Origin of the sequence: Curtobacterium sp. WHRI 8282 (assembly GCF_040223925.2) — a bacterium.
Lineage (GTDB): Bacteria > Actinomycetota > Actinomycetes > Actinomycetales > Microbacteriaceae > Curtobacterium > Curtobacterium flaccumfaciens.
Genome location: NZ_JBEHCD020000003.1, coordinates 1 through 54,230 on the forward strand (window position 1 = coordinate 1; position 54,230 = coordinate 54,230).

At 72.0% G+C, this 54,230-nt stretch carries 57 protein-coding genes, 1 other RNA gene and 2 pseudogenes (1 of these 60 running past the window's edge); 28 read left to right on the plus strand and 32 right to left on the minus strand.

Features of this window, described 5'->3' with window-relative positions:
- Positions 1 to 54 precede the first annotated feature (54 nt).
- The 3 genes from map (at position 55) to rnpB (ending at position 2,230) form a co-directional block, all read left to right on the plus strand.
- Complete coding sequence (map, locus tag ABRP24_RS10865) at positions 55 to 918, plus strand: type I methionyl aminopeptidase (protein ID WP_027465447.1); 864 nt, start codon at positions 55 to 57, stop codon at positions 916 to 918.
- 41 nt (positions 919 to 959) lie between these two features.
- Positions 960 to 1,709, plus strand: coding sequence for a polyphosphate--glucose phosphotransferase (gene ppgK / locus ABRP24_RS10870; protein ID WP_027465446.1), 750 nt, complete (start codon positions 960 to 962; stop codon positions 1,707 to 1,709).
- Between the two features lie 160 nt (positions 1,710 to 1,869).
- Positions 1,870 to 2,230: RNase P RNA component class A (rnpB, locus tag ABRP24_RS10875), an RNA gene on the plus strand.
- A gap of 628 nt (positions 2,231 to 2,858) precedes the next feature.
- On the opposite strand, the gene ABRP24_RS10880 is transcribed toward rnpB, so the two are convergent.
- From ABRP24_RS10880 to ABRP24_RS10925, 10 genes are all read right to left on the minus strand, one after another.
- The gene (locus ABRP24_RS10880; protein WP_027465445.1) at positions 2,859 to 3,593 is read right to left on the minus strand and encodes a zinc ribbon domain-containing protein; all 735 of its coding nucleotides are present in this window, start codon (positions 3,591 to 3,593) and stop codon (positions 2,859 to 2,861) included.
- A gap of 2 nt (positions 3,594 to 3,595) precedes the next feature.
- Complete coding sequence (locus ABRP24_RS10885; protein WP_349848154.1) at positions 3,596 to 4,441, minus strand: Nif3-like dinuclear metal center hexameric protein; 846 nt, start codon at positions 4,439 to 4,441, stop codon at positions 3,596 to 3,598.
- Between the two features lie 149 nt (positions 4,442 to 4,590).
- Complete coding sequence (locus ABRP24_RS10890) at positions 4,591 to 5,664, minus strand: hypothetical protein (protein WP_349848156.1); 1,074 nt, start codon at positions 5,662 to 5,664, stop codon at positions 4,591 to 4,593.
- 107 nt (positions 5,665 to 5,771) lie between these two features.
- Positions 5,772 to 6,377, minus strand: a complete 606-nt coding sequence (locus ABRP24_RS10895; protein ID WP_349848158.1) for an alpha/beta hydrolase — start codon at positions 6,375 to 6,377, stop codon at positions 5,772 to 5,774.
- A gap of 49 nt (positions 6,378 to 6,426) precedes the next feature.
- The gene (locus tag ABRP24_RS10900; RefSeq protein WP_349848160.1) at positions 6,427 to 7,410 is read right to left on the minus strand and encodes an AraC family transcriptional regulator; all 984 of its coding nucleotides are present in this window, start codon (positions 7,408 to 7,410) and stop codon (positions 6,427 to 6,429) included.
- Positions 7,411 to 7,540: 130 nt separating this feature from the next.
- Positions 7,541 to 7,954, minus strand: a complete 414-nt coding sequence (locus ABRP24_RS10905; RefSeq protein ID WP_035808261.1) for an ATP-binding protein — start codon at positions 7,952 to 7,954, stop codon at positions 7,541 to 7,543.
- Entirely contained in the window at positions 7,954 to 8,289 is a 336-nt protein-coding gene (locus tag ABRP24_RS10910) for an STAS domain-containing protein (protein WP_017886068.1), read from the minus strand. Before ABRP24_RS10910 ends, ABRP24_RS10905 begins: the two co-directional genes overlap by 1 nt.
- A 59-nt stretch (positions 8,290 to 8,348) precedes the next feature.
- Positions 8,349 to 9,557, minus strand: coding sequence for a multidrug effflux MFS transporter (locus tag ABRP24_RS10915; RefSeq protein ID WP_266061319.1), 1,209 nt, complete (start codon positions 9,555 to 9,557; stop codon positions 8,349 to 8,351).
- A 568-nt stretch (positions 9,558 to 10,125) separates the two neighbouring features.
- Complete coding sequence (locus tag ABRP24_RS10920) at positions 10,126 to 12,783, minus strand: phosphoenolpyruvate carboxylase (protein ID WP_349848163.1); 2,658 nt, start codon at positions 12,781 to 12,783, stop codon at positions 10,126 to 10,128.
- Between the two features lie 172 nt (positions 12,784 to 12,955).
- The gene (locus tag ABRP24_RS10925; protein ID WP_138803218.1) at positions 12,956 to 13,639 is read right to left on the minus strand and encodes a heme oxygenase (biliverdin-producing); all 684 of its coding nucleotides are present in this window, start codon (positions 13,637 to 13,639) and stop codon (positions 12,956 to 12,958) included.
- Between the two features lie 84 nt (positions 13,640 to 13,723).
- Between ABRP24_RS10925 and ABRP24_RS10930 the strand changes: the two genes are divergently transcribed.
- Together ABRP24_RS10930 and ABRP24_RS10935 are read left to right on the plus strand one after the other, a co-directional pair.
- Positions 13,724 to 14,569, plus strand: coding sequence for a siderophore-interacting protein (locus tag ABRP24_RS10930; protein WP_110863873.1), 846 nt, complete (start codon positions 13,724 to 13,726; stop codon positions 14,567 to 14,569).
- Between the two features lie 179 nt (positions 14,570 to 14,748).
- A complete protein-coding gene (locus tag ABRP24_RS10935; protein WP_301601313.1) occupies positions 14,749 to 15,315 on the plus strand; it encodes a GIY-YIG nuclease family protein in 567 nt (188 codons plus the stop codon).
- 48 nt (positions 15,316 to 15,363) lie between these two features.
- Here ABRP24_RS10935 and ABRP24_RS10940 read toward each other — a convergent pair whose 3' ends face one another.
- The 4 genes from ABRP24_RS10940 to ABRP24_RS10955 form a co-directional block, all read right to left on the minus strand.
- Positions 15,364 to 16,914, minus strand: a complete 1,551-nt coding sequence (locus tag ABRP24_RS10940) for a GMC family oxidoreductase (protein WP_301601312.1) — start codon at positions 16,912 to 16,914, stop codon at positions 15,364 to 15,366.
- Entirely contained in the window at positions 16,911 to 18,296 is a 1,386-nt protein-coding gene (locus tag ABRP24_RS10945) for an alpha/beta hydrolase (RefSeq protein WP_349848166.1), read from the minus strand. Before ABRP24_RS10945 ends, ABRP24_RS10940 begins: the two co-directional genes overlap by 4 nt.
- Before the next feature lie 82 nt (positions 18,297 to 18,378).
- A complete protein-coding gene (locus tag ABRP24_RS10950; protein ID WP_349848168.1) occupies positions 18,379 to 19,386 on the minus strand; it encodes a hypothetical protein in 1,008 nt (335 codons plus the stop codon).
- Between the two features lie 86 nt (positions 19,387 to 19,472).
- Positions 19,473 to 19,724 carry a DUF4287 domain-containing protein gene (locus tag ABRP24_RS10955; protein ID WP_214522219.1) on the minus strand — a complete coding sequence of 84 codons (252 nt, stop codon included), beginning with the start codon at positions 19,722 to 19,724 and terminating at the stop codon, positions 19,473 to 19,475.
- A gap of 155 nt (positions 19,725 to 19,879) precedes the next feature.
- Between ABRP24_RS10955 and ABRP24_RS10960 the strand changes: the two genes are divergently transcribed.
- From ABRP24_RS10960 to ABRP24_RS10970, 3 genes are read left to right on the plus strand one after another with little or no spacing between them, the layout of a single operon-like run.
- Positions 19,880 to 20,992 carry an amino acid ABC transporter permease gene (locus ABRP24_RS10960; RefSeq protein ID WP_349848170.1) on the plus strand — a complete coding sequence of 371 codons (1,113 nt, stop codon included), beginning with the start codon at positions 19,880 to 19,882 and terminating at the stop codon, positions 20,990 to 20,992.
- Positions 20,992 to 21,765 (plus strand): amino acid ABC transporter ATP-binding protein, encoded by a 774-nt coding sequence (locus ABRP24_RS10965; RefSeq protein WP_349848172.1) that lies wholly within the window; start codon positions 20,992 to 20,994, stop codon positions 21,763 to 21,765. Before ABRP24_RS10960 ends, ABRP24_RS10965 begins: the two co-directional genes overlap by 1 nt.
- 45 nt (positions 21,766 to 21,810) lie before the next feature.
- Positions 21,811 to 22,827, plus strand: a complete 1,017-nt coding sequence (locus ABRP24_RS10970; protein ID WP_349848174.1) for a transporter substrate-binding domain-containing protein — start codon at positions 21,811 to 21,813, stop codon at positions 22,825 to 22,827.
- A gap of 417 nt (positions 22,828 to 23,244) precedes the next feature.
- Here the strand turns inward: ABRP24_RS10970 and ABRP24_RS10975 are convergent, their stop codons facing one another.
- From ABRP24_RS10975 to ABRP24_RS10985, 3 genes are read right to left on the minus strand one after another with little or no spacing between them, the layout of a single operon-like run.
- The gene (locus tag ABRP24_RS10975; RefSeq protein ID WP_349848176.1) at positions 23,245 to 24,387 is read right to left on the minus strand and encodes an LLM class flavin-dependent oxidoreductase; all 1,143 of its coding nucleotides are present in this window, start codon (positions 24,385 to 24,387) and stop codon (positions 23,245 to 23,247) included.
- On the minus strand, positions 24,384 to 25,769 hold the full coding sequence (locus ABRP24_RS10980; protein WP_349848178.1) for an NtaA/DmoA family FMN-dependent monooxygenase: 1,386 nt from the start codon (positions 25,767 to 25,769) through the stop codon (positions 24,384 to 24,386). Before ABRP24_RS10980 ends, ABRP24_RS10975 begins: the two co-directional genes overlap by 4 nt.
- Entirely contained in the window at positions 25,766 to 27,004 is a 1,239-nt protein-coding gene (locus ABRP24_RS10985; protein WP_349848180.1) for an LLM class flavin-dependent oxidoreductase, read from the minus strand. The genes ABRP24_RS10980 and ABRP24_RS10985 overlap by 4 nt, the downstream gene beginning before the upstream one ends.
- Before the next feature lie 145 nt (positions 27,005 to 27,149).
- Between ABRP24_RS10985 and ABRP24_RS10990 the strand changes: the two genes are divergently transcribed.
- Positions 27,150 to 27,710, plus strand: coding sequence for a histidine phosphatase family protein (locus ABRP24_RS10990; RefSeq protein ID WP_349848182.1), 561 nt, complete (start codon positions 27,150 to 27,152; stop codon positions 27,708 to 27,710).
- Between the two features lie 69 nt (positions 27,711 to 27,779).
- Here the strand turns inward: ABRP24_RS10990 and ABRP24_RS10995 are convergent, their stop codons facing one another.
- Complete coding sequence (locus ABRP24_RS10995) at positions 27,780 to 28,802, minus strand: transporter (RefSeq protein WP_138803204.1); 1,023 nt, start codon at positions 28,800 to 28,802, stop codon at positions 27,780 to 27,782.
- Between the two features lie 68 nt (positions 28,803 to 28,870).
- Positions 28,871 to 29,701 (minus strand): DUF1684 domain-containing protein, encoded by an 831-nt coding sequence (locus ABRP24_RS11000; protein ID WP_349848184.1) that lies wholly within the window; start codon positions 29,699 to 29,701, stop codon positions 28,871 to 28,873.
- Positions 29,702 to 30,076: 375 nt separating this feature from the next.
- On the opposite strand from ABRP24_RS11000, the gene ABRP24_RS11005 reads away from it, so the two are divergent.
- Positions 30,077 to 31,303 carry a cobalamin-independent methionine synthase II family protein gene (locus ABRP24_RS11005; RefSeq protein ID WP_349848186.1) on the plus strand — a complete coding sequence of 409 codons (1,227 nt, stop codon included), beginning with the start codon at positions 30,077 to 30,079 and terminating at the stop codon, positions 31,301 to 31,303.
- Between the two features lie 244 nt (positions 31,304 to 31,547).
- On the opposite strand, the gene ABRP24_RS11010 is transcribed toward ABRP24_RS11005, so the two are convergent.
- Positions 31,548 to 32,507, minus strand: coding sequence for an SDR family NAD(P)-dependent oxidoreductase (locus tag ABRP24_RS11010; protein WP_349848188.1), 960 nt, complete (start codon positions 32,505 to 32,507; stop codon positions 31,548 to 31,550).
- Between the two features lie 75 nt (positions 32,508 to 32,582).
- On the opposite strand from ABRP24_RS11010, the gene ABRP24_RS11015 reads away from it, so the two are divergent.
- Positions 32,583 to 32,843: a hypothetical protein gene (locus tag ABRP24_RS11015; protein WP_027465422.1), complete on the plus strand. Its 261-nt coding sequence runs from the start codon at positions 32,583 to 32,585 to the stop codon at positions 32,841 to 32,843.
- A gap of 125 nt (positions 32,844 to 32,968) precedes the next feature.
- On the plus strand, positions 32,969 to 33,817 hold the full coding sequence (locus ABRP24_RS11020) for a glycoside hydrolase family 16 protein (RefSeq protein WP_349848190.1): 849 nt from the start codon (positions 32,969 to 32,971) through the stop codon (positions 33,815 to 33,817).
- Positions 33,818 to 33,859: 42 nt separating this feature from the next.
- Here the strand turns inward: ABRP24_RS11020 and ABRP24_RS11025 are convergent, their stop codons facing one another.
- Both ABRP24_RS11025 and ABRP24_RS11030 read right to left on the minus strand, forming a co-directional pair.
- Positions 33,860 to 34,075 (minus strand): hypothetical protein, encoded by a 216-nt coding sequence (locus ABRP24_RS11025; RefSeq protein WP_138803199.1) that lies wholly within the window; start codon positions 34,073 to 34,075, stop codon positions 33,860 to 33,862.
- Positions 34,076 to 34,098: 23 nt separating this feature from the next.
- A complete protein-coding gene (locus ABRP24_RS11030; RefSeq protein ID WP_071244508.1) occupies positions 34,099 to 34,437 on the minus strand; it encodes a DUF3140 domain-containing protein in 339 nt (112 codons plus the stop codon).
- Between the two features lie 114 nt (positions 34,438 to 34,551).
- Between ABRP24_RS11030 and ABRP24_RS11035 the strand changes: the two genes are divergently transcribed.
- Together ABRP24_RS11035 and ABRP24_RS11040 are read left to right on the plus strand one after the other, a co-directional pair.
- Positions 34,552 to 34,698 carry a hypothetical protein gene (locus ABRP24_RS11035; protein WP_163343702.1) on the plus strand — a complete coding sequence of 49 codons (147 nt, stop codon included), beginning with the start codon at positions 34,552 to 34,554 and terminating at the stop codon, positions 34,696 to 34,698.
- Between the two features lie 64 nt (positions 34,699 to 34,762).
- On the plus strand, positions 34,763 to 35,710 hold the full coding sequence (locus ABRP24_RS11040; RefSeq protein ID WP_349848193.1) for an isoprenylcysteine carboxylmethyltransferase family protein: 948 nt from the start codon (positions 34,763 to 34,765) through the stop codon (positions 35,708 to 35,710).
- On the opposite strand, the pseudogene ABRP24_RS11045 reads toward ABRP24_RS11040, so the two are convergent.
- From ABRP24_RS11045 to ABRP24_RS11055, 3 genes and pseudogenes are all read right to left on the minus strand, one after another.
- A pseudogene (locus ABRP24_RS11045) lies at positions 35,691 to 36,020 on the minus strand (VOC family protein); the annotation flags it as partial. The gene ABRP24_RS11040 and the pseudogene ABRP24_RS11045 overlap by 20 nt on opposite strands.
- A gap of 329 nt (positions 36,021 to 36,349) precedes the next feature.
- Positions 36,350 to 36,931, minus strand: a complete 582-nt coding sequence (locus ABRP24_RS11050; RefSeq protein WP_349848195.1) for a DapH/DapD/GlmU-related protein — start codon at positions 36,929 to 36,931, stop codon at positions 36,350 to 36,352.
- A gap of 152 nt (positions 36,932 to 37,083) precedes the next feature.
- Positions 37,084 to 38,040, minus strand: coding sequence for an AraC family transcriptional regulator (locus tag ABRP24_RS11055; RefSeq protein WP_349848197.1), 957 nt, complete (start codon positions 38,038 to 38,040; stop codon positions 37,084 to 37,086).
- Between the two features lie 106 nt (positions 38,041 to 38,146).
- Between ABRP24_RS11055 and ABRP24_RS11060 the strand changes: the two genes are divergently transcribed.
- Complete coding sequence (locus ABRP24_RS11060) at positions 38,147 to 38,476, plus strand: hypothetical protein (protein ID WP_349848199.1); 330 nt, start codon at positions 38,147 to 38,149, stop codon at positions 38,474 to 38,476.
- A 34-nt stretch (positions 38,477 to 38,510) separates the two neighbouring features.
- Here ABRP24_RS11060 and ABRP24_RS11065 read toward each other — a convergent pair whose 3' ends face one another.
- Positions 38,511 to 38,825: a hypothetical protein gene (locus tag ABRP24_RS11065; protein ID WP_071244494.1), complete on the minus strand. Its 315-nt coding sequence runs from the start codon at positions 38,823 to 38,825 to the stop codon at positions 38,511 to 38,513.
- Positions 38,826 to 39,014: 189 nt separating this feature from the next.
- Here ABRP24_RS11065 and ABRP24_RS11070 point away from each other — a divergent pair, with 189 nt between their 5' ends.
- Both ABRP24_RS11070 and ABRP24_RS11075 read left to right on the plus strand, forming a co-directional pair.
- Positions 39,015 to 39,848: an SDR family oxidoreductase gene (locus tag ABRP24_RS11070; protein ID WP_349848201.1), complete on the plus strand. Its 834-nt coding sequence runs from the start codon at positions 39,015 to 39,017 to the stop codon at positions 39,846 to 39,848.
- 137 nt (positions 39,849 to 39,985) lie between these two features.
- A complete protein-coding gene (locus ABRP24_RS11075) occupies positions 39,986 to 40,483 on the plus strand; it encodes a hypothetical protein (RefSeq protein ID WP_027465412.1) in 498 nt (165 codons plus the stop codon).
- A 25-nt stretch (positions 40,484 to 40,508) separates the two neighbouring features.
- Here ABRP24_RS11075 and ABRP24_RS11080 read toward each other — a convergent pair whose 3' ends face one another.
- The 4 genes and pseudogenes from ABRP24_RS11080 to ABRP24_RS11095 all read right to left on the minus strand — a co-directional run bounded on the left by ABRP24_RS11080 (position 40,509) and on the right by ABRP24_RS11095 (position 43,338).
- Complete coding sequence (locus ABRP24_RS11080) at positions 40,509 to 40,706, minus strand: hypothetical protein (protein WP_349848203.1); 198 nt, start codon at positions 40,704 to 40,706, stop codon at positions 40,509 to 40,511.
- A gap of 326 nt (positions 40,707 to 41,032) precedes the next feature.
- Positions 41,033 to 42,038: pseudogene (locus ABRP24_RS11085) on the minus strand (permease).
- Between the two features lie 92 nt (positions 42,039 to 42,130).
- Positions 42,131 to 42,730, minus strand: a complete 600-nt coding sequence (locus ABRP24_RS11090; protein WP_349848205.1) for a DUF305 domain-containing protein — start codon at positions 42,728 to 42,730, stop codon at positions 42,131 to 42,133.
- A 107-nt stretch (positions 42,731 to 42,837) separates the two neighbouring features.
- Positions 42,838 to 43,338 carry a hypothetical protein gene (locus ABRP24_RS11095; RefSeq protein WP_027465407.1) on the minus strand — a complete coding sequence of 167 codons (501 nt, stop codon included), beginning with the start codon at positions 43,336 to 43,338 and terminating at the stop codon, positions 42,838 to 42,840.
- Between the two features lie 271 nt (positions 43,339 to 43,609).
- On the opposite strand from ABRP24_RS11095, the gene ABRP24_RS11100 reads away from it, so the two are divergent.
- The 6 genes from ABRP24_RS11100 to eno all read left to right on the plus strand — a co-directional run bounded on the left by ABRP24_RS11100 (position 43,610) and on the right by eno (position 47,716).
- Positions 43,610 to 44,116 (plus strand): universal stress protein, encoded by a 507-nt coding sequence (locus ABRP24_RS11100; RefSeq protein WP_349848208.1) that lies wholly within the window; start codon positions 43,610 to 43,612, stop codon positions 44,114 to 44,116.
- Positions 44,113 to 44,859: a 2,3-diphosphoglycerate-dependent phosphoglycerate mutase gene (locus ABRP24_RS11105; RefSeq protein ID WP_027465405.1), complete on the plus strand. Its 747-nt coding sequence runs from the start codon at positions 44,113 to 44,115 to the stop codon at positions 44,857 to 44,859. Before ABRP24_RS11100 ends, ABRP24_RS11105 begins: the two co-directional genes overlap by 4 nt.
- Positions 44,856 to 45,359, plus strand: a complete 504-nt coding sequence (locus tag ABRP24_RS11110) for a CrcB family protein (protein WP_197019623.1) — start codon at positions 44,856 to 44,858, stop codon at positions 45,357 to 45,359. Before ABRP24_RS11105 ends, ABRP24_RS11110 begins: the two co-directional genes overlap by 4 nt.
- Positions 45,356 to 45,727, plus strand: coding sequence for a CrcB family protein (locus ABRP24_RS11115; protein ID WP_027465403.1), 372 nt, complete (start codon positions 45,356 to 45,358; stop codon positions 45,725 to 45,727). The genes ABRP24_RS11110 and ABRP24_RS11115 overlap by 4 nt, the downstream gene beginning before the upstream one ends.
- 32 nt (positions 45,728 to 45,759) lie before the next feature.
- Positions 45,760 to 46,245 carry an inorganic diphosphatase gene (locus ABRP24_RS11120; RefSeq protein ID WP_027465402.1) on the plus strand — a complete coding sequence of 162 codons (486 nt, stop codon included), beginning with the start codon at positions 45,760 to 45,762 and terminating at the stop codon, positions 46,243 to 46,245.
- Between the two features lie 136 nt (positions 46,246 to 46,381).
- On the plus strand, positions 46,382 to 47,716 hold the full coding sequence (gene eno, locus ABRP24_RS11125) for a phosphopyruvate hydratase (RefSeq protein ID WP_081827284.1): 1,335 nt from the start codon (positions 46,382 to 46,384) through the stop codon (positions 47,714 to 47,716).
- On the opposite strand, the gene ABRP24_RS11130 is transcribed toward eno, so the two are convergent.
- Positions 47,701 to 48,627 (minus strand): LysR family transcriptional regulator, encoded by a 927-nt coding sequence (locus ABRP24_RS11130; protein WP_027465400.1) that lies wholly within the window; start codon positions 48,625 to 48,627, stop codon positions 47,701 to 47,703. The genes eno and ABRP24_RS11130 overlap by 16 nt on opposite strands.
- Before the next feature lie 70 nt (positions 48,628 to 48,697).
- Between ABRP24_RS11130 and ABRP24_RS11135 the strand changes: the two genes are divergently transcribed.
- The 3 genes from ABRP24_RS11135 (at position 48,698) to ABRP24_RS11145 (ending at position 52,003) form a co-directional block, all read left to right on the plus strand.
- Positions 48,698 to 49,861 carry a TDT family transporter gene (locus tag ABRP24_RS11135; RefSeq protein ID WP_027465399.1) on the plus strand — a complete coding sequence of 388 codons (1,164 nt, stop codon included), beginning with the start codon at positions 48,698 to 48,700 and terminating at the stop codon, positions 49,859 to 49,861.
- The gene (locus tag ABRP24_RS11140; RefSeq protein ID WP_027465398.1) at positions 49,858 to 50,442 is read left to right on the plus strand and encodes a uracil-DNA glycosylase family protein; all 585 of its coding nucleotides are present in this window, start codon (positions 49,858 to 49,860) and stop codon (positions 50,440 to 50,442) included. The genes ABRP24_RS11135 and ABRP24_RS11140 overlap by 4 nt, the downstream gene beginning before the upstream one ends.
- A 403-nt stretch (positions 50,443 to 50,845) precedes the next feature.
- Entirely contained in the window at positions 50,846 to 52,003 is a 1,158-nt protein-coding gene (locus ABRP24_RS11145; protein ID WP_349848211.1) for a glycosyltransferase family 4 protein, read from the plus strand.
- 165 nt (positions 52,004 to 52,168) lie between these two features.
- On the opposite strand, the gene ABRP24_RS11150 is transcribed toward ABRP24_RS11145, so the two are convergent.
- Positions 52,169 to 52,837 (minus strand): ArsR family transcriptional regulator, encoded by a 669-nt coding sequence (locus ABRP24_RS11150; protein ID WP_349848213.1) that lies wholly within the window; start codon positions 52,835 to 52,837, stop codon positions 52,169 to 52,171.
- A 45-nt stretch (positions 52,838 to 52,882) separates the two neighbouring features.
- Between ABRP24_RS11150 and chrA the strand changes: the two genes are divergently transcribed.
- Together chrA and ABRP24_RS11160 are read left to right on the plus strand one after the other, a co-directional pair.
- Complete coding sequence (gene chrA / locus ABRP24_RS11155) at positions 52,883 to 54,088, plus strand: chromate efflux transporter (RefSeq protein ID WP_349848215.1); 1,206 nt, start codon at positions 52,883 to 52,885, stop codon at positions 54,086 to 54,088.
- Between the two features lie 14 nt (positions 54,089 to 54,102).
- A protein-coding gene (locus tag ABRP24_RS11160; RefSeq protein WP_301601279.1) for an arsenate reductase ArsC crosses the window boundary here: on the plus strand, positions 54,103 to 54,230 show its 5' portion. Its footprint extends 265 nt past the window's final position; 128 of the gene's 393 nt are visible here — the first part of the coding sequence; its start codon is at positions 54,103 to 54,105; its stop codon lies off the right edge, out of view.

Genomic DNA, 54,230 nt, shown 5'->3' on the forward strand with positions numbered 1-54,230 from the left:
CGCACCGTGGGGCGGTTGCGTTCGGCGCGTCGCGCCGCGGCTAGAGTGGTCCGCATGCCCCGGGACGAACACGGACACCTGACCGCCGGCCGCATCTCCCCGCACCGCGCCGTCCCGAAGGACATCGAGCGTCCGGAGTACGTCGGGAAGGTCGAGCCCCACGAGCACGGTCTCGGTGACACCTACACACCGGACGAGGTCGAGCGCATCCGCGTGGCCGGACGCATCGCGTCGCAGGCCATCGACGCCGTCGGCGAGGCCATCCGCCCCGGTGTGACCACCGACGAGCTGGACCGGATCGGGCACGAGTTCGTCGTCGCGCACGGCGCCTACCCCTCCACGCTCGGGTACCGCGGCTACCCGAAGTCGCTCTGCTCGAGCCTCAACGAGGTCATCTGCCACGGCATCCCCGACGACACCGTCCTGCAGGAGGGCGACCTCGTCAACATCGACATCACCGCCTACAAGGACGGCATGCACGGTGACACGAACCGCACGTTCGTCGTCGGACAGGCAGCGCCCGAGGTGTCGGACCTGGTGACACGGACCGAAGAGGCACTGCGTCGCGGCATCAGGGCCGTCGCCCCGGGCCGACAGGTCAACGTGATCGGTCGTGCCATCGAGGCGTACGCGAAGCGCTTCGGCTACGGCGTCGTCCGCGACTACACCGGACACGGCGTCGGTCGGGCGTTCCACTCCGGCCTGATCATCCCCCACTACGACGCACCGCAGTACGACACGGTGATCGAACCCGGCATGGTGTTCACCATCGAACCCATGCTCACGCTCGGCGGCATCGAGGCCGACATCTGGTCCGACGACTGGACGGTCTCGACCCGTGACAAGTCGTGGACCGCGCAGTTCGAGCACACCCTCGTCGTCACCGAACGCGGCGCGGAGCTCCTCACCGTCTCCTGACCGGACACCTCCGGCAGGCAACCGAAAGGCACGACAACCTCATGACCTCCCTCGCAGTCGGCGTCGACATCGGTGGTACGGGCATCAAGGGCGCGATCGTCGACGTCGCGTCCGGCGCCCTCACCACGGACCGCATCAAGAAGGCCACGCCCGAGGGCGGGAAGCCCCAGGACATCACGGCGGTGGTCAAGGAGATCATCGGCGAGCTCGCCCCCGGTGACGACGTCCCCGTCGGCGTCTGCTTCCCGGCGATCGTGCGGGACGGCAAGACGATGTCCGCCGCGAACGTGTCGAAGAAGTGGATCGGCTTCGAGGCCGAGGCGCTGTTCGAGAAGGAACTCGGCCGCTCCATCCACTTCGTCAACGACGCCGACGCCGCCGGGTTCGCCGAGCAGCAGTTCGGCGCGGCCAAGGGCAAGGACGGGCTGGTCATTGTGACGACGCTCGGCACCGGCATCGGCACCGCGCTCATCAACGACGGCGTGCTCATCGTCAACTCGGAGCTCGGGCACCTGGAGATCGAGGGGCACGACGCCGAGTCGCGCGCCTCGTTCGCCGCCAAGGAGCGCGACGACCTGTCGTGGAAGCACTGGGCGAAGCGCCTGCAGAAGTACTACTCGACGCTCGAGGCCCTGCTCTCCCCCGAGCTCTTCGTCGTCGGCGGCGGGGTCTCGAAGCAGTACGAGGAGTTCCTCCCGCTGCTCGACCTGCAGGCCGACATCATCCCCGCGACGCTCCGCAACAACGCCGGCATCATCGGCGCCGCGACCCTGGCGGCGCGCAGCGTCTAGTCCTCGTTGCGGGCGTGCCTGGTCGCGGGCGTACCTGGTCGAATCGGGCGTACCTGGTCGGAACTTTCGACCAGGTACGCCCGTTCTCATCAGGTACGCGTGTGGGTGCGGCTCCCCTCGCATCGGGCACCGCGGAGCCGGGTAGACTCGCTCCAGCGAATGGGTCGGTGAGACGGTCGCGTCGCTCCCCCGGGAGTGCCGAGGAACGTCCGGGCTCCACAGAGCAGGGCGGTGGGTAACACCCACCCGGAGCAATCCGCGAGACAGTGCCACAGAAAGCAGACCGCCGGCGGCAACGTCGGTAAGGGTGAAACGGTGGTGTAAGAGACCACCAGGGGTCCGGGTGACCGGATCCGCTCGGTAAACCTCGCCCGGAGCAAGGTCAGACAGAGGACGTTGAGGCTGCTCGCCGAGTCCTCGGGTAGACCGCTGGAGGCCGACGGCAACGTCGGTCCGAGAGAGATGGCCGTCACCGCCGTGCAAGCGGCGGGACAGAACCCGGCGTACGGCCGGCCCATTCGCCCTCTTCCCCGTGCCGCGTTGGCCCGTGTTGGCCCGGCGCGCGGCGCGCGGCGCGCGGCGCGCGGCGCGCGGAGCGCGCGGTCACGACTCCCCGCTCGGGTCCGCCGAGTGGTCACCAACCGTCGGCCGGCACGGCCGCAGCCGACAGTTCGTGACCCCTCGGCGGCACGCACCCGACGCGTTGCGTTGCGACCAGCGCACGACGGACAGGAGGCGCGGTGCTGCGCCGCCACGGGCCTCCCGTCAGACGGCGCGCGCGCCGCGCGCGGTCACGACTCCCCGCTCAGGTCCGCCGAGCGGACACCAACTGTCGGTTGGCAGGAGCGCAGCCGACAGTTCGTGACCTCTCGGCGGCACGCACCCGACGCGTTGCGACCAGCCCACGACGGGCCGGAGGCGCAGTGCGGCGCCGCCACGGGCCTCCCGTCAGGCGGCACGGGCGGCGCGCGCGGTCACGACTCCCCGCTCAGGTCCGCCGAGTGGTCACCAACTGTCGGTTGGCAGGAGCGCAGCCGACGGTTCGTGACCTCTCGGCGGCACGCCCCCGACGCGTTGCGACCAGCTCACGACGGACAGGAGGCGCGGTGCCAGCCGGCACCGCGCCTCCGCCACGGACGTCGCTCGCGACTACAGCCCGGACTCGGCCGTCCGCACCAGGATCGCGTCGCTGTCGGGGCACAGCACCACGTCGTCGGGCGCAGCCCGGCGGATGGTCTGCAGGTCGGAGTTGTTGAGCGCCACGCCCGAGGCCGTCGACACGCCACCCTGCAGCAGCGAGGCGCCGAAGCCGTAACGCGCACGCTGCCGGTCGTACAGGGCGAGCAGCTCGGCCGGCACCTTGGCAGCGACGTCGGCGCGGGCCTGCTCGGCGGACTCGCGGTCGGCCGTGAGCCGGGCGATCTCCGCGTCGCGCTCGGCGACCAGACCACCGCGGGCGGCCTCGACGTCGGCGAGCTTCGCCTCGATGTCGCCGACCCGGGCGCGGAGCCCGTCGAGGTTCTCCATGATCTCGAGCTCGGCGGTCTCGAGGCCGCCGATGCGCCGCTGCAGCGAGTCGAGCTCGCTCTGCAGTCCGGCGGCGTCCTTCGCGTTCGCGACGTTCTGCAGCATCGTGGTGTCGCGTTCGACACGGGCCTGCGCAACTGCGGTGTCGGACTCCAGGCGGGCGAGGTCGCGCTCGGCGTCCTCGACTTCGCCGGTGGCGGCGACGAGTTCGCTGCGGAGCGCCGCGGCCTGCTTGCTCAGCTCGGTCAGCTGGTCGCCCTTCTGCAACGACGTGATGCGGTGCGCGATGCGGGTGACGTCGTTGTCGAGACGCTGGACGTCGAGGAGGATGACCTGGTCCTCGGGTGCTGCCTTCATGGTCAGGCTCCTTCTGTGGGGGTGGTGGGTTCGGCGGCCGGCAGGACGGCGAAGTCCCACGGGTCGGTGCGGAGGACGCTCACGGTGACGCGGACCCCGGCCCGGGTGCGCAGCTGCTCGGCGGCGACGTCGAGCCAGAGCCACTCGGTGGCCCAGTGCGAGGTGTCGATGAGCGCCGGCCCGCCGCCGAGCAGCGCCTGTTCGCGGAACTCCGAGGCCGGGTGGTGCCGCAGGTCGCTCGTGATGTAGACGTCGGCATCGAGCACGGCGGGGTGCCCGAGCAGCGAGTCGCCCGCACCCGCGCAGAGCGCCACGGAGCGGACGGGCTGGTCGAAGGCACCGGAGACGCGGACCCCGGTGGCCGTGGGCGGCAGCAGGTCGACGAGCTTCCGGGCGAGGGCGCCGAGGGTCGTCCCCTCGGGCAGCACCCCGACTCGACCGATGCCCGTGTCCGGGTCGGCTCCGGCGTCGAGCGGTCGCTGCTCGGTGAGACCGAGTCGGTCGGCGAGGACGGCCGAGGTGCCCGTAGTCACGACGTCGGCGTTGGTGTGCGCCGCGAGCAGGGCGCTGCCGCCACGCACCAGGGTCGCGAGGACGCTGCCCTTGTAGGTCGACTCGGCGATCGTCGTCACCCCGCGGAGCAGCAGCGGGTGGTGCGTGAGCAGGAGCCCGGCACCGAGTTCGACGGCTTCACGGGCGGTGGCCGGGACAGCGTCGACGGCGAGGTGCACGTGCTCGACGGTGGCGGCGGGATCCCCCGCGACGAGCCCGACGGAGTCCCACGACTCGGCACCGGCGGAGGGCCACAGGTCCTCGATCACGGCCTGGAGTTCGCGGAGCGTCGGCATCCCGTCAGTGTACCGAGGCGATCGCCCCGGACGGGGCAGCCGGTCCGTGTGGGGTGATCCGGGCCTCCAGGCAGTGCAGCCGACAGCAGTGCAGCCGACAGCAGTGCAGCCGGAGGCAGTGCAGCCGACGGCGTCGTGGCCGCAAGCCGTCAGCGACGACCGAGCAGACCGAGCAGGCGGTCGACGAGTCGCGACCACCAGCCGGCCGGGGCCGGCGCTGCCGCCGTGGCGGTGTCGGCGTCCGCTGCCTGCGCGACGGGGGCCGGGACCACGGGTGCGGCGACGGCGTCCGGCAGGACGACCGGCGTGCTGGCGGTGACGCCCTGGTGCGCGGTGAGCGCGGCGGCGAAGGCCGCGCGGTCGATGACCGTCGGCCCGGTGGCGGGCAGGACGAGCGGGGTGGGTCGCGTGGCCGCGGACACCGGGGACACGGCCGGGAGGCCCAGCACCGGCCGGACGGGTTCGTCGCGTTCCGGGGTGACGAGTTCCACCACCGGTGCGGCTTCCGGTGCGGGTGCCTGCTCCGCTGCGGGGACGCTCCGTGCTGCGCGGGTCGGCACGGGGGCCGCCCGGGTGACGAGCGCCACGGGAGCGGTCGCTGCGCGGCGGGCTGCGGCGCGGTCGCGGCGGTCCGCCTCGGCGGCGGCATCGGTCAGCAGGTCGGCGAAGACGGTGTGGGCGAAGGCGCGGGCGGCCGTCACCTCGGGGTCCTCCGAGCCGGCGACGGTGGCCTCCCACGCGGCGAGGCGAGCGAGGTCCTCGTCACGGCGGCGGACCTCGTCCTCGAGCAGGACGATGCGCTCGATGCTGCTGCGGCCGGTGGACGACGAGACCTTGACCGCGAGGTCCTCGATGCGCAGGGCCAGACGCTCCGGCGGCTCCGGGAACGACGGGGCGCAGACCGCGGCGTGGCGGGCGCGGTCGCGGCGGAACGCGGGGGCGGCGGGTGCCGACGGGGTGGTCTCATCGGCCGGGGTCGTCTCGTCAGCCGGGGCCGGGGTGGCGACGTGCGCCGGGGCGGTCGTCGGGTCGACGGTCGCTTCGTCGGCGGTCGAGGTGCTGATCGCGGCGTGTCCGGGGCGCTGCACGGGGCCGGTGACGGGCGGGACGACGAGGTCCGGCACGTACGGGGCGCGGGTCGCCGGTGCGTCGCGGAGCCACTCCTCGAGCTCGCGGCCGAACGGGTCCACGAGCGGGGTGCGTGCGCCGGACTGGGTCTCCATGCTCGAAGGATAAATATCGCGCGGGCCGAAATGCGGGACATCCGCGGAGTGTCGCTGCACCGCCTGCCATATCGGAGCGGAGTTGAGCGGCGTGTCGCGCCCAGTGGTCACCGGGGTGGGCGGAGGCCGTCCTCGAACGCTCGCAGCAGTTCCCGTCCAGCCGACCAGGCACCGACACCACTGGCGACGTTCACGTGCCCGAGGGGACCGACACGGACGACGTCCGCGCCCATGACGTCGGCGAACACGACGCCCCGGTCGGCGCTGCAGTACGGGTCGTCGTCGCTCACGACGAGGCGCGTCGGGACCTGCTGGGCCGCGGGTACCGGGCGCGGTGCCACGAAGCCCGAGGCCTCGGCCGGGAACGCGGCACCGAGCGGGTCGGGCGGGGCGACGAGGAAGGCACCGGCGACGAGCGCGGGAGCGTCCCCCGTGGTGGCGAGCCAGTCGGCGACGGCCAGGACGCCGAGGCTGTGGGCGATGAGGACCGGGGGTTCCGTGCGCGAGGCCACGGCCGCGGAGATCGCGGCGCGCCAGTCGTCGGGGTCCGGGTCGCTCCACGAGGTGGGGGCGATGCGGACGGCGGCGCGCTGGGAGTGGTGGTCGTGCTGGTCGTGCTCGTCCTGCTGCTCCCGCTCCCAGACGGACTGCCAGTGGTCCGGGTCCGAGTTCCAGATGCCGGGGACGATCACCCACGGTCGCGGTCTGCTCACCCGGGCAGCGTAGCGAACCGGCGAGGCCCGATCCGCAGTGTGACGTGCGTCAGGGCTGCAGGACAGCGCCCCGGGGCTGCTGCAGCGTGTCGCGCGGGTACTGCCCGAAGCGCGACGCGTACGCCGCCGAGAACCGGCCGAGGTGCGCGAAGCCCCAGCGCAACGCCACGCTCGCCACCGTCAGGTCGCCCGCCGACGCACGCCGGAGTTCCTCGTGCACGCGGTCCAGGCGGATCCCCCGCAGCAGCGCGTTCGGCGCGGTGCCGACCTGCCGCTGGAACGCCTGCTGCAGCCCCCGGACGCTCAGGCCGACGTGCTGGGCGACGTCGGTGGTGGTCACGGGCGTGTGGGCGAAGGCGTGCATGAACTCCACGGCCTCGCGGACGCGACCCGTGGCTCCCTGTGGCAGCGCGACATCCGGGGCGATGGACTCGTGCGGGAACGTGTCGAGGAACGCCAGCGCGGTCTCACGAACGGTCTCGGCGAGGGCCAGCGCGGTGAGCGGTGCCGGGCCGAGCACGATCGCAGCGGCTCGTTGCACCCGGGCGTTCCAGGCGCGGAGGTCCTCCGGCCGGGGCGCGGCGGTGTGGTCGAACACCAGGGGGCCGGGCCGGGTGCCGTGCACCTCGGCGGCGACGCCCTCCAGGTACGTGCGGTCGAACTGCACGAGGCTCTGGCGGACGTCCTGCAGGTCGAACACGAAGGGGCGCCGTGTCGGGAACACCCGTGGCGTCCCCGGTGCGAAGTCGACCTCCTGGCGACCGACGTCGACTCGGCCACCGCCGTCCGAGGTCCACATCACGACGTACTCGTCCGGGACCTCGACCTCGCCCTGCATCCGCCCGTCGAACCGGGTGGAGCGGAACGTCATCGATCCGTCGCCCACGACCTGGAACCGGTACGCGAACGGACGATCGGTCCGGGACGCCGAGAACCCCGTGCTCTCGTAGGCCTCTTCGTACAGTTGCACGGCCGCGTCGAGTCCGGCGCCGGACGTCTCGAACCGGATCCGGGGATCAGGCTCGACAGTCATCGCGCGAATCGTGACACGGTGTCCGGGAAACGCGACAATCGGCGATCCGTCATTGCGGTTTACGGCCCACGGAGTGCGCTGCGCGGACGACCGGTGCGGCTCCGTCGATGCGTGACCGCCGTGCTCCCGCTCAGTGCCGGGAGCGCAGCACCGTCCAGCGGTTCCGATCGGCCACGCGTTCGTACCGCAGGTCGTCGACGACCATCCGGACGAGGGCGAGCCCGCGACCACCCTCGGCGAAGTCGTCGGGCAGCACGGCAGCGTCGGGATCCACCGTCGCTGCGACCCCGTCGTCGGACAGCAGCGCCTGGAAGCGCTCGTCGCCGATCTCGAGCCGGAGCTCGCACGAGACGCCGTCCGGCCGGGCGCCGTGCTCGATGACGTTCGAGGTGAGTTCGACCAGGGCGAGCTCGAGGGCCATCCGGTCCTCGGCGGCGACGGACGGCTCGTGCTGCCACACGCCCGCGAGGAAATCGTGCACGGCGGAAACGTCGTCCGGAGGGCACGCCAGTGCGAGCATGTGCTCGGCGACGGGGGCGGTCATCACCAGTCGGTCACCGCGGCGTCCCCGTCGGGGTACGTCCGCAGGATCTTGTCGATGTTCGAGAGCTTGAGCACCATCTGGACCTGTTCCGACGGCGCCGCGATGCGGAGGTCGCCGCCGGCCTGCCGCGCGGTCTTGAGGCTACCGACCAGGGCACCGAGGCCGGAGGAGTCCATGAACTCGACCCCGGAGAGCTCGACCACGAGCCGCGAACGCCCGTTGCCGACGATCTGGGCGACGGTCTCGCGGAACGTGGGCGCGGAGACCATGTTGAGCCGGCCGCTGCACTCCAGGACGGCGGTGTCGGTCTCCGCCTCGTGTACGACGATGTCCATCTCGGTGGGTCTCCTCAGATCGGTGCGCCTTGCAACCAGCAACCTACCGGCTCAGACCGTCAGTTGTGGGACCGGTTTCGCCGCGTCGCCGTCACCTGGACGACCACGGCCGCGGCCATCAGCGCTGCCATCACCCCACCCATGGCCAGTGCGGTGCCGCCGAGCGCGCCGGCGAGCGGGGTGCCGAGACCGCCGATGCCGAAGGTCAGCCCGCCCTGCAGGGCGGCCGCGGTGCCCGGGTGCGCCGCGCCGACGTGCTGGGTTCGGGTCATCGCCGCCGGCAGGACGAACCCCCACGCGGCCGTCACGACCGCGAGGGCGCACCACACCGGCACGGGTCCGAGTCCGAGGAGCGCCGACACGAGCACGGCCGTGGCCCCGACCGTCCCGACGACCAGGCCCAGGGTCAGCAGGGCGTCTTCGGTGAACCGTCCGACGAGCCGACCGAACAGCAGCGTCGTGACGATCATCATCGACGCGTTCGTGGCGAAGACGAGCGTGTACAGCCCCTCGGAGAACCCGAACTCCGACTGGAACACGAACGAGCTCGTCGCGATGTACGCGAAGAACCCCACCGTCGACAGCACCCCGCTCAGCACGTAGGCCCGGAACCGCGGGATCGCCAGGAGCTCGCGGATGCGACGTCCGTTGGCCGCGAACCCGACGCCACCGCGACGCTCCGGCGGCAGGGTCTCGCGGAACCGCAGCACCACGGCCACGAAGAACACGGCACCGAGCACGGCCAGCACGACGAACATGAGCCGCCACGTGCCGACCGTGAGCACCGCTCCCCCGGCCAGCGGGGCCACCACGGGGCCGATCGCGTTGATGGCCGCGAGTGTGCCGAAGACCTTCGCCATCCGGGTGCCGCTCGTCACGTCGGACACCATCGCCCGACCGGCCACGGCGCCCGCGGCACCGGCGAGTCCCTGGGCGACGCGGGCCACCACCAGCGTCACGACGTCGGGCGCGAGCGCGCAGCCGACCGACGCCAGGGCGAACAGGGCGGTCCCGACGACGAGCATCGGCCGACGACCGATCCCGTCACTCACCGGTCCGACGAGCAGCTGGCCGACCGCGAAGGCCACGAGGAACGCCGTGAGCGACAGCTGCACCGCGCCCGGCGTGGTGTCGAGGTCACGCGCGATGGCCGGGAGTGCGGGGATGTACATGTCCGTCGCGAACGGCGAGACCCCGACGATGAGCGCCAGCGGCACGATCGGGGGCAGCACGGTCGTCGTCGGTCCCAGGCTGCGCTCCGTCGTCACCTCGGACACGCTACGCGTCCCCGAATCGATTCGACAGGCACTTCGTGAGCAGCAACGGTCGGGTCGAGGTGCCGGACGCGACCGTTGCTGCTCATGGAACCCGGGCCTTGCGACGTGCGCGCGGACGGACGGGAGGCCCGGTGCGGCCCCGCCACGGGCCTCCCGTCCGGTGCCGCGCGCGGTCACGACACCCCGCTCACGTCCGCCGAGCGGTCGCGTTCCGTTGCCCGGCGACGGCGCAGCCGACGCTTCGTGACCGCCCGACGGGTGCCACCCGACGAGTCCTGACCACTCGGGCCGACCGACGGCGCGAAGCGCGCGCGGTCACGACACCCCGCTCACGTCCGCCGAGTGGTCGCGTTCCGTGGCCCGGCGACGGCGCAGCCGACGCTTCGTGACCACTCGTCCGGGGCAACCCGACGTGTCCTGACCACTCGGGCCGACCGACGGCGCGAGGCGCAGCCGACGCTTCGTGACCACTGGGCGGTGCGGCCCGGGACGTGCGCGCAGACGGACGGGAGGCCCGGTGCCAGCTGGCACCGGGCCTCCTGTCCGTCGGTCGGGGGCGTCAGCCCGTGTTCTGCAGGCCGGCCGCGATCCCGTTGACGGTGAGCAGCAGGAGCCGGTGGTCGGCGTCCGTCGGGTCCGTGCTGCCGGACGTGCGGATGGCGCGCAGCGCACGGAGCTGCAGGTGCGACAGCGCGTCGACGTACGGGCTGCGGAGGCGCACGGCGCGGGCCAGGACGGGCCGGTCCTCGAGCACGTCGCTGCCGCCGGAGACGCGGAGCACCCAGTCGCGGGTGCGGACCATCTCGTCGAGCACCTTCGCGGCGAGGTCGTCGCGGTCGGCGAGCTCGAGGTACCGGCGGGCGATGTGCTCGTCGGTCTTCGCGAGCGACATCTCGACGTTCTTGATCATCGCGGCGAAGAGCGGCCACTCGGCGTACGCGGCGCGGAGCACGTCGACGTCGCCGACGGCCTCGAGCGCGGAGCCGAGCCCGTACCAGCCGGCGAGGTTGATGCGCGCCTGCGTCCACGAGAACACCCACGGGATGGCGCGGAGGTCCTCCAGCGACTCCACCGACAGGCCACGACGGGCCGGGCGGGAGCCGAGGGGCAGCAGGCCGATCTCTTCCATCGGGGTGACCCGGGCGAACCAGGGCGCGAAGCCGTCGGCCTTGACCAGGTCGTAGAAGGCGACGCGCGAGACGTCGTCGAGCTGCTGGGCGAGGTCGGCGAACCGGGCGGCCGCGGCGGCGGTGCGCGCCTCGTTCGACGGCGACGACGCGAACAGCGTCGCCGAGGCCATCTGCTCGAGGTGGCGGGCGGCGATGTCCTGGTCGCCGTACTGGGCGAAGATGACCTCACCTTGCTCGGTGAGCTTCAGGCGACCGTCGATCGACCCCGGCGGCTGCGCGAGGACGGCCTCGTTGGCGGGACCGCCACCGCGGCCGAGCGAACCGCCCCGGCCGTGGAACAGGGTCAGCTCGATGTCGTTGTCGCCGGCCCAGTCGGCGATGCGGGCCTGGGCGTCGTACAGCGCCAGGTTCGCGGACACCGGGCCGACGTCCTTCGACGAGTCCGAGTAGCCGAGCATGACCTCGAGCCGACGGCCGGTTGCGGCGAGGCGTCGCTGGAACGCCTCGGTGCGGACGGCCTCGTCGAGGATGTCGACGCTGGCGTGCAGGTCGGCGAAGGTCTCGAACAGCGGGATGACGTCGAGCACCGGCGCGGCCTCGGCGGACCCGAGCGCGGCGACCGCGAGTTCGTGCACGTTCGCCAGGTCCGCCGGGGACTGTGTGAAGGACACGATGTACCGGTTCGCCGCCCGGACGCCGTAGCGGGACTGCAGCCCGGCGATCGTGCGGAACACGGCGAGGACCTCTTCGGTGGTCTCGCTCAGTTCGCCACCGCCGCGGATCTCGGCCAGGGCGGTGCGGTGCACCTGCGAGTGCTGGCGGACCTCGAGCTCGGCCAGGTGGAACCCGAAGGTCTCGACCTGCCAGATCAGGTTCTGCAGCTCGCCGTTCGCCGGGCGGATCGCACCGGCGGCGACGAGCGACGCCTGGATGGTGCGGAGGTCGGCCAGCAGCGCCTCGGGGCCGTCGTAGGCCAGCGGCGTGGTGCCGGTCCGGGTGGCGTCGATGCGCGCGGCGACGAACAGGAGCGCACGACGGTGGGTCTCGTTCGGTGCGCGGACGCCGATCCGCTCGGCGATGCCCGGGTCGAGGGACTCCTGCGCGGCGACGAGGGCGGTGAGGCCGGCGTCGGCGGGTGTGTCGCTCGCGTCGAGGGTCAGGGCGCTGCCGATGCGGGTGGTCGCGCGGGCGAGGCCGAGCAGGATGTGCTCTGCCGCGATCTCGGCGGCCTGGCGGGTGACGTCGGCCGTCACGTGCGGGTTGCCGTCGCGGTCGCCGCCGATCCAGGTGCCGAACCGCACGAACGCGGGCGCGATCACGGGAGCGCGGCCGGCGTCGTCGCCCTGCAGCCGGTCGTCGAGCAGGCGGTAGACCTGCGGGACGATCTCGAACAGGGTCTGGTCGAACACGCTCATCGCGGTGCGGACCTCGTCGAGCGGGGTCGGCCGGGTGGTGCGGAGCGGGGAGGTGCGCAGGAGGGTCGTGATCTCCTCGAGCAGGCGGCGCTCGTTCTCGGCGCGGGCCGTCGCGTTGCGGGCGCGGTCGCGCTCGTCGATGAGGTCCGTGATGCGGCGGACACCCGTGGTGACCGCGCGGCGGCGGGCCTCGGTCGGGTGGGCCGTCAGCACCGGGTGGAACCGCAGGGTGCGGAGGCGCTCGGCGGCCTCGGCCTCGCCGACCTCGGCGACGAGCTCGGCGTAGGTGGCGGGGAACGAGTCGCCGGCGACGCCGCCGTCGTCGCCGCGCTGGCGGAGGACCCGCACGCGGTGGTGCTCCTCGGCCAGGTTGGTGAGGTGGAAGTAGGTGGTGAACGCCTGTGCCACGGCCTCGGCGCGTTCGGCCGACATGCCGGAGACGATCGCCTGGGCACGCGCTGCACCCTCGGCGTGGTCGCCCTCGTAGGCGTCGATCACGGCGGCGCGCAACGACTCCACGTCGTGGAGCAGTTCGTCGCCCCCGTTCTCCCGCAGCACCCGGCCGAGGAGGTTGCCGAGGTACCGCACGTCGGCGCGCAGGTCACTGTCGACCGCACCGCTGACGTCGTCCCGCGCGCGCTCGTGGCGTGCAGATCCGTCGATCGCCGTCATGGAGTCCTTTCCGGGTCGTCCGGGAGGCTGGTCCCGGGTCCCAGCAGCGTATCGGCACCCGGGGACGCATGACGTCGACCGTCCGGACGGACGCGGGGCCGGGCGGGAGTGCGCAGCCGCTGCGCGGGCAGGCGGGTTCGGGCGGGCTGGGCCTGGGTACTGCCGCCGCGGGTCAGGCGGGCACGGAGGCGCTACCCGGCTCCTGACGGAACGGCGCACGGCGGGCATCGAGGCCGGCGAGCAGCCCACGGTTCAGCTCGTAGGCGAGCTCGACCTCGGCGATCACCCGCTCCTGCTCGTCGGCCGTCCAGGGCGCGGCGTCGAGCTGGGCCCGGTAGGTGTGCTCGAAGTCGCTCGGGTCGGCGACCTGGTCGAAGATGTAGAAGAGGACACCGTTCGTGTCGAACCCGAACCGCTCGGCCAGCACCTGTCCGATCACGTGCCCGCCGGACACGTCGCCGAGGTACCGCGTGTAGTGGTGTGCCACGAAGCCGCCGGGCCACTCGGCCGCGACCTCGTTGAGGCGTCGCACGTACGCGGTCGTCGCGGGCAGCGGGCACACCAGCTCGGACCAGTCCGGGCCGATCAGGTACTCGAGGTCGGCACGGATCGCCGGCATCCGCGTGAGCTGCGCGGTGACGAACGGCGCCGCCACGGGGTGGTCGGCCATGCGTTCCGCCGCCCGCTCGAGCGCGTCGTACACGAAGGCGTACTGTCCGAGCAGGTCCGCGTAGTCGGCGACGTCGCAGTCGCCGCCGAGCAGGTCCTGCATGAAGCCGCTCGTGGCCGAGGCACCGTGCGAGCGCCGCGTGCGACGCCGCAGCAGCTCGGAGAACGGGATGACGGTCGAGTCCATGAGGTAAGGCTAACCTTAGTGATGCGCGCTTCAAGCAGGGATCACCCAGGTGGCGCCGAACCCGCGAGAGGAAGCTCCCCCACGATGAGCTCGAAACCCAAACGCCCCCAGCACGTCTTCGTCGTCGACCGTACCGAACGGCTCTCGCCCCACATGGTGCGCGTGCACCTGGGCGGCTCGGCGTTCGAGGACTTCGTCGCCCAGGCCGACCCCGACCGACTCGGCTCGACCGACAAGTACGTCAAGCTCCTGCTCGCCAAGCCGTCGCTCGGACTCGTGCCGCCGTACGACCTCGAGGCCCTGCGCGAGACCCTGCCGAAGCACGACCGCCCCGCCCGCCGCACGTACACGGTGCGTGCGGTCGACCACACCACCAGGACCATCGCGATCGACTTCGTCGTGCACGGCGACGAGGGCCTCGCCGGTCCCTGGGCAGCGTCCGCACAGCCGGGTGATCGGCTCGCCCTGTCCGGGCCCGGTGGTGGCTACGCACCCACCACGGACCCGGCGGTCACGCACGTGCTGCTCGGTGACGACAGCGCCCTGCCCGCGATCGGCGCCGCACTCGAGTCCATGCCCGACTCCGCCACCGGGGTCGCCCTGGTCGAGGTGGCCGGGCCCGCTGACGAGCAGGACCTCCGGCACCCGGCGGGGGTCGACCTGCGGTGGCTGCACCGGGACGCCACCGGCGCCCAGCCGGGCACGCTCCTGCTGGAGACGGCCCGCGGGCTGCCGCGTGCCTCCCGGCCGGTCCAGGTCTTCGCGCACGGCGAGCGGACCGCGATGAAGGCGATCCGTCGGCTGCTGCAGGACGACTGGGGGCTGGAGAAGCGCGAGATGTCGTTGTCGGCGTACTGGGCGCTCGGTCGCGGTGAGGACGAGTTCCAGGAGGAGAAGCGCGAGCCCGTCGGGGTGATCTTCACCGACTGACGGCGGTCTGCGTGCCCGTTCTTTCCCATGGTGGGCGCGATGGCTGGTGGGAACGGGCGTACCTGGTCGGAAGAACGGACCAGGTACGCCCGGTTCGACCAGGGACGCCCGGTACGCCCGGTGCGCGCAGCGGCCGGGAGGCCCGGGGCACGTCGGTGGGTCGGGCTAGCGTTCCGCGCATGGTCACCTCGTCGTGCTGCGTGCCGGGTTGCGCGGGCGTGCTCGCGGACGGTCTCGCGGGAGTCCCCCTGTGCGGTGCGCACGTCGCGTTCGTCGCCGACCTCGCGGCCGAACACCCCGGCATCGAGGACGCCCTGCCCGGCCCGTGCCCGGCGTGCGGTTCGCGGATCGGAGTGCGCTACCCCTCGGGAGTGGTGTGCGCCCGGTGCGAGTGGCGCTGGGGGGAGGTACCGGACGGCGACCTCGCTCCCCCTCGGGTCGACGTCGTCTACTACCTGCGGATGCGCGACGACTTCGGCGACCGCATCAAGATCGGCACGACGATGAACCCCCGGCAACGGCTCGCGGCGATCCCGCACCAGGACCTGCTGGCGTTCGAGCGCGGTGACCGGACCCTCGAACGCCGACGGCACGCCACGTTCGCCGCCAGCCGGTACCCGGGTACCGAGTGGTTCCGGGTGACGCCGGAACTCCTGGCCCACGTGGACACCGTCGCCGCCGGGGTCGACGACCCGTGGGACCTGCACGCCCGGTGGACGAGCGAGGCGCTCGCGCTGCAGGGCTGACGCACGACCGAGCAGGCGGGGCGCCTGCTCAGCCGCCGGGGCGCCTGCTCAGGCGGCCTGCAGCATGCGGTCGGCGGTCCGGAGCGAGAGCGCCATGATCGTCAGCGCCGGGTTCGCGATGACCGCGCTCGGGAACACCGAGTTGTCGGCGATCCACAGGTTCGGGACGTCCCACGAGCGGCCGTCCTGGTCGACGACGGAGGTCTCGCGGTCCGTGCCCATCCGCGCGGTCCCGATGGTGTGCGCCGTGCGTTCGAGCACCCGGACGTCCTGGCCACCGGCAGCCTCGACGATGGTCGTCATCGTGCGGACCGCGTGGCGGCGGATCGCCTCTTCGTTCGAGCCCGGGGTGAACGAGACCCGGGCACGCGGGACACCGTGCTCGTCGAGTTCGTCGGTCAGCTCGAGCCGGTTGTCGTCGTACGGCAGGCACTCGGCGTTGATGCCGACGCCGGCCGAGAACGGGTAGTCCTGCAGCGCCCGGACGAGCTCGGCACCGCGGAGTCCGCCGCCCCGGACCAGCGACGTCGCGAAGGTCTGCGGCTGCACGCCCAGGCTCTGGATGAGGTAGCCGCCAGCGAAGTCGGCGTCCGCCGGTCGGACGAAGTCCTCGGTGATGATCGACGACGGGTACCCGCGGTACGAGCGCATCGACTCGTCGAACCGCGCCCACACCTGGGTGGCTCCGTGCGCGGTGAAGTTCCGGCCGACCTGTCCGCTGCCGTTCGCGACACCGGTGTGCAGCAGCAGCCGCGGCGTCTCGACACCGCCCGCGGCGAGGACGAGGGTCCGGCAGCGCTGGCGGTGCTCGCGCCCGTCGGCGGTGTACAGGACGGCCTCGACCCGTCCCGCCGCGTCGAGCTCGATGCCGTGCACGAAGGACTCCGGACGGATCTCGGCACCGAACGCCACGGCGGCGGGCAGGTAGGTCGTGTCCATCGACACCTTCGAGCCGTTGCGGCAGCCCTGGTGGCAGGAGCCGCAGGACACGCAGGCCTGGCGCAGCCCGTGGTGCTCCTGGTGCCGGTCCTCGGTGGTCAGGCCGACCGGGGCATCGGTCGCGGTGATCCCGGCCGCAGCGGTGCCGCGCATCATCATGTCCGACGAGGCGTTCCGGGCCGGCGGGCGCATCCGGTAGCGACGGGACGGGTCCCACGGGTAGTGCTCGGGGCCGGCGATACCGACGTCGTGCTCGACCTGCTCGATCCAGCCGGTGAGCTCGGCGTGGCTGATCGGCCAGTCCTGCCCCGCGCCGCTCTCGGTCCGCAGTCGCAGGTCGTGCTCGCTCGGCCGCGGGGTGAACGCGCCCCAGTGCAGCGTCGAGCCACCGACGCCCGTGCCGCTGTTGTTGGGGCCGAAGGCGGTGGGGGCTCCGCCGCCGCTCAGCCGCTCGTCCATCCAGTTGATGTCACCGGGGGCGGCGACCTCGTCCGGCACGTGGTCGCCCGGCTCGGTGTTGCGGCCGGCTTCGAGCGCGACGACCGTCAGGCCGCGGCGGGCCAGCGAGGCGAGGAGCGGTGCTCCCCCGGCCCCGGTGCCGACCACGACAACGTCGACGACGTCGTCCGTGCCGTACGTGCGTTGTCCGTCGAGTCTCATCGTGCAGCTCCGGTCGTCGGTGCGGTGTCGATCGTGGTGGCCGTGCCGGGGTCGGCGGGGGCCTCGGGTTCCCAGGCCTCGCGCTGGCCCGCCGCGAGCAGCTGGAAGCCCTGCTTGCGGACGCCGTCACCGCCGTTCGCGTAGCCGTCGAAGTCGATGGCGGCCATGGTGGCGGGGTGTGCGAGCCAGTGCTTCACGAGGTCGACGCTGGCGTCCTCGAACCACGCGCGCAGCTGCTCGGCGTCGAGATCACCGTCGGCGCGGTACCGCCCGGCTGCCACGGACTCGAGGGCCTGGTCGAGCACGCCGTCGCGGGCGGGTGCGGCGAGCACGTCGAGCGCGGCACGGTAGGCCTCGGCGTCCACCGGCAGGCCGTCCGGCCGCCAGCCGTCGCCGAGCCCCGCGGCCAGCTGCGCGTCGACCCGCAGTGCCAGGTCGACCTGGTCGACGCCGGGTTGCGGGACGACGATCCGCGCGACCGCGCGCAGGGTGTCCAACTGCGTCGGCGTCAGCGCGTGGGGTGCGGCCGTCGGGTCGTCGGGCAGGGCGCGCTCGGCGAGCAGGCCTCGGGTCCGGGCGCTGACCCGCGGCGAGGCGATCACGCGGGCGTGCTCCACGGGGACGACCGGCGACCCCGTGACCCGGCGCTGCCAGAAGTCGCGGATGCGCTCGGCCACGGCCTCGGGCTGTTCCCAGGGCAGCAGGTGGGCGGCGCCGTCGACGACGTGGAGCTCGCTGTTCGGCCAGTGCGGCAGGGTCAGGCGACGCTGGGCGTCGGCATCGAGGTCGCCGTCCTCGGCGCCGGCGAGCACCAGGGCGGGCACCGGGTTCGGTGCGGCGTCCGACCAGTCCTCGCGGCTGCCGCGGGACAGCCAGTCCGTCCACGCCGCAGGGTCGGTCCGCTCGACGTCCTGCACCGCCGCACTGTGCCGCGCGGGCGCCAGGGGTGCCGCGGTGTTGGCGGCGACGAACTCCTCAGCGTCCTCGGTGCCGATCGGGCCACCGGCAGCCCACGAGAGCATCGTCCAGCGGCGGTCGTCGTCCATCGGCTCGGGAGCGAGCGGGGACGCGGCGACGAGCACCACGGCTCGCAGCCCGAACAGGCCGTTCGCGCCGGAGATCGTGCGGTCGGCCACCACCGTGGCGACCTTGCCGCCCATCGAGTGCCCGAGGAGCATCCACTCCGTCGAGCCGCTCGCCCCGATCGCGCGCTCCACCAGGACGGCCATCTCCTCGACGGTGGTGCCGGACGACGCCGGGCTGCGACCGAAGCCGGGCAGGTCGATGCCGATCAGGTCGAGGTCGCCGAGGAGCTCAGCGCGCAGCAGCGCGAACTCCTCGGAACTCGCGCCGAGGGCGTGGAGACAGAAGACGGTGGTCACCCTGTATACCTACCCGTCGCTCGCGACCGCTCCCAGCCGGGCCGTACCCCGTGCCGCCGCGCCTGTACCCCGATCGGCGGCGTCACCGGGCGTAGGCGCCGACGAACAGCGCGCCCCGGAGCTCGCGCAGGGTGTCCGCCAGCCGCTCGACGGTCCGGCCGGAGATGCCCGAGACCTGCAGGTCGTAAGGGCCGAGCGCCGGCAGCCGCCCGGTACGGATGCGGACGACCTCCCACCCCACGGCGCGGACGGCTCGGTCCTTCCTGCGGTCGGTCTCCTGCCGGGGTCCGACGTGCTCGAGTCCGTGCCGACCGGTGGAGTCGTACTCGATGGCGACGCGGAGCTCGGGCAGGATGATGTCCGGCCAGGCCTCGACGTGGTCGAAGAACGGGCGGTCGAGCCGGATGGCGGAGTGGTCGTAGGTGAACGCGAACCGCTCGGACAGCATGCCCCGGAGTTCGGCTTCGACCGCCGAGGCCGTCGCCGGGGCGCAGACGCTCGTGAACGACTCACCCGACGGCAGCCGCGGGGTCTTCGGGCAGATCGTGCGGGGAACGGACTGGGTGGCCCGACGGGGTGCACCACCGGCCGACCCTGCCGAGCCTGCTGAGCCGGCGGACCCGGCGACGGGCCGACGAGAGCCGGCACGGCTCGACGCGACGGCTCCGGCCGGGACCCCGCGCACCGGAGCCGCGGGCAGGGTCTGTCGTCCGGCACTCCGGACGACCCGCTGCGGCACGGGCACCGTCCGGGGCCAGTCCGACGGCAGCACCGGCCACCGCTGGGGCTGGGCCTGCACCGCGCACTCGGGGCACCACACGGAGCGGCGGCGCTCACGGCCCGGACGGGACCGCTGTTCGGACGGGGTCGCGACGAAGACGTGCCCGACGTCGCACTCCCAGGTGAGCAGGACCTCGGCCGCCGGGGGGACCTGGGTCAGGACGACGCCGTGGTTCCAGTCGGGGTGGTACTGCCGGATGAGCACCGGGTACGGCGCCCAGTCGGCGCGGAACTGCCCGACGGCGTACGGCACCGCTTCGCCGCGCGACCACTGTCGGCGGCGCCACCACGCATCGACGGGTTCGGCCACGCCACCACGCTAGGAACGACCACCGACACCCGCCGCACCAAGCAACGAGCAGCGCCACCGACACCCGCCGCACCAAGCACGTCGACTCAGGAGGCCAGCGCGTGCTTCACGTAGGCGACCAGGGCGTTCGCGTGCCCGTGCCCGAGGCCGTGCTCGGACTTGAGCCACCCGACGACCTCCATGTGCTGGTGGCCGTCGAGCCGGTCCGCGACCAGGTCGAGCCACTCCTGCACCGGGCGCCCGTACGTCGCCTCGATGCTCGGGAAGTACGACGCCGGACCCTTCACCTTGGTGCCGTCCGCCGGGGGCACCGGGGCGGTCACACGATGCGCTGTCATGGCGCAACGGTAGCGCTCCGTCGGCCGTCACGGAACGTCACGCGGGGCAGGCGTTCTGTGACGCCGCGTTGCGCCGGATGGCCGGGTGTTGCGTCGCGTGGCGGGGTGTTGCGCGAGGCGTTGTCGGCGCCGCCCGGGCCTCCTACGGTCGCGACATGACCGACACCACCAGGGCCCCGCAGCGGGAGGCGACCAGCGTCGACGACGCGGGCCGGACGCCTGAGCCGAGCCGCGCCTCCAGGCCGGAGACCGCGACCATCGACGCGGCCGGACACGCCGCACTCGACCGCCCCGTCGTGCCGCTGCGCCACCCGCTGCGGTGGATCGCCGCGGCCCTCGTGCTCGTGGTGCTGCTGAACTTCGTCGAGACGCTGTTCACCAACGAGCAGTGGGGCTGGCCCGCCGTCGGCAAGTGGCTGTTCAGCCCCGCCGTCCTGACCGGACTGCAGCTGACGCTGACGGCGACGGCGCTGAGCGCGGTGATCAGCTTCGCCGGCGGTGTGGTCGTCGCGATCGCACGGCTGTCGCGGAACCCGGTGCTGTCCGGGCTCGCGTGGGGGTACGTCTGGCTGTTCCGGTCGGTGCCGCTCATCCTGGTGCTCGTCTTCCTGTACAACCTCGGGTCGCTGTACCCGACCATCGGCATCGGGATCCCCTTCGGGCCGCAGTTCCAGGTGCCGACCGCCAACGTGCTCGGCGACCTAGCGATCGGTGTGATCGGGCTGAGCCTCAGCGAGATCGCCTACGCGTCGGAGATCGTCCGCGCCGGCGTGCTCGCCGTCGACCACGGCCAGCACGAGGCCGCGCAGGCGCTCGGGCTCCCCCGTCGCCGGCAGTTCGTGCGGGTGATCCTGCCGCAGGCGCTGCGGTCGATCGTGCCGGCGTTCGTCAACCAGGTCGTCGGACTGCTGAAAGCCTCGTCGCTGCTGTTCTACGTCTCGCTGCTCGACCTGTTCGGCGTGGTGCAGAACCTGTCGAGCACCTACCCGACGGACATCATCCCGCTGCTCGTCGTCGCCACGATCTGGTACCTCGTGCTCACCAGCGCGGTCTCGATCGTGCAGTACTACGTCGAGCGCTGGACGGCCCGCGGTTCGGTCCGGGCGTTGCCGCCCACGCCGTTCCAGCGGGTGCGGGCCGCCGTGCGTCGCGGTTCCGGACGTGGGTCGGGACGGCCTGGAGGCCCGGATCGCCCCCGGCAGGCCGCCTCCGCCGCGCGCGTGGTCGCGTCCGGCCCCGCTTCCACCATCGACGACAGGACCATCTGATGAGCGCAGCGATCAGCATCCACGGGGCCGTCAAGGCGTTCGGCGACACGGTCGTCGTCGACGGCGTCGACCTGTCGCTGCCGTCCGGCAGCGTGACCGTCGTCCTCGGCCCCTCCGGTTCCGGCAAGTCCACGCTGCTCCGGGCGATCAACCACCTCGAGCCGCTCGACCGCGGGGTCGTCACCGTCGGCGACGAGACGATCGGCGTCCGACTCCGGACTGGCCGCGACGGGGTCCCCCGCTGGAAGGAGCTGCCCGAGCGGCACATCCTGCGGCAGCGGTCCCGGATCGGCTTCGTGTTCCAGCACTTCAACCTGTTCCCGCACCTCACCGCGCTCGAGAACGTGGCCGAGGGGCCGATCGCCGCCGGAGTCCCCCGTGCCGTGGCGCGCGACCGCGCGGCGGCCCTGCTCGAGCGCGTCGGACTCGGCGACCGTGGCGACACCCGGCCGCGGCAGCTCTCCGGCGGGCAGCAGCAGCGCGTGGCCATCGCGCGGGCGCTGGCGCTCGAGCCGTCGGTGGTCCTGCTCGACGAGCCGACCTCGGCGCTCGACCCGGAGCTCGTCGGCGAGGTGCTCGGGGTCATCCGGGGGTTGGCGGACACGGGCACCACGCTCGTCATCGTCACGCACGAGATCGCCTTCGCCCGCGAGGTCGCCGACCACGTCGTGTTCCTCGACCACGGGCGGGTCGTCGAGCAGGGGCCGCCGGCCCAGGTGCTCGACGACCCGCAGCACACCCGCACGCGCGACTTCCTGTCCCGCGTCCGCTGACCCCTGACCCGATCCCTGATCCCCGCACGCACCCCAAGGAGAACCATGTCCACGATCACCCCCGCCCGCTGGCGCAACCGCGCCGGCTTCCTCGTCCTCGCAGCCGGCGTCGTCGTCGCCCTCGCCGGGTGCTCGGCGGGCGCTTCCGCCGACACGAGCGGCGCACCCGACGGCTCCGTCACCATCGGCGCCGCCTCGAACGGTGCGGCGAAGGAGACGACCCTCGAGGTCACCGAGGACCCGAAGCTGCACGACGCGCTCCCCTCCGCCGTCCGGAAGTCCGGCAAGCTGACGATCGGCGTGGGTGCCCTGCCCGCCGGGTTCCCGCCGCTCGCCTTCACCGGTGACGACCAGAAGACGATCACCGGCTCGGAGCCCGACCTCGGACGGCTCGTCGCCGCGAAGCTCGGGCTGCGCGCTGACGTGCAGAACGCCACGTGGGACAACCTGTTCGTCGGCATCGACAGCGGCAAGTACGACGCCGGCTTCTCGAACGTCACGGTCACCGAGCAGCGCAAGGAGAAGTACGACTTCGCCTCGTACCGGCAGGACAACCTGGCGTTCCAGGTGCTGGCCTCGAGCTCGCTGCGGTTCGACGGCGACCCGTCCGTGCTCGCCGGGAAGACCCTGTCCGTCAGTTCCGGCACGAACCAGGAGAACATCCTGCTCGAGTGGCAGAAGGAGCTCCGGTCCAAGGGCAAGGACTTCACGATCAAGTACTACCCGGACGGCAACGCGGTCAGGCTCGCACTCGACTCGGGCAAGATCGACGCCTACTTCGGTCCGAACCCGACGATCGCCTACCAGAACACGCAGAGCAAGAGCACCGCGAAGCCGACGAAGACCGCGGGCACGTACTCCGGCGCCGGATCCTCGTTGCAGGGGCTCATCGCCGCCACGACGAAGCGGGACAGCGGCATCGCGAAGCCCGTCGCGGCGGCGATCAACGAGCTCATCGAGGACGGCACCTACGCGAAGTGGCTCGCGGCCTACAACCTGTCGAACGAGGCCGTGAAGACGTCCGAGGTGAACCCCGAGGGTCTGCCGCTCGACAACAGCTGAGGCCGCGCGCCCCGGTTCGGCGCATCGGGGCCTGGTGCTGATGCCTGGTGCTCGTGCTTGGTGCTGATGCAGAGCGACACCGTCGAGGTCGTACGACCTCGGTGGTGTCGCTCGTTGCGTGCGCGGGCTTTCGCGGACGAGCAGGAACGACGATGTCGACGTCGTACGACTGCGACGATGTCGCTCGGGACGCACCACTCGAGCTGTGCTCGCCCCGGAACACGGGACGGGTCCGCGACGCCACCACGGTGCGGACGGGAGGCCCGTGGCGGCCTGGCACCGTGCCTCCCGTCCGTACCGTGCCCGGCTCCGCACCCCGTGCCCGGCCCGCACCCCGTGCCCGGCCCGCACCGTGCGCTGCGCGCACGAACGACTCCGTCGCTGTCGGACGACAGCGACGGAGTCGTTCCGCGTCGGTCAGCGCGCGGCGGCCGCCGGCTCCCGCAGGTCGGCGCGCCGCGCCCACTCCGCGGCGAGCAGCTCGTAGGAGCGCACCCGGGCGTCGTGGTCGTGCGCGATCGTCGTGACGAGCAACTCGTCCGCTCCCGTGACCCGCCGGAGCGTCTCGAGCCGTCCCGCGACGTGTGCCGGGTCGCCGACGAACCGGGTCGCGAGCCGGTCCGCCACCGACGCGGCGGCCTCGTCCGGCAGCCGCGTCGCTCGAGCCTCGTCCGGGGTGGGGTACTCGATCGCCCCGACGCCGGAGCGGATCGAGTGCACCCACTGGGCGTACCCGGTCGCGAGCTCGTCCGCCTCGGCCGCGGTCGGCGCCACGAGCACGTCGGCCGACACGATGACGTGCGGCGCGTCGAGCACGCCCGGGCGGAACGCGTCGCGGTAGGCCTGCACCGACGCCAGGACCGTGCCGGGCGACGTGTGGTAGTTCGCGCCGTACGGCAGGCCGAGCGCGCCGGCGATCCGGGCACTCTCGCCGCCGGTGGAGCCGTGGATCCACAGCTCGACGGCGGCACCCCCGGCCGGCGGGGCCTCGATCACCGCACCGTCCCGTGACCACGTTCGGGCGAACAGGCCGCGGATCAGGTCGAGTTCGCCCGCGAACCGGTCGACGTCGCCCGGCACCCGGCCGAGCAGCTCCCCCTGCAGGGCGAACCGGCTGCCCGGCGCGATGCGGAACTCGAACGGCGCGGGGACGAGCAGGCCGTCGACGACCTGGTCGGTCCGCGGGGCGAGCGACGGCGGCTTCGGGGCGCCGGGAGCCGGGGCGCCGGACCGGCCGAGCCCGAGGTCGATGCGCGGCCCGTACAGCGCGGCGAGCGTGCCGAAGGTCTCGGCGATCTGCAGCCCGCGGACGTTGCCGACCAGGGTCGCGGCGCTGCCGACCCGGATGGTCGAGGTGGCGGCGGCGACCGCACCGATGACGATCGTCGGTGCGCTGCCGGCGACCCCGGGGTTGAGGTGGTGCTCGGCCAACCAGTACCGGGCGTACCCGGCACGTTCGGCACGCTGCGCGAGGTCGACCGTGTTCGCCAGGGCCTCGGCGGGGGTCGACCCGCTGCTCACCGGCACGAGGTCGAGGACGGAGAGCGGGACCCGGCTCATGCGAGCACCCGCTGCCGGTCGAGGACCCGTCCGGGCAGGTCGAGCGTCTGGCGGAGCGTCGCCCCCTCGTCGTACGACTGCCGGTACACGCCGCGCTCCTGCAGCAGCGGGACGACCCGGTCAACGAACTCGTCGAGCCCGTACGGGTTGGTGTGCGGCACGACGACGAAGCCGTCGGTGGCGCGCTCCTGCACGTACCGGTCGATCTCGGCGGCGATGTGAGCGGGCGTGCCGACGAAGCCGCCACGGGTGGAGGCGCGGATGACCAGGTCACGGATCGACAGGTGTTCGGCCGCGGCGAGGTCACGCCACGACTGCACCAGCGCGGGGACGTCGCGGGTGTGGCGGACGCGGCCACGGGTGATGTCGGCGCTCTCCAGGTCCGGCTCGACCGAGGGCAACGGCCCGTCGACGTCGTACGACGACAGGTCACGGTTCCACACCTGTTCGAGGAACGCGATCGCGGTCGCCGGGCTGACCTGGGCACGGCGGATGGCCAGGGAACGTTCCTCGGCCTCGTCCGCCGTGTCGCCGAGCACGAAGGTCGCGCCGGGCAGGATCAGCAGCTCGTCCTTCGACCGCCCCACCCGCTCCAGGCGCTCGGTGACGTCGCCATAGAACGACCGTGCGTCGTCGAACTCGGTGTGCAGCGAGAAGATGACCTCGGCGTTCGTGGCGGCGAGGTCGCGCCCCTCGTCGGAGTCGCCGGCCTGCACGATCACGGGGTGCCGCTGGGGACTGCGCGGGACCGGGAACGTGCCGGTCACGTCGAACTGCGGGCCGTGGTGGTCGACATCGTGGATGCGGGACCGGTCGGCGAAGGCCCCGGCGGCCAGGGTCCCGGCGGCGCCCGACCCGTTCGCCACGATCGCGTCCGACTCCCACGAGTCCCAGAGCTCGCGCGACAGCTCCACGAACTCGGCGGCTCGCGTGTACCGGTCGGCGTGGTCGAGGAATCCCCCACGGCGGAAGTTCGCACCGTGGAACGCGTCCGAGCTCGTCACGACGTTCCAGCCGGCGCGGCCGTCGGTCAGGTGGTCGAGCGTGGCGAGCTGCTTCGCGAGTTCGACGGGCTCGTTGAAGGTGGTCTGCAGCGTGCCGACGAGCCCGATGTGCTCGGTGACCCCGGCCAGCGCGGCGAGGATCGCGAGCGTGTTCGGGCGCCCGACGACGTCGAGGTCGTGGATGCGTCCCTTCTGCTCGCGCAACCGCAGCCCCTCGGCGAGGAACAGGAAGTCGAAGAACCCGCGCTCAGCGTTCCGGGCGAAGTGCTCGAACGACGAGAACGCGATCTGGCTCTCGGCGCGGTCGTCGCTCCAGACGGTGGTGTTGTTGACGCCCGGGAAGTGGGCGGCGAGGTGGACCTGACGCTTGGCGCTCATGCTGAGACCCCCGAGGAGACGGAACCGACACCGGAACCGACACCGGCACCGGTGACGGCAGGACGCGCGTACCGGCTGACCGCCGGCGCGATGCCGAGCCGCGTGCGCAGGTCGGCGGTGGGACGGGACGCCACGTCGGCGCGGAGCCCCGCGGTGACGAGCGCCGGGACGAGCTGCCTGGCGATGGCGGTCGAGTCGATCGGGATGCGCAGCGGACGGAGCCGGACGCCGGCGTACCCGAGTGCCCGCAGGTCCCCGATCCGTGCCACCAGGTCCGGCACCGTCGTCGCGAGGACGGACGTGTCCGACCCGGAGCCGGCGGCGTACCGGGTACCGGCTGCCGCGTCGAGTGTGGCGAGCTCGTCGGCGGCGGCTGCCGGCGACGACCCGATGAGCACCGCGAGGTCCGCGAGGACCGGACGACGGAGGTCGGACCCGGCCGTCTGCTCGGCGTCACGGACGAGTGCCACCGCGTCCTGCGCCTCCAGGCCGTCGAACCCGGGCGTGACCAGCACGACGTCCGCGGCGTCCACGGCGAACGCCGCCGCGTCGGAGCGGTGCGCGAGCGAGAAGACCGGCGGCCGCCCCTGCGGCGACCGCGGCACGATCGACGCGCCGTGCACCGAGACGAACGAACCGGTGAACGCCGCGTTGTGGATGCGGTCGCGGTCGATGAAGCGGCCGGTCGTGACGTCGCGGATGATCGCGTCGTCGTCCCAGCTGTCCCAGAGGCGGGAGACGACCTCGGCGGCCTCGCGGGCCTCGTCGAAGAGCGTGGCTGCGTCGTCGCCGCCGGGGCGGCGGCCGAACAGCGCGGCCTCGCGGGTCGTCGGGCTCACCTGGATCCGCCACCCGGCTCGCCCCAGTGAGACGTGGTCGAGGGTCTGGAGGCCCGTGGCGACGTGGAACGGTTCGGTGTGCGTGACCGAGACGGTCGGCACCAGACCGATCGCGCGGGTCGCGAGGGCGACCGCGTTCGCGACGAGGAGGGCGTCGAGGCGGCCGACGACGGTCGACGTGTCTAGGTCGCCGTCGGGGTCGGTGGGGCCGGCGGTGAACGAGTCCTCAAGGGTGACGGCGTCGACGCCGAGCCGGTCCTGCTCGACGACGACGTCGCGCCAGTGCCGGAGGCTCGTGAGGCGCTGTGCTGCCGGGCCGGCAGCGCGCCAGGCGGCGGGATGCCAGCCGGCGCCCTGCAGCGCGGTGACGAGGGTGATGCGGTCGGGCAGGGTCATGGGGCGACGCTAGGACGGTTCGGCCGGACGGCGAAGCGGTGTTGCGGAACGTGACCGACGGTGTCGCCGTGTGACGCGCGGCGGGCGGGCGGCGCGAGGCGCGGCGTCGCTCGGTGCGCACCTCGCGCCGTGCGAGGATCGCCGGATGGTCTCGTCGTTCCTGACCCACGCTGAAGTGGTGGTCGACCCCGCGGTCCCGATCGAGTCGTGGGGGCTGTCACCCGAGGGACGCGTCCGGGCCGCCGCCGCACACCGGCTCGCGTGGGCACCGGGCTCCCGGCGGATCGTCTCGAGCACCGAGCGCAAGGCCGTCGAGACCGCCGACCTGCTCGCCAGCGCCGTCGGGCTGTCGGTCGAGCGCGACCCCCTGCTGGGCGAGATCGACCGGAGCGCGACCGGCTACCTGCCGCCGTCCGAGTTCGAGGCCGTCGTCGACGCGTTCTTCGCCGCACCCGAGCAGTCGGTCCGCGGCTGGGAGCGGGCGATCGACGCCCAGGATCGCATCGTCACGGCCGTCCGCCGGCACTGCGCCACCGGCGACGTCACGATCGTGTCGCACGGTGCGGTCGGCGCGCTGCTCCTGGCCCACCTGCGGGGCGTCCCGATCACGCGCGCCCTCGACCAGCCCGGCATGGGCAGCGTCTTCCGCTTCGACGGGCCCGCCTGGCGGGCGACCAGCGGCTGGAGACGCGTCCCCGCGACCTGACGGGAGGCGCGGGGCGGGGCCGCCACGGGCCTCCCGTCCACCGCCTGCGCGGCCCGACCGCCCCGCTCGTCAGACCACGCGGGTCGCGCCCGTGACGGGTCCGGGGGCGGCGTCCTCGTCGTCGGCGTCGTGCAGGGTCCGTTCGGCCTGCCCGAGCAGGTGGTGCACGGCGAGGCCGATCGAGCGGGCACCGACGACCGCGACGAGCACGCTCAGCAGCGCCAGCAACACGGCGGTGGGGATCCAGGCGGACGGCAGCGCGAGTGCCCGGAACCACTCCACTGCGGCGGTGGCGACCGCGGCGGCCGGGAACACGAACGACCAGAACCCGAGCGAGAACGCCAGGCGGACGTACCGCGGCAGCAGGGCCAGCTGCACGAGGACCATCAGGACGCCGAGGCCCGCGATGGCCTGCACGGGCAGGGTGACCGCTCCGTCGGTGAGGGCGAACACCGACAGGGTGGCGACCGCCGGCGGCGCGACCAGGATCGCCATCGTCGGCACGAGCGGCCCCGGCAGCGCCGGGCGGAACGCCAGCCGGATGAGCAGCAGGCCGGTCATGACGCCCCAGAAGAACACGCCGACGCCGAGGGCCGGCCAGGACAGCCAGCCGACGCCGACCTCGTGCGTGGCGACCGAGGCGACCAGGGCCGCGGCGACGGTCGGCAGCAGGTAGCCGCCGTGCACGGACTCCAGGGCGAGCCGGCCCTCGAACCAGGTGCTCAGCAGCCAGGCGGCGAACCCGGCCGCGGTGGCCACGGCGGCGAGCACGACGACCTGCCCGGCGACGGGGGCGAACCGCGCGAGGTCGACGCCGAGCAGCATCGCGGTCGCGGGCACGAGCGCGGCGATCGGCCCCTGCGCCGGGTGGCGGAGCTGGTCGACGAGCCGTTCGCTGACGCGTGCGCCCCGGACGGCGTGCGCACCGAGCAGCCACACCCACGCGACGGCCGCGATCGCCCAGAACACCTGCGGCACCACGGTGGGCAGGTGCAGCACGGGGGCGGCGTACGACCACGTCTCGGCGAAGCCGGCGAGGCCGAATGGGACGGCGAGGGTGTTGAGCGGGATGCGGGAAGTGGGTCGTGGCATGGCTCCCCCATTCTCCCGGACGGGTCGGCTGCGTTGGTGCGCGCCCGGGGGCCGCGCGTGCTCCGCGGTCAGGCTGCGGGTAGTTGCTCGCCCGCCTCGATCGCCACGTCGAGCCGGTTCTCGGCGGGCGGCAGCGGACAGGTCGCGTGCGGGGTGTACGCGCACGGCAGGTTCGTCGACCGGTTGAAGTCGATGCGGGTGGCACCGTCGGCATCCGGTGCGGCGATGTCGAGACTCCGGTTCGCCGCGTACGTCGTGACTCCGCTCGTGCGGTCGGTGAACAGCACGTGCAGGCCGCCGGCGTGCCCGTTGAACGCCAGGAGCAACCGCGGCCCGTCGAGGTCGAACGTCAGGACCCCGGGGGCCTCGTACACGTGCAGCAGGCCGTCGACGACGCTGCCGACGGTGACCTCGCGCGGGGTGTCGAACGGCTCGAAGTGCGCGTCCACGACGAAGTGCTCAGCGGGGGCGTACGCCGGGGTGCCGTGGTAGCCGACGCGGGTGGGGTTCGACGGGTGCCGCGGGCGCAGCAGGTCGCTGCCGCCTCGCCGGGCGACCTCGATCACCACGGTCTCGTCGCCGTCGCGCCACACCACGTTCGTGCTCGAGCGCTCGGGCAGCGGGCCGAACCGGTGCGTCCCGGTGACCTGCTGCCCGTCGACCTCGATCGTCTCGTCCTCGGCCAGTGCGACCACCGGGCCGTCCTCGTCCGTCGACCAGCTGCCCGGTGCGTCCTCGAACGGTTCCGGCGTGGCGGTGAGCCAACGGATGCTGGTGATCGCGAGGAACCCGTGCTCGCTCGCCCGGGCCTGCTCGTGGTCGTCGTGCCACGTGGTCCACGTCTCGGCGAAGGTCGTGGTGGTCGGTGTCGTGGCGTTCGCCGGGGTCGTCGTGCTCATGGGTCGACCGTACGACGCGTGGCCCGGCGGCGCGACGATCGTGTCGCCGTGCGTCGGCGGGGGGCGTGCGTGCGGGCGGTGGCCGGGGCGCGCGCGGGGCGGGCGGTGGGCTGGTCGACGAGGAACGACACCGTCGACGTCGTACGACATCGATCCTGTCGTTCGGACGCGCCTGCAACTGTCCGCGCACGCAACAGGCGACCGAGTCGGTGTCGTACGACATCGACCCTGTCGTTCGGCGTCCGCACGAAGCCGTGGACGCGGAACGTAACGGGCCGGACCCCTCGTGGCAGAGTGGCACTGCAGCGCACCGCGAAGCCTCGCGCGCGGCCCCCGACTCCCGACAGTCCGCACCCATCGAGAGGAAGGCAGCGCATGCCCTTCGAGAACACCGACCGCATCCAGGCCACCACCGCCGGATCGCTCCCCCGCACCCCGGAGCTCATCGCCGCGAACGCCGCACGGCCCGTGGCCGCCGATGGCTTCACACTCGAGACCACCGACGAGGTCCGGGCCCTGACGAGCGCGGCCGTCGACGACGTCGTCGCCCGGCAGACCGCGCTCCGCATCACGCAGCCCGGTGACGGCGAGTTCGGCAAGGCGATGTCGAACAGCGTCGACTACGGCGCCTGGTGGGGCTACTCGTTCCAGCGCGTCAGCGGCCTGAGCCTGACCGACGAGAACATCTTCTCGCAGCAGCCGGTCCAGTCCACGCCGGGGAACATCCGGCTCACGAGCTTCCCGGACCGCCGCGACTGGACGATCTTCCACGACGCCTACACCGACCCCGAGTCGGGCATCGGCACCGGCAAGAACGCCACCGCGTTCCCGACCACCACCGGCCCGATCACCTACACCGGCCACGAGGCCGCGGCCACCGACGCCGCGAACCTCAAGCACGCGGTCGAAGCCGCCGGCGCGGACAACGGCTTCATCACGGCGCTCTCCCCCGGCTCCGCCGCCCGCATCGCGAACGAGCACTACGCGACGGAGGAAGAACACATCTGGGCGTGGGCCGACGCCCTGCGCGAGGAGTACACGACGATCCTCGACGCCGGCCTCGTGCTGCAGATCGACGACCCCTCGATCGCCGAGAACTGGGACCAGATCAACCCCGAGCCGAGCATCGAGGACTACCGCGCCTTCACCCGCATCCGTGTCGAGGCGCTCAACCACGCGCTGCGGGGCCTCGACACCAGCCGCGTGCGCTTCCACCTGTGCTGGGGTTCCTGGCACGGCCCGCACACCACCGACATCGAGCTCCGCCACATCGTCGACCTGATGCTCGACATCGACGCCGGCGCGTACTCGTTCGAGGCTGCGAACGCCCGCCACGAGCACGAGTGGACCGTCTGGCAGGACGTCACCCTGCCCGAGGGCAAGGTCATCGTCCCCGGTGTCGTCGGCCACGCCACGAACGTCGTCGAGCACCCCGACCTCGTCGCGCAGCGCATCGAGCGGTTCGCCTCGGTGGTCGGGCGTGAGCGCGTCATCGCCGGCACGGACTGCGGCCTCGGCGGCCGCGTGCACCCGCAGATCGCCGCGGCGAAGCTCGAGTCCCTCGGCGAGGGTGCCCGGCGCGCGAGCGCGAAGCTCTTCTAGCCGTCCGTTCCTTCCCAGAACGGCTGCGATACCTGGCGAGATCGGGCGTACCTGTCCCGAAGCACACGGCAGGTACGCCCGGTTCCGCCAAGTACGCCCGGTTCGTGCAGGTACGCCCGGTTCCGGCAGGTACGCCCGGTTCCGCCAGGTACGCCCGGTTCGGGGAGGTACGCCCGACTGTGCACGCACGCACGCACGGGCGGACGGGAGGCACGGTGCGGGGTGGCACCGTGCCTCCAGGCCGTCAGCGGCGTCGGCCCAGGGCGACGGCCGCGATCGCCACGAGCGCTCCGGCCCACAGCACGGGGCGCGTGACGCGCCGGCGCTTCGCGACCCAGCCGCCGTTCGTCGCGTTCGCGGCGTCGGCGGGAGCGTAGAGGTTCCCGTCGGTCGGGGCGCCCTTGCCACGCAGGGCGAACGTCTCCACCATCGGCTTCGTGATCTTGTGGAACAGGCCCGGGAACACGTACTGCAGCGGCACGAGCGACGCCTGGATCCGTCCGACGAAGCGGTAGCGCTTGGGGTGCGTGGCGGCCTGCACGACGGCACGGCCGGCCCGCTCGACCGAGACGGTGGGCGGCAGCGGGTGCGAGGTCTTGCCGGTGTAGTTGGCACCGTTCTGGTAGATCGGGGTGTCGATCGTGGACGGCAGCAGTGCGGTGAACCTGATGCCGGTGCCCGCGAACTCGTCGCCGAGCACGTCGACCAGGCCGAGGGCCGCGTGCTTGCTCGTGACGTACGCCGACTGGTACGGCGCCGAGAGCAGCGACTGGATCGAGCCGACGAGCACGTAGGTGCCCTTCCCGCGCTGCTTCCAGTGCGGCAGCAGGTGCGTGACGGCGTTGAGGTGGCCGTACAGGTTCGTGTCGACGACGCGCTTGAACGCCTCGGTGGGGGTCTGCTCGAACAGGCCGTAGACGAACAGGGCCGCGTTGCCGACGAAGACGTCGATGCGACCGAAGCGGGTCGTCACCGTGCCGATGAGGTCCTTGACCTGGTGCTCGTCAGCGACGTCCGTCGGGATCGCGATCGCCTCGGCGCCGAGCTTCCGGCACTCGGCGGCTGCGGCCTCGAGCGAGTCGTGCCCGCGTGCGGCGAGCACGAGCGTGGCGCCCTGCCGGGCGAACTCGTGTGCGGCAGCCCTCCCGATGCCGCTCGATGCTCCGGTGATGACGACGATCTTCCCGCGGTACCGATGTCCCATGTGTCCTTGGTACCCGGCCGTGGTCCGTTCCCGCACAGCCGGGTCGTACCCCTGCACGCGGTGCGAAGATGGAGCATGCGCAAGGACGACCTGACCGTCGACGAAGCCGCGGTCATCGCCGAGCACGCCCGCTCCGGTGTCCTCGACGTCGACGACCCCGAGGTGCGGAAGGTCGTCGAGCAGGCGAACCGGGTGCTGGTCCGTGCACAGATGTGGGGCGAGGAGCGGAGCCCGAAGCTGCGGCGTCGCCGACGGCTCATCGCGGTCGGCGCCCTCGTGATGGTGCTCGTCTGGGTCGCGGGCCTGCTCGTGCCGCTGGCGATGCGCTTCGGCTGACCCGTCCGTCGGCGCCGGCTGCGGTGTGCGCGGGGCGGATCAACCACGGTGCGGCCCTGGTCTGACTCGTCCGGATGGTGCATGATCCGACGACCACACCACCATCGCGCTGCAGGGAGCACGACATGGACCAGCACATCGATCGACGGCGCTTCATGACGCTCGGACTCGCCGGAGCCGCGACGACCGCCCTCGGCGCGACGGCGATCGGCGCGGACGGGTCGGCGCAGGCAGCGACCACGGCGGCTGCCGCCCCTGTGCTGCTCGCCGCCGACGAGTTCGACGGCCCGGCCGGCAGCGCGCCGAACCCGGGGATCTGGCGGTACGACCTGGGTGCCGGCGGCTGGGGCAACGCCGAGCTGCAGACCTACACGGACTCGCGGCGGAACGCGGCGCTCGACGGTGCCGGCAACCTCGTGATCACCGCACACCGCGAGGCCGACGGCTCGTACTCGTCGGCCCGGCTGAAGTCCGAGAGCACCTACACCGCGCAGTACGGCCGCATCGAGGCGCGGATCCGGATCCCCCGCGGTCAGGGCATCTGGCCGGCGTTCTGGATGCTCGGCGCGGACATCGGGCAGGTCGGGTGGCCGGCGTGCGGGGAGATCGACGTCATGGAGAACGTCGGGTACGAGCCGGGGATCGTGCACGGCACGGTGCACGGGCCCGGGTACTCCGGCGCGCAGGGCATCTCGGCGGCGTACACGAACCCGTCCGGAGCAGCCTTCGCCGACGACTTCCACGTGTACGGGGTCGACTGGCGCCCCGGCTCGATCACCTGGACGGTCGACGGTGTCGCGTACCGGACGCTCACCCGGTACGACGTCGGCTCGGCCCCGTGGGTGTTCGACAAGCCGTTCTTCGTGATCCTCAACGTCGCGGTCGGCGGGAACTGGCCGGGTTCGCCGGACGCGTCGACGCGGTTCCCGCAGCAGATGACGATCGACTGGTTGCGGGTCCACCAGAACGCCTAGCCGGGACCGCGCAGCCGACCCGGTCGGTCCCGCGCTGCCCGCTCAGGGACGGCGGTTCGCCCGGGCGACGAGCCACAGGTAGGTGCTGTGCCCGACCAGGGCGAGTCCGAAGAACACCGCGGCGACCGCGTACACCCGGTCGAGCTTGCCCTGCCCGATCACGAGCATCACGACGCAGAACGCGACGGCGATCGCGAGGACACCGACCTGCACGGTCGACCAGATCCGTCGGAAGCGCGGCATGCCCGTCTCGTTCACGCCACCCATTCTGCCCGATGCCGTCAGTGCTTCTCCGGGTCGTGGCCCCAGTTCATGAGCGAGTACCGCCAGGGGGTGTCGTGCACGTCGCCGTCGGGACGCTGCTCGGAGTGCCGGGCGACGTAGCCGACGACCTTCCGCATGTGCGCCAGGTCGTCGTCGGTGCGGTCGGCCTTGTGCTTCTCGAGGATGCGGATGATGTGCCGACCGCTCTCGTGGCCGGTCGACTCGCCGCCGCCGGAGGGCTTCTGCCCGACGGACTTCGACTCGTCGGTGTCGAGCCACTTCCGCAGCTCGGTGGCGGTCATGTTCACCGCGTCGTCGAAGTCGGCTCGTGTCTGCTCGTCGTCGTGCTCGCTCATGCCGTCGAGACAACCCGACGGTGCTGGACGACTGCGCAGGGCGGATCGCGTCTGATGGGAATGGAACGGCCCCGCCCGGTGTCGAACTCTCCACCGACCACGAAGGAGCCCACCATGAGCCTCGACCTCCACAAGAGCACCGGCGCCGGAACCGTCACCGACGAGCGCACCTGCCTGCCGAAGCCCGTCCTGCCCAGCCTGCACGACGAGCGCACCCCGTCCTTCGGCCGCTGGCTCGGACAGATCAACCACACCGACTGACCCACCAGCGGGAGCGAGGGCGCCCACGGCCCGGGCCCTCGCCGCGCACTGCTACCGTGCACCCATGTCCTGGGGCCGGCGGTACTACGCGCTGCAAGCCGTCGGCGGAGCGGCCTGGTGGATCGCCGTCGCGACGCTGCCGTGGATCCGCACGGCGACGCTCGGCTCGCTCGACCCGGTGCTCGTCGCCGTGTTCGACGTCCCGCTGTTCGTCGTCGGCTCGGCGCTCGCCGCCGCCGGGGTCCGAGCCGCCGCGGTGGTCACGACGGTGTGGACCGCCCTGGTGCTCGTCGCCCTGAGCGTCTGGGCCACCGTGGCCGGTGAGGCCGGCTGGGGCGTGCTCGTCATGCTGGCCGCCACGATCGGGTCGACGGTCGCCCTCGCCCTGGTCCTGCTCGGACGGGTCCCGACGGAGTGGGTGACGAGCGGTCCGCTGCGGATCCGGACGGCTGATGCCGCGGCCCCGCGCTCCCGGCACGTCACCGCGACCGTGCTGCAGATCGTCGTCTTCTGGGGCCTGTTCCTCGGGGTGTTCCCCCTGGCCATCGCGTTCGCCGAGCACCGCTGGGGCCTGCACCCGCAGCTGCCGACACCCTTCGTCACCGCCCTCACCGTCGTCGGTGTGGTCGTGCTCCTGCTGGCCAGCGCGCTCGGCATCGCGTCGGCGGCGGCGATGTCGACGAAGGGCGAGGGCACGCCGCTCCCCTCGGCCACCGCGAACCGCCTGGTGGTCGCCGGGCCGTACCGGTCGGTACGGAACCCGATGGCACTCGCCGGCATCACCCAGGGCGTCGCCGTCGGCCTGCTGCTGTCGTCGTGGCTGGTCGTCGTCTACGCGATCGCCGGTTCCGTGGTCTGGAACTGCATCGTCCGCCCGCTCGAGGAATCCGACCTGGCGGAACGGTTCGGCGACGACTTCCGCCGCTACGCCGAGCAGGTCCGGTGCTGGGTGCCGCGGTGGCCGGTGCCGGCACGCGTGGGTTCGGTGCCGCTCAGCTCGTCGCGCCGCTGATGTTGACCAGCCACGACACCCCGTGGCGATCGGTCAGCATGCCGAATGTGTCGCCCCAGGGCGCGGTGGTGAGTGGTTCGACGATCGTGGCGCCCTGGGCGAGGCCGTTCCACCACCGAGTCAGCATTTCGTGGTCGTCGCCGCTGAGCGAGAGCGAGATGCTGCTCTCCGCCGGTGTCGGCATGCCGGACGGCGCGTCCGAGGCCATCAGGAGCAGGCCCTGGTCGCCGTCGAGCTGCCCGTGCATCACCTTGTCGGCGTCGGCGGGGTCCTGGCTCATGCCGGCTTCACCGAACGTGCCGATGGTGAGCGTGCCGCCGAAGACCGAGTGCTAGAACTCGAGCGCTTCGCGGGCGCCGCTCCGGAACCCGAGGTAGGGGTTGAGGCGAACGGTCATGACGGTCTCCCTCGTCCTGCGCGGGCGCCGTCGCCCGCGTCGTGATCATGCTGGCAGAGTGCGCGTCCCCGCGGAAGGAGACGCCGTCGTCTTCGTCCGGCGCCGCCAGGTCGTCGAGACGCCTCCACATTCGGCGGCGTCTCGACGGCGGGGCGGCGTCGCAGCAGCACGCCGGCGTCTTCGAAGCAGCACCAACGCCGGACGGGAGGCACGTGGCGGCGCCGCCACGGGCCTCCAGGCCGTCAGGCGGTGGGGTCCACAACCGGCGGCCGCGCGGACGGGGCGAGCTCACGGATCCGCTTGGCGGGGACGCCGGCGTAGACGCCGTGCGCCGCCAGGCGGCCGACGACCACGGCGCCGGCGGCGACCACGACGTCGTGCTCGATGTGGGCGCCGGGCAGGATCGTGGCGCGCCCGCCGATCCAGACGTGCTCCTCGACGACCACCGGGCGGCCGGTCGCGACGTCGCTCCAGCGGCCCTCGGCGTCGATCTCGTGGTGGCTCGTCATGATGAGCACCTGCATCCCGATCGCGGTGTTCGCGCCGATCGTCACGGGGGCCACGGCCTCGACCGTCACGTTCCGGTTGCAGAAGACGCCCCGGCCGATCGTGAGGTGCTTCGGGTCGCCCGTCAGCGAGAACCCGGTGCCCACACCGGACTCGGCGTGTGCACCGGCGGCACGGAGCAGCAGCCGACGGACGATCCGGGGCAGCAGCGGGGATCCGAGCAGTGCGGTGAAGACGAAGTGCTCACCGGCGTAGGAGGCGTCCTCGACGAGCCGGCGGCCGAACGTCGACGGATCGGTCGTCGGCGGGACTGCCACAGTCGGGACGGGTGGTGCTGCTGAGCCGGCCATGGGGTCTCCAGTCGTCGTGGCTGCGTGTCCGTGCAGCGCAAACGTAGGGCGACGATCGTCGGCGATCGGCCGGACGGCGGGCGGTTGCGGGATTCTTGCGGGCCCGCGCGGCTGCTCGGCTACGCGCGGGCGCCGTCGCGCGCGGTGGACGCCGTCTGCCGGGGCAGCTCACCGAACTCCTCGCGGTAGCTCCCCGCGAACCGGCCGAGGTGGGCGAACCCGGTGGCCCGGGCGATCTCGGCGATGCTCCGCCCGTCGCCCGACTCGAGCTGTTCGCGGGCGAGCAGCAGCCGGATGCGGCGCAGGTACATGGTCGGGGTGATGCCGTGGTGCCGCTGGAACGCCGCCTGCACGCCGCGCACGCTCAGGCCGGCGGCCTCGGCGACGTCGTCGACGGTGATCGGCTCGGTGGCGTGCTCGAGCAGGAAGGTCTCGGCACGGGCGAAGCGGGCGGTGGAGGCCATCACCGGCTCGTGCTGCCCGACCGGCCAGTGCGGGATCGCGGTGAGCAGACCACCGGCGGCGAACCGGGCGAGCTCCCGCTCGCGTTCGATCGGCACGGCGTCCGGTCCGGCCAGCACCTCTTGTGCGACGGACCGCACCATGAGCCACCAGGCAGCGAGCGGGGCTCCCTCGGGGACGTGCCGCGGACGGAACTCGATGGGACCGGGGGCCCAGTCCCCGCGCTCGGCGGCGACCTGCTCGACGATCGAGCGGTCGATGCGCAGGACGTCCTTGTTGCAGGCGATCCAGCGGAAGCGCTGGGGACCCTGACGGAAGAGCGTCGGGCGGCCGATCTTCACGGTGTTCTCGTCGAGCTGGGCGACCCCGGACTTCATCCAGAAGATCATCATCGCGTCGCCGGGCTCGATCGTGCCGCTCAGGACCCCGGTGCAGCGGGTCGACTCGAGCGACAGCAGTGCCGTCCCGCGCACGCGCTCCTCGAACACGAACTCGGCGTCCGTCGGGTCGACCGACAGCCCGTGGGTGATGTGCGTCCGGGCCATCGCCTCGGCGGCGACCGACGGCTCGGCGGTCTGGATCTCCCGCAGCAGGCGGTGCATGGTCTCGGGCACGTGATGATCCTGACGACAAGTCGGCGTCGGCGCAACGAGCGACGCGCCGTGTTCCTGTGCGGCGGCCAGCCGACTGCCTGTTGGCTGTGCAGATGGAGGCCCGGACATGAAGCAGATCCAGTACGACCGCTCGACGATCCTGACGAGCGACGACGTGGCCGACGCCGTGATCGAGTACGCCGCAGCCCTGGCCGGCGGCAACCGGGCGGACACCGTCGCGATCCCCGCCGTGGCCGCCGACGGCACCATGACGACGACCAAGGTGCTGATCGGTCCGTCGAGCCAGCTCGTCGTCGAGGATGCCGAAGAGGACGAGCTCGAGCGCGAGGACACCGTGTTCGTGGAACGGCTGCGCGCCGCCGCGCTGACGTTCGAGCACGACGAGGTGATCCACGCGGACACCCGGTCGGACCTGACAGAGGGGCCGGTGGCGTAGGGGCGCCCCTGCGGAGCGCCAGCGGGGCGTCCGCTCAGCGCCCGAAGTCCGGCGGCGACGCGTTGGTGTCGACGGCGAGCACGGCCTCGGTGCGCCGACCGAGCTCGAGCAGGAACGCCTCGCCCTCGGGTTCGAGGTCGTCGTCCGGAGCCGGCTCGAGGGCGACCGGGATCGCCGGGGCCAGGAGCACCTCGATCGTGCTCGCCACCCCGAAGTCGTCGGCCGTCGGGATCGACACGACGTCGCTCAGCCGACTCTGGTGCAGTGCTGCGGCGTACCGGATCACCGCATCGGCGATCGTGTCGCTCGTCAGGACACGGACGGTACCCGCGTAGTTCACGTACTTCAACGTTGCTCCCTGGTGAAGAGGAGCATCCGTCGCGGTGACGGTTCCCTGATCCGCTGCCACGGTAGGCCGCCGTCGTGCCGGGTACACATCTTCGAGCGCGGAACGGGGTACGCCGTGACCCTGGACGGGCGTCCAGTGGCGACAGCCCAGCATCGGGGACGTCCAGGGAAACCGACCACAGGGAGAGACATGACCGAGCAGCAGCAGCCCCCGGGGAGCGACCAGGGACTCACGCCGAAGGCCGACCACGGCGAGGAGTCGTACCGCGGCTCCGGCAAGCTCACCGGCAAGCGTGCCGTCATCACCGGCGGGGACAGCGGCATCGGGAAGGCCGTCGCGATCGCCTTCGCGCGCGAGGGTGCTGACGTCCTGGTCAGCTACCTGCCGGAGGAAGAGGACGACGCCCAGGACACGAAGCGCTGGATCGAGGAAGCCGGTCGGAAGGCCGTGCTGTTCCCGGGCGACGTGAGCGACCCCGCGTACTGCCGATCGGTCATCGACCAGGCGGTCTCGGAGTTCGGCGGGCTCGACGTCCTCGTGAACAACGCCGCTTACCAGATGACCCACGAGACGATCGAGGAGATCAGCGACGAGGAGTGGGACCACACCCTCGCGACGAACCTCAGCGCCTACTTCCACCTCGTCAAGGCGGCCCTGCCGCACCTCGGCCCGGGATCGTCGATCATCGGCTCGAGCTCGGTGAACTCCGACAACCCGAAGCCGAACCTGGCGCCCTACGACGTCACCAAGGCCGGCGTCGCGAACCTGTCCGCCGCGCTCGCGCAGCTGCTCGGCGATCGCGGCATCCGCGTGAACAGCGTCGCACCCGGTCCGATCTGGACGCCGCTGATCCCGTCGACGATGCCGCCGGAGCAGGTCGAGCAGTTCGGCAAGCAGTCGCCGCTCGGCCGTCCCGGCCAGCCGGCCGAGCTCGCACCCGTCTACGTGCTGCTCGCCAGTGACGACGGCAGCTACGTCTCCGGCGCGCGGGTCGCCGTCACCGGCGGCACCCCGATCCTGTGACGGGACCCCGGTCCGGCAACGGGACCAGGTGACGGACGGGAGGCCCGGGGCACGACGTGCGCCGGGCCTCCCGTCCGTCGTCGGGGGACGCTCCTGGCTGAATCGCCGCCCACCGGGGCCGGCCTACGTTCAGGGCCATGTCCACGCGAGCGAAGACCGTCACGGCGCTGTTCGGCGCCGCCACCGTAGCCCTCCTGCTCACCGCCTGCGACCCCGGCGGAGCCCAGAACATCAACCCCGTCGGCAAGGTCCCCGGCTCCGAGGAGAAGTCCCAGTCGGCCCAGTGCGACGTGGCCGCCAGCGCCGCCGTGGACATGATCGACAAGGCGGTCGGGTCGCACGACACCACCGAGTTCGCGAACATCCAGAAGGGTGACGGCGGCTGGTACCTCGGTGCCGCGATCGTCCCCGCGGACAGCAACGACTCGAACGACGACGAGGTCACCATCTGGGCGACCACCGCCGACCCCACGGCCGACGACTTCGACGGCCCGCTGTACGCCGTGAACGACGTCGCCAAGCAGGCCGTCGCCGACGAGACGACCACGACCTCGGACGCGCCGACGCCGTTCGCCGACGACTCGAAGGCCGCCCAGCAGGTCGAGAGCTGCGTCGTCGAGGCGTCCGACCGCTAGTCGTCGGACACCGTGTCGTGGCCGATCAGTCCTTGGGCTGGTCGGCCACTTCCACGTCCACGTGGTAGTCGTCGCCGCCGTCGGTGCTGATCGTCGACACCGAGTCGTAGACCACGTCGTAGCCCGCCGTGTTCACGTCGCAGTGCACCTCGGCGCCGTCCTCGATCGCGATGTCGTCCGCACCGCAGTCGACCTCGGGCGTCGCATCCGAGACGTCGGCCAACGCGTCGACGACGACGCGTTCGAAGGCGTCCGGTGTGACGGTCCGTGACGCCGCTCGCCCCGAGATCGGGGACCGGCGGTTCCTCGACGATAGCGGGAAGGTGCGAGGACGTCGGGTTCGACGCGGTGGTCATGACGAGGCCAGCCCGGGAACAGGGTGTCGGGCACCCGCCGGTAGGGTCCGGCGAGGTAGCTTCCCGAGACTGTACGACGACCACGGCTCAGACGTGTACAGAATCCGCCGGAACCGGTGTGGCTGGAACGCTTCGTGGCGTGGTTCCGAGAATGCTGCGTGGCCCAGCCGCCCTGTCGGCGTGGCCGGTCGGGTCAGGGCTGGCTGCGCTCGGCGTTTGCCTGGTCGTGGGTATCGGGGTGGTCACTCATCATGCGGGGCACGGGCCATGAGCCGCTGCGGGTGAAGACGACGAGCAGGAACGCCGCGACGAGCAGGAACACGATGTTGAGCCAGGTGGTGGAGTTCCAGCTGATCGAGGTCGTCACGATGGTGAGGTGCCGGTTCGTGGGGATGAGGTGCAGCGGGGTGAGGAGCAGTTCGACGGCGTAGCCGGCGAGGACCATGGCGCCGGAGAAGATCCATGTGCTGCGGAGGGCTGCTTTCCAGCCGTGGTACTTCCGGTAGATGATGATGATGATCAGGTCGGCGAAGATGAAGCTGATCACACCGCCGAAGCTGATCCCACCGTTCCAGAGGACCGCTGCGAGGGGGACGTTGCCGACGGAGCAGGGCGCCGGCGATGAGGAGGCCGATGACGATGTCGCGGATGACGGATGCCCAGTCCATGACGAAGTCCTGCGACACGCTCGTGAGCCCGGGCCTCGAGAACAGTCGCCGCCAGAAGCCCTGGTCGCGCTGCATGGACATGTCCATGGCTGCGTGGCCCTCCATCGCGCCGGCGAGGCCCTTGTCGGCCTGTTCGCGTGCGGCGTCGACGATCTTCCCGCGCATCCTGAGCCGGAACCCGAGGGCGATAAGGACGATCATCAGCGGTCCACCGACGAACTCCGCTGCGGTGAACTGCCAGCCCATGACGAACGCGAGGATCAGGCCCAGCTCGACGACGAGGTTCGTGGAGGCGACCTCGAACGCCATGGCCGACGACAGGCTCGCGCCCTTGCGGAAGAGCGCCCGTGCGAGGGCGACGGCGGCGTAGGAGCAGGAGGAGGACAGCGCGCCCAGGCCCCTTGCGACGCTGATCGCTCGGGAGGAGTCGTCGCGCATGAGCTTGGTGATCTGGTCGGTGCGGACGACGGCTTGGATGATGCCGGAGAGGGTGAAGCCGAGGATGAGGGGCCAGACGATCTCCCACCTCATCGAGCCAGCTGCTACCAGGGTGGTCACGAACGGGGAAGAACCGGTCTCGGGCCGAGGCGGACTACGTTGCCCGCCTCGACCCACGACTGGTGTCACTTGGACGCGAGCATGACCTGCATCTGCGTGATCTGCTCGGTCTGGCTCGACACGATTGACTTCGCCATCGCGACCGCGTCGGTGTTCTTGCCCTTGTCGACTTCGCTCCTGGCCATGTCGACGGCGCCCTCGTGGTGCTGGACCATCTGCTGCAGGAACAGCTTCCCGGCGTCCTTCGCGGATGCCTGGTCGAGGTCGGTCATGTCGGAATCGGACATCATCCCGGACATGGAGTGCCCCGACCCAGGGTGCTCCGACTCCGTGGACTCGCCCCAGCCCTGCAGCCAGCTGGTGAGCTGAGTGATCTCCGGACCCTGCTCGGCCTTGATCTGCTTCGCCAGGGTGACGACGTCGGGGTCGACACCGTCGCCCTTCGCGAGGAGCACGTCGCTCATCTCGACGGCCTGCTCGTGGTGCGGCAGCATCATCTGCGCGAACATCACGTCCTGGTCGTTGTGCGCCGACGCGGCCGAGCTCGACGAGGCGGACGAGCCCGCGTCGGAGCTGCTGTTGTTGGTGGAGCAGCTCGCGAGGGTCAGGCCGAGGATGAGCGAGGCGGCGATCGCGAGGGTGCGCGTGGTCGTGGTGGTGTGCATGGAAGGTCCGTTCCCGTGGATGCGTCAGTTGGTCCGGGCAGGCGGGTGCCTCCCGGTTCTGGGCAGCGGGAGCCGCCCTGCGGCGGTGTGGTCCCGCAGGGGGCGGATCAGATGCGGATGATCTGCAGTGCCGTCAGTGACGGTCGTTTCGGTGCTGCGATGTGGCGCGGCAACCGGTCAGCCAGCGCAAGCAGTCGCGACAGCAGTGCGAGGACGCCGCCGGGCCGTGCGCGCAGTAGCGCCCATGCGAACAGGGCGATCGTCAGCGCGCACGCCATCCCCATCAGCGAGCACATCAGCGCGCACAGGCCGCTGTCGCAGCCGGCGTCGGTGAGGACCGTCAGCACCGCGGCCGCGGGAGCGGCATGCTCCCCGTGGCGGTTTCCGACGGCCTGGACGTGCTCAGTGGTGGCGGCGGGAGCTGCCATCGGGTGCTCGTGGCCGGCGGTGTGGCCGGCCATCGTGTGCATCAGGACCGTGAACCCGACCAGCAGCAGCAACGCCAGCGTCGCCGTGACCTGCAACAGCAGCCGGCGACGCGGGGAGGCGGTGGCGGTGAGCATCGATTCTTCGATCAGGACGAGGGGTGGCGGATCGTCGGGCTGCATCGGAAGCACGTTCCGTTGCGAGGTCGACCGAATGGAACTGTACCCCCTGGGGGTATGCGCTGTCTCTGCCGGCTGGCCGATCGATCAGCACAGGGGCCGAGGATTCTTCTGGCGTGGTGCGTGGTGGTGGTGGTGGTGGTGGTGGCGGGTGCATACTGGTGGTGTCTTCGGACCCGGTAGTGGGGCTTGCCGGACCCAACCTCGACATCTGTCGACAACAGTCCCTATCTCAGCATGGTGCGCGTCAGCGTGCCCGAGATAGGGAGATGACATGGGTGAGGCAGAATCCGCCCGCACGATTGTTGCCGGTGTGCAGTCCGGGCAGGTAGAGGGCGTTGTCGGCGTTGCCACGCTGATCGCGAAGCATTTCGGTGCGTCAATGGTGTGTGTTGCGGTGGATCCGGCGCTGCTGAGTGCGGGAGCTCGTCGGGACGGTTCGGAGATCATCGAACCGATCGATCCGGACACGGCGGACACCGAACCGCAGCAGCTGCCCGACCGCGACGTCGCCGTCATCCACGATCTCGCTGCAGCGCGGTCTGTTCGAGTGGAGATCCTCATCCGGGTCGGGGATCCGAGCCGGGCGTTGGCTGCGGTGGCGGAGCAGCGTGACGCGGTGATGATCGTCGTCGGGTCGCAGACGGGCCGACGGCGGGTTGCGGAGTTCTTCAACGCATCCGTCGCCGCCCGCTTGACGCACCAGCAGCACCGTCCCGTCGTGGTCGTTCCACACGCTCCGGTCGGGTTCGAGAGCGCCCTGCCGTGGGATGCGTCGTGACGGGCCGGCTGGTGCTGCTGCGCCACGGGGAGAGCACCGCGAACCGGGCCGGCACCTTCACCGGCCTCCGCGACGAACCACTGACCGTCGAGGGTGAACGGCAGGCCGTGACCGCGGGGCGGCTCCTGAAGGCGGCAGGCATCTTGCCGGACCGGGTGCTCACGTCGACGTTGCAGCGCACCGTGCGCACCGCGGAAGTGGTCCTCGACACCCTCGGCATCGTCATCCCGATGGAGACGGTCTGGCAGCTCAACGAACGCAACTACGGCGCACTCACCGGGATGACGAAGACCGATGCCCGCCGAACGCTCGGCGACGACGAGTACACCCGGCTCCGCAGGTCCCGGAACGGCGCACCACCGGCAATGAGCCTGCATGCGTGGACGGCGCTGCGGTCGAGTTCCGCGCTGCGCGACCTGCCAGAAGCTGCCCTCCGGCGCACCGAGGCCCTCTCCGATGTCATCGAACGGGTCCGACCCGTGCTGCAGAACCGGCTCGTACCGATGGTGCGGACCGGTCGGAGCGTCCTCGTCGTCGCGCACGGCAACTCGCTCCGCGCCGTGTGCGCGTGCATCGACGACCTCACAGACCTGGAACTGCACGCACTGAACCTGCCCACCGGTCAGCCGCTGCAGTACCAGCTCACGCCGACGGGTGCCCTCGCCCCACGGGGTGGGACGTACCTGGATCCGGCAGCAGCGCAGCACGCCGCGGCGCTGGTCGCAGCAGAAGGCGGAACATGAACACCCGAACGGACATCCCAATGCTCGACGCTCAGCGCCCCTCCGACCCGGATGTGGACGTCTCCGATCCCGCAGCGAGCATGCGGCCCGTGCACCTGCGGTGGCGGTACGTCGGCCTCGTCGCGGCCGGTGGCACGGTCGGCACACTCCTGCGCGACGTGATCAGTGCGCTGCTCCCAGCAGACGGCGGGGTGAGCTGGTCGATCTTCTGGATCAACATCAGCGGAGCGGTGCTGCTCGGGGTGCTCCTGGAAGCGTTGGCGCATCGCGGTCCCGACGCGGGCCGCCGCCGTGTCCTGCGTCTGCTGCTCGGCACGGGAGTACTCGGCGGCTTCACCACCTACAGCACCCTCGCAGAGTCCACCGCCGCACTGTTCATCACCGGCCACGGTCTCGCCGGCACCGGGTACGCGCTCCTGACCGTCATGGCCGGTGCGATCGCGACCGCGGTCGGACTGGTGGTCGCCGGCTGGTTCCGCCCCCGGACAGTGTCCGCATGAACGCCGTCATCCTCCTCGCAGTCGCCGCCGGTGGCGGCGTCGGCGCTGCCGGCCGGTTCCTCCTCGACGGGCTGATCAACACCGGCCGGCAGTTCCGGCTCCCCGTCGGCACGTTGACGATCAACATCACCGGGTCCCTGCTGCTCGGGCTCATCGTCGGCGCAGCCAGTCACCTCGGCGCAGCCCCCGTGGCGGTGCTCGGCACCGGGGTGATGGGCGGCTACACCACGTTCAGTACCGCCAGCTTCGAAACGGTCCGCCTCGCCCGCAGCGGCCGGATCACCGCCGCAGCCGCCAACGGTCTCGGGATGCTCGTCCTCTCGGTCGCGGCAGCCATCGCCGGCATCCTCCTCGGCGGTCTGCTGTGACCGCCACCCCACATCCTGGAACGGGCCTTCCCATGCTGTTCGACGTCACGATCGAGGTTCCCCGCGGCAGCGGCAACAAGTACGAAGTCGATCACACCACCGGCCGGATCCGGCTCGACCGGGCCGTGTTCACCAGCATGGTGTTCCCCCAGGACTACGGCTCCATCGATGACACGCTCGGCGATGACGGCGACCCCCTCGACGCGCTCGTGCTGCTGCCCCGACCGACGTTCCCGGGCGTCGTCATCACGGTCCGGCCGGTCGGGATGCTCCGCATGGTCGACGAGAACGGTGGCGACGACAAGATCCTCGCCGTCCCCGCCGGCGACGACCGGTTCGAAGACCTGCAGGACATCAGCGACGTCCCGGAGCACACCCTCATCGAGATCGAGCACTTCTTCTCCCACTACAAGGAGATCGAACACGGCAAGCACGTCACCACCAACGGGTGGGCCAACCGTCCTGCTGCCGAAGCCGTCGTCCGCACCGCACAGGAAGCCCACACCCGACACCCGTGACCCACGGGCCCCTCGACCGCCGCGGGGAGGCACTGGCGCTGAGTGATCGCCAGCAGGTCGTCCCCTCCGCCTCCCCGCGGCTTTCCCTTCCATCCGCACGATAACGACGCATGACCCCACCAGAAGGAGCGTCACCATGAACGACTACATCAGCGGCATCCACCACCACGGAGCCCACCAGGGCGAGTACGTCACCCACCACGACCACCCCGTCACCATCGACGCCGTCCACGGCACCCGCATCCTCGACTCCCGCGGCTACCCGACTGTCCGCGTCCTGCTCGAACTCGACGACGGCCGCACCGTCACCGGCGACGCCCCCGCGGGCGCTTCCACCGGCGCCCATGAAGCGATCGAGCTCCGCGACGGCGGAACAGCGTTCGGCGGCCGCGACATCACCGAGGCGCTCCACCTGATCAACACCGACATTGCGGGCCTCCTCACCGGGCGATCGTGGTCCGCAATCGGACAGGTCGACGCCGCCCTCGCCGAACTCGACGGCACCACCGGGTACCGCCGACTCGGCGCGAACAGCGTCGTCGCAACCTCCATCGCCGCATCCCGGGCGCTCGCACACGCCGCGAGCCTCCCGCTCTGGCAGTGGATCGCCGAGATCACCGGCTCGACGCCGCGGATGCCGGTCCCGCACTTCAACGTTCTCAACGGAGGCGCGCACGCAGCGAACAAGCTCGACTTCCAGGAGTTCATGATCGCCCCCGTCAACGCCTCGTCGATGGCCGACGCTGTCCGCATCGGCGCGGACGTGTACCACGCCCTCGCGGGCCTGGTGCGGGACCGGTTCGGTAGCCTCGGCCTCGGCGACGAGGGCGGCTTCGCACCATCGATCGCTGCACCCGAGGAAGCGCTCGACCTGCTGGTCACCGCGATCCGCGCCGCAGGCTACGAGCCGGGCGTCGACCAGGTGGCGATCGCCCTCGATCCGGCCGCGAACGAGTTCTCCCTCGGAGACGGCTCGTACCGGATGCTCGACGACAGCCTCGAACGGGACGGGCTGGTCGACTACTACCGGCAGCTCATCGACACGTACCCGATCCGCAGCATCGAAGACGGGTGCGCTGAGGATGACCATGACGGGTTCCGCCGCATGCAGGCGGCGCTCGGTGACCGGATCCAGATCGTCGGCGACGACCTCTACGTCACCGACCCCCAACGCATCCGCGACGGCGGCGAGCAACACCTGACGAACGCGGCACTGATCAAGCCGAACCAGATCGGCACCGTCTCCCAGACCCTGGGCGCGATCGCCACCGCCACCAGCATCGGGATGGCCAGCATGGTGTCGCACCGTTCCGGGGAGACCACGGACACGTTCATCGCCGACCTCGTCGTCGGGACCGGCACTGGGCAGATCAAGTCCGGCGCACCCGCCCGCGGCGAACGGGTCGCGAAGTACAACCGGCTCACCGAGATCGCCGAGCAGCACCCGGATCTGCCCTACGGACTGATCTGACCACCGGCACTCGAGCTGCGAGCGGTGTCCAAGAACGCCGTGACAGCAGGCCCGGGGTGGCCCGACCAGATCGCACGCAGCGACCGGATCAGCGGCGGGCCGAGCAGCGGCACGCGGACGAGGGCACCGTCGGCGAGGTCCCTGCCGACGGTGCGGAGACTCATCACCGCCGGAGCGATGCCCGCTCGAGCGTTGGCGCGGATGATGCCCGTCGTCTCCAGTACCGCCGCTGGCGGAACGAGGGTGCGGCCCGCATCGTCGAGCCACGCCTCGACCGTGGCGCGGGTGCCGGACCCTTCCTCACGGAGCAGGAGCGGCGTCTCCGCGAGGTCATCCGCGGTGATGCTCGAAGCCCGCGCCCACGGATGGTGCGGAGCGACGACAACCACGAGTTCGTCCTCGTCGACCACCAGAGAGGAGAGCTCAGGTGGCGCAGCAGGGGTCTCCGTGAATCCGACGTCGGCAGCGCCGGAGCGAACAAGTTCGATCACAGTGGTGGAGTTGCCCGCGATCAACCGGACCGACGCATCGGGCGCGGCAGCACGGTGGGTGAGCAACCATCCAGGCAGCAAGAGTTCGGCGATCGTCTGCGACGCTGCGACCACGAGGGATCCCGCCGGTTCTCGAAGCGCGACAAGTCCTGCTTCGAGCCGCTGCGACGCCTCCAACACCGGAACGGCCAGACCGAGCACCACCCGGCCGGCGTCGGTCAAGGCTGTCCCGGATGCTCTCCGGTGCGCCAGCGGCTGACCGATCGCCTGCTCCGCGGCACGCAGTCGCGCAGACACCGCCTGCTGTGTCACCCCCAACACTTCGGCCGCGCGGGTCAACGAACCGGTCTCCGCGACGCGGACGAGGACCTCGAGAGTGTCGAGGTCCAGGGTTCGGTCGGTCAGCCGTCGCAGTGCCACAAGCGAACATTGTGCCCCGCCAACGAGTTCGCCGTTCCCGAACCACGGGAAACACGCGCACGCTGGGTGCATGTCCGCGCACCTCGTCCATGCACCCGCACCCGCACGTTCCGAGCACGGTGTGCAAGAACGGCGGTTGTTCCGGGAGCTGGAGCGGCCCGGGCTGATCGTGTCGAACCTGACCCCGAACTGGTTCGCATCGATCATGGGGACCGGGATCGTCGCCGTCGCGGCTGCGTCGTTGCCGCTGCAGTTCCCAGGTCTGCGCACTGCGGCGACGGTCGTCTGGGCGATTGCCGCGGTCCTGCTCGTCGCCCTCACCGTCGCGACGGTGCTGCACTGGGTGCGCTACCGGAGCACCGCAGCGAAGCACCACCTGCACCCGGTCATCTCCCACTTCTACGGGGCACCGCCGATGGCGTTCCTCACCGTTGGTGCCGGAACGATCCTGCTCGGCAAGGACTGGATCGGCCTCCCGGCTGCCGTCACCGTCGACTGGGTCCTCTGGAGCATCGGCACCATCGGAGGACTGCTCACGGCAGTGCTCGTGCCGTACCTGGCGTTCACCCGCCACGAGAACGCGCCCGACTCCGCGTTCGGCGGTTGGCTGATGCCGATCGTCCCGCCGATGGTGTCCGCCTCCACCGGTGCGCTCCTGCTGCCGTACGCCGCCGCCGGGCAGGCGCGGGAGACGCTGCTGTGGTCCTGCTACGGCTTCTTCGGCCTCAGCCTCATCACGTCGCTGGTCGTGATCACGCTGATCTGGAACCGTCTCGCGCAGCACAAGGTCGGCGCCGCGGGCATGGTCCCGACGCTGTGGATCGTCCTCGGGCCGGTCGGACAGTCGATCACCGCCGTGAACCTCCTCGCATCGAACGCCCCCACCGTTGTCGATGCGAGTACCGCGCATGCCCTGCTGGTCGTGGCGCTGGTGTACGGGTTCGCGATGCTCGGCTTCGCGCTGCTGTGGACGGTCATCGCCCTCGCGATCACCATCCGCACTGCCCGAGAGCACTTGCCGTTCAGTCTGACCTGGTGGTCCTTCACCTTCCCCGTCGGGACCTGCGTCACCGGCCTGAACGGCCTGGCCCTGCACTCCGGACTCACCGTCGTCGCCGTCCTCGCAGTTGTGTACTACGTCGGCCTCGTCGCCGCGTGGATCACCGTTGCCGTCCGCACCTTCCACGGCTCCGTCATCCGAGGCACCCTCCTGGCACCACCACAGCCGGCGTGAACACCGCCGAGGAGCTCGCGGATGAGCTCGCGGACGTTCGGTCGCTGAACGCCCTCGCCGAGACATGGCGCACCGCACCGGACGGCTCGCGACGGTTCGTCCCGAGCTTCGACCCACGATCCGGCGGCACATCGAGCCGCGTGCTGGTCCTCATGCAGTCGCCCGGCCCGCAGACCATTGCCGCCGGGCACGCGGCGGTCTGCAGCGAGGACAACCCGGGCCCGACCGCGGCCGCGTTCCGCGCAGCCCGCATCGAGTCCGGACTCCCACGCAACGAGTACCTCCGCTGGAACCTCATCCCCTGGGAAGCCCCAGGCCGCGTACGACCTGCGGACATCGACGAGGGGCGACGCGCCCTCGGAGCGTTGCTCGAGGTGCTCCCCGTGCTCGACGCCATCGTCACGTACGGGACCGTTGCCCTCGACGGAGTCATGCGGCATCTCACCCTGGACGAGCACCCCAGACTCGTACCCGTCATCGCGGCGCCACACCCCTCTCCCGCCAACGGCCGCCACCGCGCGGAACAACATCGACGTTCCGTGCAAGCACTCCGGCTTGCCGCACTGGAGCGACCGGTGTAGCGAAGACGAACGATTCCGCTACAACTGTCCGAACCGACGCTCCTCGACCCTGATGACTTCACCGACGACGTCATCGAAGCCGCCCGCAGCACTCTTGTCATCGGAGTCAGCCAACAAGCCGAGGAACGATGCCAGAACCGGACCATGAGGCGCTGCCACTCACAGGAACCGGACGTGTTTCGTCTGTCCGCCACCGTCGCCCGACTGAGCTTGCGCTCGACGATTCGTGAGGGCCCCCTCAGCAGCACGTCGTTTCACTAGACGATCGTCTTCTGAACGCCTACGGTTCCCAGCACCCCGTCCCGCTCCCGAACCGTGAGAGACCGCATGCGCAGCCCCCGCCAGACCACCGTGCTCGAGACCGGCCGCTGACGTGGCGGCGGCGAAGGCGACCGTCCTGCTCGTGAGCGACTTCCCACTGTCGGCGATGCGGGGTGAACGCGCCGCGCTGGTCGAGCAGGCGAAGGCCTTCGCCGAGTCCGGTCACGTCGTCTGGGTGGCGACTCCGCGGTCGAGCGAGACCGCGGAGCTGCGGAGGCACGGCGTCCGCCTGTTCGAGGTCGAACCGTCGATCAGCGCCCCGGAGAGCGACCTGCCGGTGGTCCGCAACTCGGTCCGTGTCCGCCGGTGCCTCGGCACGCTGATGCTCGAGGAACGGATCGACCTCGTCGTCACCCACTCGGACTTCGGCCTCGCCGCGGCGGCGCTGACCACGGCGCGCTCCCTCGAGCTGCCGACGATCCACACCGTGCACGGTTCGGCGCCGGTCCGGGGCCGGACCGCGGCGGCGATGGCGCCCCTCGCACGGCACGCGCACCGTGTGGTGACCGGCATCCGGCCCACACGGCACCGCTTCACGGGGCACCCCATGGACGACGCGCGCCGCAACATGGCCGTGGCCGTCTGCGGGGCGGCCGACGTCGTCGTCACCCCGACGTCACGGCAGGCGCGTGCGCTGCGCCAGGCCGGCGTCGGCCCGGTCCACGTCGTGCCCAACGCCCTCGGCCGCCGGCCGGTCGAACCGCCGCCGGCACCGGAACTCGGCCCGCTCCGGCTCGTCTGGGCGTCGCGGTTCACCCCGGACAAGCGCCTCGACGTCCTCCTCAACGCGATCCGGCTGGTGGAGATCCGACTCGGGGCACACGCGGTGCGGGTCGACGTCGCCGGCGGGACCGTCCCCCCGACCCGCACGCCGGTGTCGGTCCGTGTCCACGGCCGCCTGTCCTCGCAGGCCGTGCACGACCTGCTGCTGTGCGGGCACGCGGCGGTGGTCTGCTCGCTCGAGCACGACGGCCAGCCGATGACCGCGCTCGAGGCGTTCCGGGACCACCGTCCGGTCATCGTGTCCGACATCCGCCTGGCGAGCGAGTTCGGCTCCGCCGCCGTCCTGACCGACGACGAGACCGCGTTCGGGCTCGCCACGACGATCATCGAGCTGGCCTCGGACCGGACGCTGCTGCGGCCGCACACCGCCGCCGCGATCGAGCACGCACGGCTGGCGACGCCGGAACGGCACACCGATCAGGTCCTCCGGCTGGTCGCCGGCAGCCGCCGGTCCTGAGTGACGGCTCCCCCGGGAGCGCGCGCCGCCCTGGGCGCACCAGGCGACGGACGGGAGGCACGGTGCGGGGCCGCCCCGTGCCTCCCGTCCGCAGGCGGTCGAGCAAGGAGAACGCCCCGATGAGGAGGGGGGATCTCATCGGGACGTTCCGTTCGTGGGGCCGCGTCAGGCGGCGAGGCGCGCAGCGAGCTCGGTGGCGCGGGACCGGAGGTCCGCGTAGGTGGCCTCGTACGCGTCCGGCGTGCCGACGCGCGACGGGTTCGGCAGCGACCAGTGCAGGCTGTCGCCGTCGTCGATCGACTCGTGCGCGCGGTCGCAGACCGTGACGACCAGGTCGCCGTCGGCGACGAGATCGTGGAAGGCACGCGGGACGTGGCCGCCGAGGTCCAGGCCGTGGCGCTCCCCGACGGCGACCGCCCCGGGGGCGATGGCGGCTGCGGGACGCGTCCCGCCCGACAGCGAGCCGATCTCGCTGACCTGCGCCCAGACACCCGCGGCCAGCGGAGAGCGCGCGGAGTTGCCGGTGCAGACGAACAGCACGCGGGACACCGGCCCCGGCACCGCTGCCGAACTGTGCGGGACACCGCTCGGTTCGAGGTGCAGGTAGCTGCGGCGACCGTCGCCGTCGGAGCGGCGTCGCGTGACCAGACCGGCCTGCTCGAGGATGCGCAGGTGGTGCGCCAGGAGCGGCCCGGAGATCCCGAGGGCGGCCCGCACCTCGCTCGGGCTGGCGTCGGACGCGGCGAGCAGGTCGACGATCGCCAGGCGGGCGACGTCGCCGAGGGCCGCGTGCTGCGCCGCACGCTGCTCGAGGCCCTGCCGCCGAATGTTCATCGGTTCAATGTTGACTGAACCATCTGCCGTCGTCAAGATGAGCGGGTGACGACGAGCCCCGAGCCCCTGCGGTCGTCCGCGGGATCGGTGTTCCTGGTGTTCCTGCGGCTCGGGCTGACCTCGTTCGGCGGGCCGGTCGCACACCTCGGGTACTTCCGCGAGGCCTTCGTGGTGCGTCGCCGCTGGCTGCGGGACGACGCCTACGCCGACCTCGTCGCACTGTGCCAGTTCCTGCCCGGACCGGCGTCGAGCCAGGTCGGGATGGCACTCGGGCTGCAGCGCGCCGGACTGCTCGGACTCCTCGCCGCGTGGTGCGGGTTCACCCTGCCGTCCGCGGTGCTGCTCGTCGCGTTCGCCCTGCTCGTGTCCGGCACGCCCGACCTGGCTGGCGCCGGGTGGCTGCTCGGGCTGCAGGCGGCCGCCGCCGCGGTGGTGGCGCAGGCGGTGCTCGGCATGGCGCGAACGCTCACACCGGACCGCCGTCGGGCGACCATCGCGGCCGCCGCCGCGATTGTGGTGCTGCTCGTCCCCGGCCCGGGGCCGCAGGTCGCGGTCATGGCGGCGTGCGGCGTGGTCGGCGTGCTGTGGCTCGGTCGGGTGGTCGGACCGGTCGAGGAGGTCGCAGGCACCGAGGTCGCCGTGCGGCTCCCCCGCTGGGTCGCCGTGTCGGCGCTCGTCGCGTTCGCCGCCCTGCTCGTCGCGGCACCCGTCGCTGCGAGCGGCACCGGGGCCGCGCGCCTGTTCGGGGTCTTCGCGCAGGCGGGCTCGCTCGTCTTCGGCGGCGGCCACGTCGTCCTGCCGCTGCTCGAGTCGCAGACCGTGGCCACTCACCTGGTCGACCACGCGGACTTCCTGGCCGGGTACGGCGCCGCACAGGCCGTGCCCGGGCCCCTGTTCACCTTCGCGGCCTACCTCGGCGCCGTCGCCCACGGCAGTCCGAGCGGGCTTGTCGGCGCCGCGGTGGCACTCGTCGCGATCTTCCTGCCGGCGGCACTCCTGGTGGTCGGCGCGCTGCCGTTCTGGCACGTGCTCCGCGCCCTGCCGTGGGCCCGGCGCGTGCTGGCCGGTGTGAACGCGGGGGTCGTCGGGCTCCTCGCCGCGGCGCTCTGGGACCCGGTCATCACCGAGGGGGTCCGCTCGGCACCCGCACTGGCGCTCGCCGTGGCCGCCTTCATCGCCCTCACCCGCTGGTCCGCTCCCCCGTGGGCCGTCGTCATCGGAGCCGGCCTGCTCGGCGCCGTCGTCCTCTGATCGGAGCACCCCGCATGCCCACCGTCCTGTTCGTCTGCGTCCACAACGCCGGCCGTTCCCAGATGGCCGCCGGCTTCCTGCAGCACCTGGCCGCTGGCCGCGTCGACGTCCGGAGCGCCGGCTCCGAACCGGCCGACCAGCT

Excerpts from the sequence above, each read along its gene's own strand:
- map (WP_027465447.1), top strand. The coding sequence starts at position 55 with ATGCCCCGGGACGAACACGGACACCTGACCGCCGGCCGCATCTCCCCG.
- ppgK (WP_027465446.1), top strand. The coding sequence starts at position 960 with ATGACCTCCCTCGCAGTCGGCGTCGACATCGGTGGTACGGGCATCAAG.
- ABRP24_RS10880 (WP_027465445.1), bottom strand. The coding sequence starts at position 3,593 with ATGAAGGCAGCACCCGAGGACCAGGTCATCCTCCTCGACGTCCAGCGT.
- ABRP24_RS10885 (WP_349848154.1), bottom strand. The coding sequence starts at position 4,441 with ATGCCGACGCTCCGCGAACTCCAGGCCGTGATCGAGGACCTGTGGCCC.
- ABRP24_RS10890 (WP_349848156.1), bottom strand. The coding sequence starts at position 5,664 with ATGGAGACCCAGTCCGGCGCACGCACCCCGCTCGTGGACCCGTTCGGC.
- ABRP24_RS10900 (WP_349848160.1), bottom strand. The coding sequence starts at position 7,410 with ATGACTGTCGAGCCTGATCCCCGGATCCGGTTCGAGACGTCCGGCGCC.
- ABRP24_RS10905 (WP_035808261.1), bottom strand. The coding sequence starts at position 7,954 with ATGACCGCCCCCGTCGCCGAGCACATGCTCGCACTGGCGTGCCCTCCG.
- ABRP24_RS10910 (WP_017886068.1), bottom strand. The coding sequence starts at position 8,289 with ATGGACATCGTCGTACACGAGGCGGAGACCGACACCGCCGTCCTGGAG.
- ABRP24_RS10920 (WP_349848163.1), bottom strand. The coding sequence starts at position 12,783 with ATGACGGCGATCGACGGATCTGCACGCCACGAGCGCGCGCGGGACGAC.
- ABRP24_RS10925 (WP_138803218.1), bottom strand. The coding sequence starts at position 13,639 with ATGGACTCGACCGTCATCCCGTTCTCCGAGCTGCTGCGGCGTCGCACG.
- ABRP24_RS10930 (WP_110863873.1), top strand. The coding sequence starts at position 13,724 with ATGAGCTCGAAACCCAAACGCCCCCAGCACGTCTTCGTCGTCGACCGT.
- ABRP24_RS10935 (WP_301601313.1), top strand. The coding sequence starts at position 14,749 with ATGGTCACCTCGTCGTGCTGCGTGCCGGGTTGCGCGGGCGTGCTCGCG.
- ABRP24_RS10940 (WP_301601312.1), bottom strand. The coding sequence starts at position 16,914 with ATGAGACTCGACGGACAACGCACGTACGGCACGGACGACGTCGTCGAC.
- ABRP24_RS10955 (WP_214522219.1), bottom strand. The coding sequence starts at position 19,724 with ATGACAGCGCATCGTGTGACCGCCCCGGTGCCCCCGGCGGACGGCACC.
- ABRP24_RS10960 (WP_349848170.1), top strand. The coding sequence starts at position 19,880 with ATGACCGACACCACCAGGGCCCCGCAGCGGGAGGCGACCAGCGTCGAC.
- ABRP24_RS10965 (WP_349848172.1), top strand. The coding sequence starts at position 20,992 with ATGAGCGCAGCGATCAGCATCCACGGGGCCGTCAAGGCGTTCGGCGAC.
- ABRP24_RS10970 (WP_349848174.1), top strand. The coding sequence starts at position 21,811 with ATGTCCACGATCACCCCCGCCCGCTGGCGCAACCGCGCCGGCTTCCTC.
- ABRP24_RS10975 (WP_349848176.1), bottom strand. The coding sequence starts at position 24,387 with ATGAGCCGGGTCCCGCTCTCCGTCCTCGACCTCGTGCCGGTGAGCAGC.
- ABRP24_RS10980 (WP_349848178.1), bottom strand. The coding sequence starts at position 25,769 with ATGAGCGCCAAGCGTCAGGTCCACCTCGCCGCCCACTTCCCGGGCGTC.
- ABRP24_RS10985 (WP_349848180.1), bottom strand. The coding sequence starts at position 27,004 with ATGACCCTGCCCGACCGCATCACCCTCGTCACCGCGCTGCAGGGCGCC.
- ABRP24_RS10990 (WP_349848182.1), top strand. The coding sequence starts at position 27,150 with ATGGTCTCGTCGTTCCTGACCCACGCTGAAGTGGTGGTCGACCCCGCG.
- ABRP24_RS10995 (WP_138803204.1), bottom strand. The coding sequence starts at position 28,802 with ATGCCACGACCCACTTCCCGCATCCCGCTCAACACCCTCGCCGTCCCA.
- ABRP24_RS11000 (WP_349848184.1), bottom strand. The coding sequence starts at position 29,701 with ATGAGCACGACGACCCCGGCGAACGCCACGACACCGACCACCACGACC.
- ABRP24_RS11005 (WP_349848186.1), top strand. The coding sequence starts at position 30,077 with ATGCCCTTCGAGAACACCGACCGCATCCAGGCCACCACCGCCGGATCG.
- ABRP24_RS11010 (WP_349848188.1), bottom strand. The coding sequence starts at position 32,507 with ATGGGACATCGGTACCGCGGGAAGATCGTCGTCATCACCGGAGCATCG.
- ABRP24_RS11015 (WP_027465422.1), top strand. The coding sequence starts at position 32,583 with ATGCGCAAGGACGACCTGACCGTCGACGAAGCCGCGGTCATCGCCGAG.
- ABRP24_RS11020 (WP_349848190.1), top strand. The coding sequence starts at position 32,969 with ATGGACCAGCACATCGATCGACGGCGCTTCATGACGCTCGGACTCGCC.
- ABRP24_RS11030 (WP_071244508.1), bottom strand. The coding sequence starts at position 34,437 with ATGAGCGAGCACGACGACGAGCAGACACGAGCCGACTTCGACGACGCG.
- ABRP24_RS11035 (WP_163343702.1), top strand. The coding sequence starts at position 34,552 with ATGAGCCTCGACCTCCACAAGAGCACCGGCGCCGGAACCGTCACCGAC.
- ABRP24_RS11040 (WP_349848193.1), top strand. The coding sequence starts at position 34,763 with ATGTCCTGGGGCCGGCGGTACTACGCGCTGCAAGCCGTCGGCGGAGCG.
- ABRP24_RS11060 (WP_349848199.1), top strand. The coding sequence starts at position 38,147 with ATGAAGCAGATCCAGTACGACCGCTCGACGATCCTGACGAGCGACGAC.
- ABRP24_RS11070 (WP_349848201.1), top strand. The coding sequence starts at position 39,015 with ATGACCGAGCAGCAGCAGCCCCCGGGGAGCGACCAGGGACTCACGCCG.
- ABRP24_RS11075 (WP_027465412.1), top strand. The coding sequence starts at position 39,986 with ATGTCCACGCGAGCGAAGACCGTCACGGCGCTGTTCGGCGCCGCCACC.
- ABRP24_RS11090 (WP_349848205.1), bottom strand. The coding sequence starts at position 42,730 with ATGCACACCACCACGACCACGCGCACCCTCGCGATCGCCGCCTCGCTC.
- ABRP24_RS11095 (WP_027465407.1), bottom strand. The coding sequence starts at position 43,338 with ATGCAGCCCGACGATCCGCCACCCCTCGTCCTGATCGAAGAATCGATG.
- ABRP24_RS11100 (WP_349848208.1), top strand. The coding sequence starts at position 43,610 with ATGGGTGAGGCAGAATCCGCCCGCACGATTGTTGCCGGTGTGCAGTCC.
- ABRP24_RS11110 (WP_197019623.1), top strand. The coding sequence starts at position 44,856 with ATGAACACCCGAACGGACATCCCAATGCTCGACGCTCAGCGCCCCTCC.
- ABRP24_RS11115 (WP_027465403.1), top strand. The coding sequence starts at position 45,356 with ATGAACGCCGTCATCCTCCTCGCAGTCGCCGCCGGTGGCGGCGTCGGC.
- ABRP24_RS11120 (WP_027465402.1), top strand. The coding sequence starts at position 45,760 with ATGCTGTTCGACGTCACGATCGAGGTTCCCCGCGGCAGCGGCAACAAG.
- eno (WP_081827284.1), top strand. The coding sequence starts at position 46,382 with ATGAACGACTACATCAGCGGCATCCACCACCACGGAGCCCACCAGGGC.
- ABRP24_RS11135 (WP_027465399.1), top strand. The coding sequence starts at position 48,698 with ATGTCCGCGCACCTCGTCCATGCACCCGCACCCGCACGTTCCGAGCAC.
- ABRP24_RS11150 (WP_349848213.1), bottom strand. The coding sequence starts at position 52,837 with ATGAACATTCGGCGGCAGGGCCTCGAGCAGCGTGCGGCGCAGCACGCG.